The sequence below is a fragment of the Xanthobacter sediminis genome (assembly GCF_043195015.1).
GTDB lineage: Bacteria > Pseudomonadota > Alphaproteobacteria > Rhizobiales > Xanthobacteraceae > Xanthobacter.
The window spans coordinates 1-53,005 of the sequence record NZ_JBAFWH010000022.1; the positions used below are offsets into that span (position 1 = coordinate 1).

The following is a 53,005-nucleotide window of genomic DNA, read 5'->3' on the forward strand; positions in this document are numbered from 1 at the left end:
GCGGCTCGGCGGGGCGTCGTTGGAGTCGCGGAACTCGAAGATCTTGCGCAGGAAGCCCGGCGCCACCGCGGAAATGGGGTTCACCCGCAGGGTGGGGCCGCTCATGGGGCCCACCACCTCGAAGGTCACGCCCAGCAGGCCCTCGTTCGGCCCCCCGCCCAGGAACATGCCGAGCACCGGCAGCTTCGAGAACATGTTGTTGAGCGCATAGGCCGGCACGAAGGTGCCGCGCATGGACACCCGGTTGGCCGCGAAATCCAGCGTGCCGTCGAAGGTGACGCCCGCCGAGGTGCCCCAGATGGCGCCATCCTTCAGGGTGATCTTGCCCGGCGTGCGCACGAAGCGGGTCTCGGCCTTCTCGAAGGCGGCCGAGCCGTCCACGATATTGCCGGAGGAATCGCGCACCGCGCTCGAAAGCTGGGTCAGCCCCGGCTCGCCCTTCACGAAGAAATTGCGCAGGTGCATCACCCCCTCCTGGGGGGTGTCGTCGCTGCGTGGGGGGTCCACCACCATCCAGGCCTCGCCGCCCTGCATCTTCGGGTAGATGTCGAGGAAACGCAGCAACGCGCCAGCGTCGGTGGTGGCCATCTGCAGCGCCGGGCCCTTGCCGCGCCAGTCGCGGATCTCGTTCTGCCAGTCGCGGATCTTGCCGGCCAGGGAGCCGTCGCGGCCCACCTTGGCGGACAGGTCGAGGTCGCGGATCTCCACCCCGCGGCGGGAAAGGCGCAGGTCGAACTGGCGCATCACCTCGCCGTTGTTGCCAGTGAGGGCCCCCACCTTGGCGTCGAGGTCCACGTCCGGCAGCTTGGCCTGCTGCGGGCGCCGGGCGCCGGGCGCCGGGGCGCTGGGCGTGCTCATGAGGCTCTTCATGATGCCGCGCGCGTCCATCATGGCGCCGGTAAGGTGGATCTTGAGCACGTCGCCCGCCTTCTCCGCGCTCAGGGACGCCTTGTCGCCGTCGGAGAGCTGGAACACGGGGAACTGGGCGGAGAGCAGGTCTCCGGAATCGGAAAGTTCCAGGCCGCCTTCGAGCCGGGTGCCCGATCCTTCCATGACGAGATCGTTGAGCCGCACCGAGCGGCCCTTGTCGTCCATGGTGAAGCGCGCCTTCAGCGGCTTGCCCGCCGGCTTGCTGAGGCCGGGGATGAGATCGGAGATGCGGGCGGAGGTCAGGTCCACCTCGATGGTGGCGCGGGTGTCCACGTTGTTGGTGGTGCCCACGAACTGGACCGCCAGCGTGCCGGAGATGCCGGGCATGTCGAGCCCGAGCTTGGCGCGGGCGGCATCGTCCAGGTTGGCGCTGATGCGGATAGCCGCGTCCGCCACATCCTTCTTCTTCTCATACTCGAAGGCGATGGGCGCGCCGCCGAGCTTGCCGTTGCCCCGCAGCACGATGCCCGCCGGCGAGGCGAACGCCTGCACTGTGGCGTCCTCCAGCCGCAGCGCCTTGAACACCTTGTCCACGCCGAAATCGGTGAGGGTGGCATCCAGCGAATAGTCGAGGTCCTCCGGCAGCGGCACCTTGCGGAAGGTGATCTTGAGCTGGAGCAGCGCCGAGAACTTGCCGCGGGTGGTTGAGGGGTCGAAGGCGGCGCCCGCCGGCCCCTTCAGGGGCTCCATGCCCAGCACCTCCACCGCGGCGTCGGCGGGGCCGGCGAAGCGCACGGAGATCTGGGTGGAGGGCTCGCGCGGGAAATAGTCGGGCATGAACATCACGCCGTCGCTCACCGCGATCCTGCGGTCCTGCGGCGTCACCATGGTGGCGGTGGGCATGTCGATGCGCACGGTACGGCCGGTGACCACGATGGCGAGGCTGGCGTCCACCACCGGCGGCAGGCCCTTCACCGCACGCAGGGTGACGCCCTTGCCGTTGATGGTGAAGTGCACCGCGTCGTCCGGCAGCGGCACCTGCTTCTGCCCGATGAGGTCGAGGGGCATGTTCACCAGCAGGCTGATGTCGCTGGCGGTGCCGCCCGAAACGTTCTCGATGGCGAACTGGCGCGCCGGCGGGGCGATGCTGACCGGCCAGAAGCGCTTGACGGTGGAGACCGGCATGGGCGAGCCGGCGCCCTGCATCCTCAGGATCGGCACCTCGGCGCCGAAATCGAAGGTGGCGGTGAAGCTGAAGCCACCGACCTTGCTGCCGAGCAGGCCACGCTCCACCTTGAGCTGGCGGCTCGCGGCATCATAGGCCCCCTCCACCTGCACCCGGTCGATGACCAGCGGCGGCTCGTTCATTTCCGCGCCGGCGAGCACCACTTCCTTCTGGACAATGGTGAAGGGCCAGGGATCGCGGGCACGCTGGGGCACGTGGATCTCGCCCGTCAGCGCCACCGTGTTCTCGTTCTTGGAGGCGGAGATCGGATCGAGCACGATCATCCGCCGCGCCGGATCGAGCCGGGCGCCGACGCGCGCGCGGTCAATGACGAATCGCTCGGTGGGTTCCTCGCCGTTGCCGACGGCGCCGGCCCCCAGCTCCACCATCGCCTCCGCCGCCTTCAGCGCGCCGTCGAGGCCGAGCCGGGCCGTAAGCTTCGCGTTGAGGGGCGTGTCCATGTAGAATCGGCGGTGGTCCTGGCTGAAGGCCTGCACCAGGTCATGGGTGGAGAGGTCGTTCACCACCACCTCGATGGCCCGCTCGTCGTCCCGCGCGGGGGCGATGCGCGCGACGGCGGTGGAAACCCCGTCCGGCCCCTGGGAGGTAAAGGTCAGTTCCATGCCGCCCGCCGGCATCCGCGCGAGCCGCACCGAGATGTGCTGGAACACGATGCGGCGGCCGGAACTCTCGTTCTCCACGATGAGCGTGCCGTCCTTCAGCCCGACGTCCGCCAGAGCGTTGCCGTCGAAGCCGGCGGCGTCCATGTCCTTCAGCCATTGGGCGAGGAAGGCGAGGTGCAGGGGGTCGATATCCCCCGCCGCCTGCGGGGCGGGGCCGGCGGCGCCCTGGGCCGGAGCCCCCACGGCCGCTGGAGCCTGGACGCCCGCCGGGCCGGCGGCAGGAACGGGCGCGGACGGAGGCGTGGCCGGCGCCTGCTGCAACAGGGTGGGCTTGGCGGGCTTGGCCCCGCCGGCCGAGGCCACAGCCACCGCGAGCTGGCCGCTGGCGCCGATGTGGACGGTCATCTCCGCCCCGATGAGGTCGATGCGCCTGGCCTTGGGCATGAGCGAGAGCAACGAGCCCTCCAGCTCCACCTCGGCGCTGGGCGCGCTCGCCAGGAGCGCGCCGTCGGGCGCGAACACACGGATGTCGTGCACCACCACGGCGGTGTTGCCATCGCCCACGCGCTCCATGGTGGTGGAGCCGATGGAGACCTTGCGGCCCTCCCCGATTCGGTCCTCCAGAGCCTGCTCGATATAGGGGGTGGCGACATCGGCGGTGACGACGCCGGTGGCGATCAGGGCATAGAGGGCCAGCGCCGCAAGGCCGGCGACGGCGATGACGCCGAGCAGAACGCTCGCGAGCGCGCGTGCAATGCGCCCCTGCGGCACCAGGGCGCCCATGAGGCTGCGAAGGGGCGCATGCCGCGGTCTGCGCCGCTGCGAAGCAGGCGTCGGCCCGAAATCCTCCATGCCCGCGTGGTCCTCCCGCAACCGTCCACGACATCCGAAGGCGGCGGGGCAAGCCCGCCGCGCGACCAATTACATGCCCCGAGATTTCAGCCTAATGTCCATCTTCGGCGTAAAGATGAGGTGGATCGCCCCACGCACACCATACTGCCGATCCGCCGGGCGGCGTTATCCTTGCCGAAGGCGGCGCCCCCTGCGGTATGGCGCCGAACACGTCGAAAGGAAGGCGGATGGCCAATTTTCCCGAAGCCGGCTCGAAAGCCCCCCCGTTTCACCTCAAGCGGGACGGTGGCGGCGAGGTGAGCCTCGACGATTTCAAGGGACGCAAGCTCGTCCTCTATTTCTACCCGAAGGCCAGCACCCCAGGCTGCACCAAGGAGGCGATCGCCTTCAACGGGCTGAAGGCCGCCTTCGCCGCCGCCGACACCGACATCCTCGGCGTCTCCGCCGATCCGGTGAAGGCGCAGGACAGCTTCAAGGCCAAGCACGAGCTCGCTTTCCCCCTCGGCTCGGACGAAAGCCACGGAATGCTCGAGGCCTACGGCGTGTGGGGCGAGAAGAGCATGTACGGGCGCACCTTCATGGGCATCACCCGCGCCACCGTGCTCATCGGCCGCGATGGCACCATCGCCCGCGTCTGGCCCAAGGTGAAGGTGGACGGCCACGCCGAGGACGTCCTCAAGGCGGCCCAGGCGCTCGGCTGAGCCGGCGCCCGCCCGCGGCCCGGGCGCGCGGGGCGGGCGCGCCCGGAGCAGCATGCCCCGCCCCCCCCCGGGGCGGGGCTCGCGGCGGGCCGCGCTCCGCGCGGGCTCACCCCGCCGCGACGTTCTGCGGCAGCACGAAGGGGCCGGGCGGGGCCACGCCCACCCGCACCCGCACCCCGAACGCCCGGTGGAGCACCTCCTCCGTCACCACCTCGGCCACGCGCCCCTCCGCCACCACGCCGCCATGGGCCAGCACCACCAGCCGGTCCGCCACCATGGCCGCGAGGTTGAGGTCGTGCAGCACCGCCAGCACGCCGCCGCCGGCATCGGCATGGGCGCGGGCGAGGCGCAGCACCGTGAGCTGGTGGGCGAGGTCGAGGCTCGCCGTGGGCTCGTCGAGGAACAGATAGGAGGGCCGGCCCTCCTCCCCGCATTCGAGCTGGGCCAGCACGCGGGCGAGCTGCACCCGCTGGCGCTCGCCGCCGGAGAGGCTGTCGTAGCGGCGGCTGGCGAAGCCGGGCAGGTCCACCTGCCGCAGGAGGCGGGCGATTCGCGCCTCGGCCTCGGAGCCGCCGGCCGGTAGGCCCATCAGCCCCACCGAGATCACCTCCGCCACGGAAAAGGCGAACGCCACCTCCACCGCCTGAGGCAGCACCGCCCGGCGCCGCGCCAGGGCCGCCGGCGGCAGCGTGGAAAGGTCCGCGCCGTCCAGCAGCACCCGCCCGCCCGAGAGCCGCTGCTCGCCCGAAAGCGCCTTCATCAGGGTGGACTTGCCAGCCCCGTTGGGGCCCACCAGCACCGTCACCGCCCCCGGCCGCAGGGCAAGGCTTACGCCGTCCAGCAGCACGCGGCCGCCGGCCACCACCCGCGCGTCCCGTGCTTCATACAGGGCCTCATTCATGGCCTCACCCCACGAAGGCGCGGCGGCGCAGCAGCAGCCACAGGAAGAAGGGGGCGCCCACCAGCGCCGTCACCACGCCCAGCGGCAGCTCCGCCGGGGCCGCCAGCATGCGGGCGAGGATATCCGCCGCCAGCAGCACCGCCGCGCCCAGAAGCGCCGAGGCCGGCAGCAGCACCCGGTGGCCGGGCCCCAGCGCCAACCGCGCCAGGTGCGGCACCACGAGGCCGATGAAGCCCACCACGCCGGCAGCCGCCACCGAGGCCCCGACCCCCGCCGCCACCCCGATGATGGCGAGCCGCTTCAGCCGCTCCACCGCGATGCCTACATGGAACGCCTCCGCCTCGCCGAGCGCCAGGGCATCGAGCCCGCGGGCCAGCAGCGGGGCCGCCAGCACCAGCGCGACGATGAAGGGCGCGGCGAGCCCCACCTTGATCCAGGTGGCGCCGCCGAGGCTGCCCATGGTCCAGAACAGGAACTCTCGGGTCTGCTGCTCGGAGGCCATGAACACCATGACACCGGTGCCCGCGCTCGCCAGCGCGCCCAAAGCGAGGCCGGCGAACAGCAGCGTCGCCACCGAGGTGCGCCCGTCGCTGGTGGCGAGCCGGCCGATGACGAGGGTGGTGACCAGCCCGCCCGCGAAGGCCGCCAGCGGCAGGCCGAGCAATTGCCCGGAGGACGGCAGCAGCGTGCCGAGCGCGCCGCCGAACACCACCCACGCCACCGCCGCCAGCGCCGCGCCGGGCGCCACCCCCACGAGGCCGGGGTCCGCCAGCGCATTGCGGAACACGCCCTGCATCATGGCCCCGGCCACCGCCGTACCGGCCCCCACCAGGGCGCCGAGCACCGCGCGCGGCAGGCGCACATCCATCACCACGATGCGCTCGCGCAGCAGGCCGGCGCCCGCCGGCGTGCCGGTGGCCGCCTCCCACAGCACCCCCAGCACGCGGCCGGGCGGAATGGAGAAGGGGCCGATGGCCAGCGCCCCGAGGAAGGCCGCGAGCGCGAGCCCCGCGAGCAAAGCGAGGCCGGCCACGGCCGGGCGGCGCGCCGGCCGGGCGGCGGCGGAAAGGGGCACGGGCGCGGCGCTCATTCGTCGGGCTCCGCCGCCCAGGGCCGCGCCGGCAGCTCGGGCATGGCCGCGCCGTGGAGCGCCGCCGCGAGATCCCGCGCCGCCTGCGGGGCGCGCGGACCGAAGCCGAGCAGATAGGAGCCGGGCAGGCTCACGAAGCGCTTGTCCCGCGCCGCCGGCGTGCCGGCGAAGGCCGGCAGCGAAAGCACATTCTCGGCGTCGAGCACCTGCCCGCCGCCGCGCATCACCACCACCGCGTCGGGATCGGCGGCCATGGCCGCCTCGTCCACCGCCGGCTTGTAGCCCTTGATGGCGGACATGGCATTGGCGACGCCGGCGAGGCGGAACATGGCGTCGGCGCTGGTGTCGCTTCCGCCCACCACGGCCGTGCCGTTGCCGGTGGAGAGCACGAACACCGCGCGCGGATGCGCCTTGAGCGCCGCCACAGCGGTGCCCAGGGTCGCGAAATCGGCCCGCACCGCCGCCGCGAGGGCCGCGCCCTTCGCCGGTTCGCCCACCGCAGCGGCCACCGCCTCGATCTTGCGCGCGACGCCCTCGGCATCATGGGCATCGGGGATGATGACGACGGGAACCGAGGCGTTCTCCAGCACGTCGAGGGTGGAGCGCGGCCCCGCCCCCTCGATGGCGAGGATGACGCTCGGCCCCACCGAGAGCACGCCTTCCGGCGCCAGGGTGCGCGCATAGCCCACGTTGGGCAGAGCCCGGGCGGCGGCGGGATAGCGGCTGGTCTGGTCCACGGCGATCACCCGGTCGCCGAGACCGAGCGCGAACAGGATCTCCGTCACCGAGCCGCCGATGGAGACGATGCGCGAGGTATCCTTCACCGCCACTGCGCGGCCGCGCGCATCCACCACGTCGCCAGCGGCCGCGGGGCTCCGGACGAGGGGAAAGAGGAGGAGGGCCAGAGCAAGCATCGCCCCAAGCACACCGGACACGCGCGAACGAGAGCGTGTTTTTGAATGATTCAAATCTATCACTTTCGAGTCGATTTTTGAAAATCGACTCTCAAATTTCGATTTATTCAAAATTCAAAACCTCAGCACCGAGTGACGAACGTGCACTAATAAATGTTATTATTTCACTCCTTTGGCAAGATACGATGGACTCAGCTTGACGACATTTAGGTATCACGATAACCGATGCCCTGCAGGCGAGACGGTCCTGCAGCGCGCGAAGTTCTGCCCCCGCGAACGGTAGCCAGCCACGACATGACGCGGAGACGATCATGGTGCGTGGGCCATTGGACCCCCAGCTTTCCCACGGGCTTCGGCCCTTCCTTCTGTGCGGCGCGGCGGCGTGCGCGCTGCTGCTCGGCGGCGGAGCCGCTCTGGCCCAGAGCGCAGGAGCGGCGCAGGGCGCGGCTTCCGCCGGCGGTGACGAGATCGCCCTCGACACCCTCACCATCGCGGCCACGCGCAGCATCGAGACCACGGCGGTGGATGCGCTGGCCGGCGTCAGCGTCATCACCTCCGATGAGCTGCAGCAGCTCATGCCCTCGACGACACAGCAGGTGTTCTTCGGCACGCCCGGCACCACGGTGCTCCAGAACGGCAACTCCACGCAGGCGTCCATCAACATTCGCGGCATGCAGGACTTCGGCCGCGTCGCGGTCATCGTCGATGGCGCGCGGCAGAACTTCGCTCAGCTCGGCCATAACGATGGTGCCGGCTCCTTCTTCCTGGAGCCCGCCCTTCTGAGCACGGTGGAGGTGGTGCGCGGCCCGGTGGCCAACATCTACGGCTCCGGCGCCATCGGCGGCGTGGTGAGCTTCCGCACCAAGGACGTGAGCGACCTCCTGAAGGCCGGCCAGCAGTGGGGGGTGGAAACCTCCGGCGAGTTTGGTTCCAATGGCCCCATGGGCTTCGGCTCGGCGTTCGCCGCCACCCGCCTCGGCCCGAACGCCGACCTGTTCTTCGGCGGCACCCTGCGCGCCCAGTCCGAATATACGGACGGCGCCGGCAACGTGGTGCAGGGCACCGGCTTCGACACCTGGACCGGCATCGCCAAGCTCACGGTGCGCCCGGCCGAGTTCCACGAGGTGAAGCTCACCGCCCTCAACCTCGACACCACCTACACCACCGGCAACAGCTATCCGCCCACGGGCACCACCCAGTACGGCACCGACACCTCCAACCGCACGGTGGCCGCCACCTACAATTACTCGAACCCCGACAACGCCTGGTTCGACTGGCGCTCCAGCGCCTACTGGAACCAGGTGAACCAGGACCAGACCAAGGTGGATGGTGCCTGCTCCACCTCCACCGGCTGCATCGGCGACCCCCGCAGCTTCACCATCGACACCCTCGGCTTCGACGTAAACAACACGTCGCGCTTCAACCTCTCCTCGGTGAAGAACGCCGTCACCATCGGCGGCGATTACTTCCACGATAACGTGAACAACGAAGACAATTATGGCTTCGGCGCTGGCTACAACCCCTCGGGCGAGCGCTCCGTGGGCGGCGCCTTCGTGCAGTGGCAGGCCGACTGGACCAAGTGGCTCCAGACCATCGCCGCCGTGCGCTACGATTCCTACGCGCTTTCCAGCGACACGACGCCCGGCACCAGCGGCGACCGCTTCTCGCCCAAGATCACGGTGGGCATCTCCCCGTTCGAGTGGATCACCTTCTACGGCACGTATGCCGAAGGCTACCGCGCCCCGGCCGTGACCGAGGCCCTGGTGAACGGCGAGCACCCCACGGTGAGCCCCTATTTCAACTTCGGCTTCCTGCCCAACCCGGACCTGAAGGCCGAGGTGGGCAAGAACAAGGAAATCGGCGTCAACCTGAAGTTCAACGACATCTTCGCCAAGGGCGACAAGTTCCGCGCCAAGGCGAACCTCTACCGAAACGACGTCTCGGATTATATCGAGATCGACTACATGACCCGCTCCGTGCCCGCGTGCGCGCAGGCCGGCTGGATGCTCTGCTACCAGTATCAGAACGTAGCCGAGGCCCAGCTCCAGGGCTTCGAGTTCGAGAGCATGTATGATGCCGGCGTGTGGTTCCTGGGCTTCAACGCCACCGTCTCCTCCGGCGACAACCAGACCACCAACGAGCCGCTGGTCTCGGTGATGCCGAACAACGTGGCCACCACGCTGGGCACCCGCCTGTTCGACAACAAGCTCCTGGCCTCGGTGCGCTGGCAGTGGGTGGCGGCGAAGACCGAAGAGGACCTGCCCCCCGGCAGCGCCGTGGAGCCCACCCCCAGCTTCAACCTCGTGAACGCCTATCTCGCCTACCAGGCGACCGAGTGGGTGACCGCCCAGTTCGCCCTGGAGAACCTGCTCAATGAGCAATACACTATTTACCAGCAGTTCGTGCCCAGCGCCGGCATCACCTTCAAGGCCGGGCTGAAGGTCACCCTCGGCGGTGATGTGATCGCTGCCGCCACCCCCGCGCGGATCGTCAAGTAGCCGGGCGGCCGCGCCCCTTTTCATATGGAGTGATACGCATGTTCATTGCCACCAACCGCTTCAAGGTGAAGCACGGTTCGGAAGCCGCCTTCGAGACCGTCTGGCGCGAGCGCGACACCTATATCGCCGCAGTGCCCGGCTTCGTCGCCTTCGACCTCTGCCGGGGTCCGGAGAAGGAGGAATACACCCTCTACATCTCCCACACCGTGTGGGCCGCCAAGGCCGATTTCGAGGCCTGGACCAAGTCCGAGGCCTTCCGCCTCGCCCACCGCAAGGCCGGCGAGAGCGCCAACACGGTGAACTACATCGGCGGGCCGGAGTTCGAGGGCTTCGAATCCGTGCTCTCCCTCACCCCCGGCGAGAAAGCCGCCTGATTTTTCATTCTTCGATTCCCGTCATTGCCTCCACCCGGCCCGGACCTCCGGCGCCGGGTTTTTTTCGTCCCGCGCGCGCTTCCGCGGGGCGGGGCGGCGCACTACCTTGACGGTGACGCCCTCCCCGGCCCGTTCCCCCTCGCGGCCGGCCGCCCCTTCGGAAACGTGAGACATGAGCGCCTATACCGAGCTTTCCGCCCATTTCGGCCGCGCCTCCGCCTTGTCCAACGCCATCGGCATCCTGCAATGGGACAGCGACGTGATGATGCCGGCGGGCGCCGTCGGCACCCGTGCCGAGAGCCTCGCGCTGCTGCGCGTGCTCCAGCACGGCCTCGTCACCGATCCGCGGGTGGGCGAGTGGCTGGCCGGCGCGGAGGCCGACAACGGCCTCGACCCATGGGAGCGCGCCAATCTGCGCGAGATCCAGCGCCTGTGGACGGTGGAAACCGCCTTGCCCGCCGATCTCGTGGAGGCCTCATCCAAGGCGGTCTCCGCCTGCGAGATGGCGTGGCGCAAGGCGCGGGCGGAGGCGGACTTCGCACGCCTCCTGCCCTTGCTGGAGGAGGTGCTGCGGCTGCAGCGGGAGATCGGCGTCGCCAAGGGCGAAAAGCTCGGCCTCTCGCCCTACGACGCCCTGCTGAACGATTACGAGCCCGGCGGACGCTCCGCGCGCATCGACGCCCTGTTCGACGACCTCGCCGCCTTCCTGCCCGGCTTCACCGAGCGCGTTCTGGAGATCCAGGCGCGCCGCCCCAAGACACCCCTGCCGCAGGGGCCCTTCCCCGTGGAAGCCCAGCGCGCCCTGGGGCTGGAAATGATGAAGGTGGTGGGCTTCGATTTCGAGCGCGGGCGGCTCGATGTCTCCACCCACCCCTTCTGTGGCGGCGCCGACAACGACGTGCGCATCACCACCCGCTATGACGGCGCCGATTTCTCCAGCGCCCTCATGGGCGTGCTGCACGAGACCGGACATGCGCTCTACGAGCAGGGGCGCCCCGCCGCCTTCATGACCCAGCCGGTGGGGCAGGCCCGCTCCATGAGCGTGCACGAGAGCCAGTCTCTGCTGATGGAGATGCAGGCCTGCCGCAGCCGCGAATTCCTCGCCTTCGCCGCGCCCCGCATGCGCGCCGCCTTCGGCGGCTCCGGCCCCTCCTGGGAGGCGGACGCCCTGTGGCGGCACTACACCACGGTGAAGCGGGGCTTCATCCGCGTGGATGCCGACGAGGTCACCTACCCCGCCCACGTGATCCTGCGCTACCGCCTGGAAAAGGCGCTCATCGCCGGCGACATGGCCCTGAAGGACCTGCCCGGCGCCTGGGCCGAGGGCATGAAGGCATTGCTCGGCGTGGTGCCGCCGGACGACCGGCTCGGCTGCCTGCAGGACATCCACTGGCCGAGCGGAGGCTGGGGCTATTTCCCCACCTACACCCTCGGCGCCATGACCGCCGCCCAGCTCTTCGACGCCGCCTGCCGGGCGGACGCGGACATCCTGCCCGGCATCGCGCGCGGGGATTTCGGGCCGCTGCTCTCCTGGCTGCGGGCCAACGTGCACACCCAGGGCTCGCTGCTGGAGACCGACGCGCTCCTCACCCACGCCACCGGCCGCCCCCTCGACGCCGCCGTCTTCAAGGCCCACCTGGAGCGCCGCTACGGCGGCGGGCAGGAATGATGCCGAAGCCCCGGGATCTTGTTTCGCGGGACATTGGTGAAGCCCGGGCGGCGCTTGAGCGCAAACCGCGGGCATCGGTAGAGGACCGGGGCCGAGGGTGTGAAGTGCACGGCCCTGCGACACGGAGGGGGCTTAGCCCGCGCGGCGCGCGGGCGGTCTTGTCGCGGGGGCCCTTCGGCACGCAGCCGAAGGCAACCGGCCGTTGCCGATCGCAGACGACGAAACCGTCCGTCCAGCACAGTGCCCGGATGCCTCCGAACGCGCGCAGATTGGCACGCAGCCGACGCAAAGCGAGGCAGCGCTCCTGCTGAGCGCGGACCACGAAATCGCCGGGCACGGCGCTCGAACCGGCTTTGATCACGCTCGCGCCGATCGACACGCGGCGGAAGACGGCGGGCACGCGCGAGGCGGTGGGCTGCCGCTGGCCGCGGACCAAGAAATCGCCCGGTAAGGCGCTCAGGCGCGTGTCGATCGCACGCGAGCCCATCGGAAGGCCGCGAGCGCGTGCAAGGCGGTGGGCCACGGCCGACCGCGGACCACGCAATCGTCCGGCACAGCGCTCGGGCCGGCCCGGTCGCGCGGGCTCACCGGCGGAAGGCAGCGGGCGCGAGCATGGCAAAAGAGCCTGCCGACCCTGAGCCAGGAGGAGGTACCCCACGCGGCGCTTGGGGTTCGCCTGACCGGACGGCCCATCGGCACATGGCGGGCGCGAGCGCAGCGGAAGACTTGCGGACCTCCAGCCATCAGGCCGCTCGCGCGGCGCCGAGGCTCATCGCAGGCGGCGGGAGGCGGGGCAGTCCCCTCCCTTCACACGGCAAGCTTGGCGGCGAGAGGGGGACGGCGGGCTCGGCCCACGGCAGCGGCGGGCCGTGGGGCCCGAGCGGCACGGCGCTGAAAAAGTCCTGCGGCGAGGCCGCGCCTGGCGGCTCAGCCGGCAGCGGGCGGCGGCTCGTCGGAAAGCAGGCGCTTCAGCCGCGCCTCTTCCTCCGGGGTCAGGTGGACATCGCGGGGCGTCGCGGCGGCACGCCGACGGCGCAGGGCCGCCACGGAGGCCAGCACGCCCAGGCCCAGCACCACCGCCGGGGTCGCCCACAGCAGCGCGTTGCGCCAGGAGAAGCGCGGGCGCAGCAGCACGAACTCGCCGTAGCGCGCCACCATGAAGTCGAGCACCTGCCCGTCGCTGTCGCCGGCCTTCAGGCGCTCGCGCACGATGAGGCGCAGGTCTTTCGCCAGCGGCGCGTCGGAATCGTCGATGGACTGATTCTGGCAGACCATGCAGCGCAGCTCGGCGGAGAGCGCGCGGGCGCGGCTCTCCATGTTGGGATCGCTCAGCACCTCGTCCGGCTGCACGGCGCGCACCGGCGCCGCCAGCAGCAGCAGCGCGAGAAAAGCGAGGGCGAGGCGCTTCATGGCAGTCATCCCCATCCTCATTCCGCCGGCACCGCCGCCGCGCGGCGGCGCGAGAGCTTGGGCACGCCGATGCGCAGCCGCCGATCCATCAGCGAGAGCACGCCGCCGAGCGCCATCACCACGGCGCCGAGCCAGATCAGCGTCACGTTCGGCTTGAAGGTGGCGCGTACGGAAATGTGCCCGTCCTGCGCCTCCTCGCCCATGCTCACATAGAGCTGGCTGAAGCCGAAGGTGCGGATGCCGGCCTCGGTGGTGCCCATCTGGCGCGAGGCGAAGGTGCGCCGCGACGCCTCGATGGCGCCCTCCGAAGTGCCGTCGTGGCGAATGGAGAATACAGCCGTGCGCGCGCGGTAGTTTGGCCCGGTGCGGTTTTCCATCCGCTCCAGGGTGAGCGCGCGGGCGCCGATGACCATCTGGTCGCCCACCTTCATGGCGGAGATCTTCTCCTGGCTCCAGGAGGCCTCGCACACGATGCCGAGCAGGCAGACGCCGACGCCGAAATGGGCGACGGCGGTGCCGTAGGCGGAGCGCGGCACTCCGGCGAGGCGCGCCAGCGCCACCTTCGCCCGCACCCGGCCGAGGCCGGCGCGCTCGGCGATATCGGTGAGCGCGCCGAGCATGATGAACACCGCGAGCCCCACCGCGAGCGGGGCCAGCACCGGGCCGCCGGTGACCGCCGCCGCCGTCACCACCACCGCCACCACGGCGAGGCCGGCGGCCAGCATCAGCCGCTGGGCGACGCCCAGCAGGTCGCCGCGCTTCCACGCGAGCAGCGGGCCGAACGGGACGGCGAAGACGAGCGGCAGCATGAGGCCGCCGAAGGCGAGATTGAAATAGGGCGGGCCCACCGTGATCTTGGCGCCGGTGAGGGCCTCGAGCGCGAGCGGGTAGAGCGTGCCCACCAGCACCGCCGCCGTGGCCGCGGTGAGGAACAGATTGTTGAGCACCAGCGCCCCCTCGCGCGAGACGGGGGCGAACAGCCCGCCCTGCTTCAGCTCCGAGGCGCGGAACGCGAACAGCGCGAAACCGCCGGCGATGAAGAAGGTGAGGATGCCCAGGATGAACACGCCGCGCGCTGGGTCCGTCGCGAAGGCGTGCACCGAGGTGAGCACGCCCGAGCGCACCAGGAAGGTGCCCACCAGCGACAACGAGAAGGCGAGGATGGCGAGCAGGATGGTCCACACCTTCAGCGCGTCGCGCTTCTCCATCACCACCGCCGAGTGCAGCAGCGCGGTGGCGGCGAGCCATGGCATGAGGGAGGCGTTCTCCACCGGGTCCCAGAACCACCAGCCGCCCCAGCCCAGCTCGTAATAGGCCCAGTAGGAGCCCATGGCGATGCCGAGGGTGAGGAACACCCAGGCCGCCAGCGTCCACGGCCGCACCCAGCGCGCCCAGGCGGCGTCGATGCGCCCCTCGATCAGCGCCGCGATGGCGAAGGCGAACGACACCGAGAGCCCGACATAGCCGAGGTAGAGCAGCGGCGGATGGATGGCGAGGCCGGGGTCCTGGAGGATGGGGTTGAGGTCACGCCCCTCGGCCGGCGCCGGCACGAGCCGCAGGAAGGGATTGGAGGTGAAGAGGATGAAGGAGAGGAAGGCGAGCGCGATCAGCCCCTGCACCGCGAGCACATGGGCCTTCAGCCGGTCCGGCAGGTTGCCGCCGAAGGCGGCCACCAGCGCGCCGAACAGGGCCAGCACGAACACCCACAGGAGCATGGAGCCCTCGTGGTTCCCCCAGGTGGAGGTGATCTTGTAGATCAGCGGCATCTGGGAGTGGGAGTTCTCCACCACGTTCACCACCGTGAAGTCGGAGGTGAGGTAGAGCTGGACCAGCGCCGCGAAGGCGAAGGTTACAAAGCCCATGAGCCCGAAGGCGATGGGCGCGGCGGTGCCCATGAGCACCGCATCCCCCTTGGCCGCGCCCCAGGCCGGCAGCACCACCTGGAGGATGGCGAGGGCGAAGGCCAGCGCCAGCGCATATTGGCCGAGTTCGGCGATCACGGTGCGTCAGCTCCCGGTATTGGCGGCGGCGGGGCGGGCGGGCACGGCCGCGCCGTTCTCGCCCTCCTTCCACACGCCCTGCTTCTTCAAGGCGTCGGCCACCTCGCGCGGCATGTATTTCTCGTCATGCTTGGCGAGCACGCTGTCGGCGCGGAAGGTGCCGTCGGGCTGCAGCGCGCCCTCGGCCACCACGCCCTGCCCCTCGCGGAAGAGGTCCGGCAGGATGCCGGAATAGGCCACCTTTACGGTGGCGTTGCCATCGGTGACGGCGAAGGTGGTGACGGTGCCGGCCTTGGCGACGGAGCCGGTCTCCACCAGTCCGCCCAGCCGCAGGCGCGCGCCCGGCGCCACCTGCTGCTGCGCCACCTCGGTGGGGGTGCGGAAGAACACGATGGTGTCGTTCAGCGCCGACAGGATCAGCCCGGCGGCGAGCGCCAGCACGCCCAGTCCGGCGGCGATGAGCACGAGGCGACGGCCCTTGCGGGTCATTGTTGGTCCTCCCGAAATGTCTTGCGCGCCGGCGCCATGGTCAGCTCCCGAGCCCCAGGTCCTTCTCGGCCGCGTCGATGCGCGCCAGCGCCTCGGCGTTGCCGGCGAAGGCGGCCCGCGCCGAGGCGAGCGCCCCCTTGGCCTTGTCGCCCTCGCCCAGCACCTTGAAGGCGCGGGCAAGGCGCAGCCAGCCGTCGAGATCCTCGGGCGCGGCGGAAAGGCGATCCTGCAGCCGCTGCACCATACCGCGAATCATGGTGCTTCTGTCACCGGCGGACATGGCGGCGGCATTGGCGACATCCGCCGCCGAGGGGCCGGGCGCCGCCGCAGCCGGCGCCTTCTCCGCGCCGTTGCCATTGCCCTCAGCCCCCTGCACGCGGGCCAGCGCCTTGCGCAGCAGCGGCAGATAAGGCGCGTCGGCGGGCGTGCGGGCGAGCATGGCGCCCCAGATAGCCGCAGCATCGGCGGCGCGACCGTCCTGCTCGGCGGCGAGGCCGAGGAAATAGGTGGCCCGCGGCTCCTCCGGATCGAGCTTCACGGCATCCTGGAAGGCCCGGAGCGCATCGGCGGTGACGATGCCGTTCGCGGACATCACCAGCACCTCGCCGAGGGCGGAATAGCGCAGGGCCGTGGGCCCCAGCAGGCGGATGGCCTGGGCGTGGGCGCGGGCCGCGTCGTCGAGACGGCCGAGGCGCAGGTAGATGGGGGCGAGCACCTCGTAGCCGGTGCCATCATCCGGATTGCGGGCGAGGTGCTCTTCCACCTTGCGCACGAGGATAGCAACGTCGCCGCGGTCGGCGGGCGCGGCCAACCGCTCGGCCAAAGGCGCGCCGGGCAGGCCGGGCGAGCCGAGGTAGAGGTAGAGGCCGGCGCCGAGCAGGGGCACCAGCAGCAGCGCCATCACCGCGGCGGCGCGGCGGCGGCGGGTGCCGCCCTCCTGCGCGCCGGCTTCGGCGGCGCCGGCGGCATCGGCCGCAAGCATGCGGCGCGCCACTTCGGTGCGGGCCGCCTCCGCCTGCTCGGGCGGCAGGCGGCCGCTCTCGCGGTCACGGTCGATCTCGGCGAGCTGGTCACGGTAGACGGCAAGATCTCCCTCCCGCTCCCCCTTCAGGGTGCGGGCGCGGCTCAGCGGCCACAGCACCGCCAGCGCGGCAATGGCGGTCATGAACGCGAACAGGGCAAACAGGGGCGCAGACATCATCTCTTAGCCGTTAGCCGTAGAGCCGCCGAAAGCACAAGGCCACATCCCGCCTCAGCGGCGCGGAGCCGCAGGGGCGCCGCGACTTGTGATCGACTCCGCGCGCGCCTTCCGGTAGAGGGGAAGCAGCCGCGGGGAGACACTTGCGCCCCGGATCAACCAGCCGACACGGAGATAGGGCCATGGGACTGTTCGATCAGATGGTGGGCGGCGTTCTCAACAACATGCTCTCGAAGGCCGGCGGCTCCGAGGGCATCGGCAGCCTGCTGAACGCTGCCATGAGCGGGCCCATGGCCCAGGCGCTGCCGGGCATGCTGGACGGCGCCCTGGCCAAGACCTCCTTCGGCAGCATCGACGGCCTGCTGGCGCAGCTCCAGGAATCCGGTCTCGGCGATCAGGTGTCGAGCTGGCTCTCCAGCGGCACCAACCTGCCCGTGAGCTCCGAGCAGCTCCTTTCCGCTTTGGGCGAGACCCAGCTCGGCCAGCTCGCCGCCGGCATCGGCCTCACGCCTGACAAGCTCTCCGAGCTGCTCGCCCAGTATCTTCCGGGCCTGGTGGACAAGCTGAGCCCCAACGGCGTGCTGGAGCTGCCCAAGGCCTGAGCCTTGGCGGGGGCCAAGACGTCATGGCCATTGCGCCGCGGCCGTGAAATCGCCACCTTCGAGGCGTGGCAGATGATGCGGTCGCGACCCGCTGCCGCGTCCACCGCAGAAGGTGAGCCCTGACCCGTGCCCGCGCCTGAGCGTCCCTCCCTGAAGACCCGGCTGCGCAATGCGCTGCTGGCGTTCGACGCCTTTCTCGATTCCTCGCTGTTCGGCCTCGGCAGCCGCACCCGGCGGGCGCTGTCCTCCTATGCGGCCTTCACCGAGAATTTCAACATCGGCGGCGTCACCGGCTTCTTTATCGGGCTGGCGTCGGAGGCCTTCACCCTCGGCACCATCGGGGCCGTGGCGGTGCTGGCGCTCGCCATCCCCGCCTTCCACGAGACCTCCGACGACTGGCTGAAGCGCACCGAGCTCGCCGTCACCTTCCTCGACCGCTATGGCAACATCATCGGCGAGCGCGGCGTGCGGCAGAACGATACCGTGCCGCTGGAGGACTTCCCCGACCATCTCATCAAGGCCACCCTCGCCACCGAGGACCGGCGCTTCTACGAGCATTGGGGCATCGACATCTCCGGCACCTTCCGCGCCGTGGTCACCAATGCGCGGGCCGGCGGCGTGCGGCAGGGCGGCTCCTCGCTCTCCCAGCAGCTCGCCAAAAACCTCTTCCTGAACAATGAGCGCACCCTCGAGCGCAAGATCAAGGAAGCGTTCCTCGCCATCTGGCTGGAAGCCCGGCTCACCAAGAGCCAGATCCTGAAGCTCTATCTCGACCGCGCTTATCTCGGCGGCGGCGCCTACGGCGTGGACGCGGCGGCACGCTATTATTTCGGCAAGTCGGTGCGCGAGGTGAACCTTGCGGAAGCGGCCATGATGGCGGGCCTGTTCAAGGCCCCGTCCAAATACGCGCCGCACGTGAACCTGCCCGCCGCGCGCGCGCGCGCCTCCACCGTGCTCGACAATCTGGTGGACGCCGGCTTCATGACCGAGGGCCAGGTGTTCGGCGCACGCCGCAACCCCGCCACCCCCGTGGACCGCCGCGACGAGGCGGTGCCCGACTACTATCTCGACTATGCCTTCGCCGAGGTGAAGAAGCTGGTGGACCAGCTTCCCGCCTCCGTCACCGAGCGCATCTTCGTGGTGCGCACGGGCCTCGACCCCAACATCCAGAAGGTCTCGGAAGCCGCCATTGACCAGTCGCTGCGCGAGTTCGGGCGCGATTACAAGGTCACCCAGGGCGGCACCGTGGTGATGGAGCCCAACGGCACCCTGCGCGCCATGGTGGGCGGGCGCGACTATGGCGAGAGCCAGTTCAACCGCGCCACCGACGCCCTGCGCCAGCCCGGCTCCTCCTTCAAGCCGTTCGTCTACACCGTGGCGCTCATGAACGGCTTCAAGCCGTCGACCATCGTGCAGGACGCGCCCATCTGCCTCGGCAACTGGTGCCCGCAGAACTACGGGCGCTCCTACATGGGCTCCATCACGCTGCAGACCGCGCTCCAGCACTCGCTGAACACGGTGGCGGTGCGCCTTGCGGAGAAGTTCGGGCGCAAGAAGATCGTGGACCTCGCCCACCAGATGGGCATCCACACGCCGCTGCCCATCTCCGCGCCACTGCCGCTCGGCGCCGCCGAGGTGACGCTGGTGGACATGACCACCGCCTATTCCGTGTTCGCCAATGGCGGACGCAGCGTCTATCCCCATGCGGTGGTGGAGATGCGGATCGGCAATGGCGAGGTGGTGTGGCGCTTCGACCGCGACGCCCCCGCCCCGGTGCAGATCATTCCCACCCAGCAGCTCTACGACATCAACACCATGCTCAACAACGTGGTGGAAAACGGCACCGGCCGCCGGGCCCGCCTCGTGAACTCCAAGGTGGCGGGCAAGACCGGCACCACCAACGCCTATCGCGACGCCTGGTTCATGGGCTTCACCGGGAATTACGTGGCGGGCGTCTGGTTCGGCAATGACGACTACGCCTCCATGAACAAGATGACGGGCGGCGCGCTGCCGGCCATGACCTGGCAGAAGGTGATGGCCTATGCCCACCAGGGCATCGACATCAAGCCGATCCCCGGCGTTACCTCCCCCATCCCGAAGCTGGACGAGGCGCCGGCTCCCATCGACGTCCCCGGCCTTGCCGATTCCCAGCGGCCGGTGACGCTCTCGCCCAAGTCGGCCGGCCAGCTCGCGGCCCTGGAGCGGCTGCTGAAAGATGCGGAGAACGCGGCCGGGGTGCCCGCTGCCGCCCCGCCCTCCGGCAGGCTGCCCCCGCCGGTGGCGCCGCTGCCGCCCACGAAACCGCTGCGCACCGGCGAAGCCGGAGCCCCGCCGCGCGGCTAAGGGCATTTCAGGCGAAGCGGATGCCCGTTCGCCTGAAGGAATGTGGTGTCCCGATAATCTGGAGCGATTGCCGCGGGTCAATCCGAGCGATGCATGCTCGGCAAACATCCTCGCGTCGAACACGCTGTCATGCCAAAGCACCGTGGGCTTGGCTCACGGGCCTTGTTCAAGCCCACACCGCGCGTGAGCGAAACCTGCCCGGCACCGGCCGAAGACCGGCGACGGTGGCATAGGTCCTTGTTGTATCGCGTCTCCCCGTGCAAGACCACCGCGCGCGCCCGCAGGATTTGCTCCCGTCCAGTCGCGGGAAACGTCCGGCCTCAGCCCCGGCCCTTCTCCCGCCACGCCTTGGGCGAGACGCCGAAGGCGCGCTTGAAGGCGGTGGAGAAATTGGCCGCCGAGCCATAGCCCGCCACGAACGCCGCCTGCGCCACGGTAAGCCCCTCGGCGGCCAGCCCGTCCCGCGCCAGCTCCAGCTTGCGGCGACGCACATAGTCGAACACCGTGGTGCCGAAGGCGCCGCGGAAGGCGCGCTGGAGCGAATTGACGCCCATGCCCGCCTCGCGGGCGATCTCCTCCAGGCTCAGCTCCCGCTTCAGGTGCACCTCGATGAAATCGTGCACGCTCCACATCCGCTCGCGCTCACGCGGGCGCAGGGCCGCGATGGCCTCGCCCTCGGCGCCAGTGTCGAGCAGGCCGAGCGCGCCCACTACCAGCTCCAGCGCCCGGCTCTCCGCATAGAGCCCCGCCAGCAGCGGCCCATAGCCGGGCGGCGCGAGGATCTGCCCCGCCAGCGCCGCCATATGGGCGGAGGGACGCCAGCGCGCGTTGGCGCCGTGGTCGCGGCAGAAGGCGAGCACCGCCTGGTGCCGCGCATCGTCATGCCGCTCGCGCTCCAACCAGCCCTCGGGCAGGAAGATGTTCACCTTGCGCACCCGCGTGCCGCGCCGGCCGTGGCGCTCGAAGAGGTCGGGCTCGGCCCGCGCCATCAGCGCGCCCTGCGCCCCGTCGGCAGCGCCGAGGTGCAGCGGGCGGCCGCCCAGGGAAATATCCGCCTCCCCCTCCAGGAACAGGGAGATGGTGAGCCCCGCCCCGTGCACCACGCGGGTGGTGGTGTCGTGCAGGTCGGCGGCGTCGGTGGCGTGCAGCACCATGCCGCTGCGCAGGGGGCTGAGCAGGTAGCGCCCGCGCAGCAGCGCGCCGTCGGCCCCGAGCCGGGGTGTGACGAGGCGGAAATCGTGCCCCGCCACATGCGAGAGGGCGGCGATGTCGCGGGAGCGCACCAGAGCGCCGCGCGCGGGCGGTCGCGGCGGCGTCTCCGCCGCCTCCGGCTGGGGCATGGGCGCATCGGAACAGGTCATGCCCTGCATCAACGCGGCGTGGGGGGCGCGCTGTCAAGCATCGGCGACATGAATTTAATTTAGTATTGTTCCAGACTGCTGAGAGAACTCCCGCCCTCGAGCCTCCTGAGGCTCTCGAAACACAACAACTTCAAACAGACGGGGCTTTTGCAAACGAATTATACGTTTGCGCAAAGCCATTCCTGCTGGAGATAGGCAGAAGGCGTCCGCTACAACAGGTCCACCAGCCGGGGCCAGCCATGCAAGTCAGCGCCACGCCCGGCGCAACTTGGGCGATATTCGCCACCAGCGGGGATCTTCATGACCGGACCGAAGCGCGCGCCCGCAGAGCGCCGTCGCATGCGCCTGCTCCTTTCGGGCACCCTCCTCTCCGGCGTCGCCGCCCTTCTCTCCGCGGCGCCCGCGGCCCGCGCCCAGCAGGCCACCCCGCAGCCCGCCCAGGGGGACATCGCGCTCGACACCGTGCAGGTGCAGGCGGAAAAGAAGCTGCAGCAGGAGGTGTTCACCGAAGGGCTCGACACCTATAGCGCCAGCATCACCACCATCGGCGTCGGCACGCCCACCAACGTGCGGGAGATCCCCCAGTCCATCTCCACGGTGACCAGCCAGCGCATCGACGATCAGAACTTCACCCAGCTCGAGGATGCCATGCGCCGCACCACCGGCATGGTGATCCTCGCCAACGACCAGGGCCGCTCCTCCATCTTCTCGCGCGGGTTCGAGATCGACACCCTCCTGGTCAACAACCTGCCGGCGCCGCTCTCCTCCATCCTCGGCACCCAGCCCGACCTCTTCATTTTCGACCGGCTCGACGTGCTGAAGGGCCCCGCCGGCCTGTTCTACGGCGGCTCGGCGGGCAACAATGCAGGTCCCGCCGGCATCATCAACGGCACGCTCAAGCCCGCCCTCGCCAAACCCTTCCTCAATTCCGAGCTCAGCTACGGCTCGTGGGACTTCCTGCGCGCCGAGGTGGACGCCGGCGGCAAGCTGAACGAGGCCGGCACCGTGCGCGCCCGCATCGGCGGCGCCTTCCAGAACCGCGACTCGTTCGTGGACGTGAACGAGAACCAGGTGTGGGTGGGCTACGGCACCCTCGCCTTCGACATCACCGAGAACACCAGCCTCTCGCTCTATGCCTGGCACCAGGAACGCGACATCACGCCCTTCAACGGGCTGCCGGCCATCAACCTGGGCAACGGCAACGGCGAGCTGCTCGATGTCGCCCGCTCCACCTTCGTGGGCGCCGGGTGGAACCGCTTCGACAACGAGAGCACCGATTATCTGGTGGAGCTGAAGCACGACCTCGACAACGGCGGCGAGGCCAAGGCGTCGCTGCGCTACACCGACCGCGACATCGACTACAAATACGCCTACGCCAGCACCGCCGTCAGCACGAGGGCCGCGACCTTCGGCAACGTGGGCATGCAGTACACCGCCGCCCAGGTGACCCAGAGCGCCCTTTCCGGCGACGTCCACGTGGCCACGCCCTTCACCCTGTTCGGGCAGGAGCATCAGCTCACCGCGGGCGCGGACTTCCAGCTCATGGACCAGACCCAGTGGTCGCCCACCGCCACCACCCTGCCCGGCACCTACAACGTCTACCGGCCGAACCCCTGGGCGGTGGCGGAGCCGGCCACCAATTACAACCGCGAGAGCGCAACCGATCCCGACCAGTGGGGCCTCTACGGCCAGGCGCGCATCAACCCCATCGACCAGGTCCATGTGCTGCTCGGCGGCCGCTTCGCCTGGTATGACGCCACCTCCACCGTCAACACCCTCACCGGCACCCGGCTCACCACCACCAGCTCCGACGTGGACGTGGCCGGCGAGTTCCTGCCCTATGCGGGCCTCGTCATCGACCTGACAAAGGAAATTTCCATCTACGGCAGCTACGCCACCACCTTCGTACCGCAGACCGAGCTCGACGCCGCCGGCGACGTGCTCCAGCCCCGCCAGGGCTACCAGTACGAAGGGGGCGTGAAGGGCACCTTCCTCGACGGGGCGCTCAATGCCTCGCTGGCCATGTTCCTCATCCGCGACGACAACCGCGCCCTCGCCACCAATGTGGCCAACGTTTACGTCGCTTCCGGCGAGGTGCAGGTCTCCGGCTGGGAAGCCGAGGTCAGCGGGCGCCTCGCCCCCGGATGGGACATCTACGCCGGCTACACCTACACCGAGACCGAATACCTCACCGCCACCACGGCACAGCTCCAGTCTGGCTTCAGCACCTATACGCCGCGCAACAATTACAATCTGTGGACCAAGTACGAGTTCCAGGAAGGCGCCCTGCGCGGCTTCCATGTGGCCGGTGGCGTCAAGATCCTCTCCAGCTTCTACACCATCTCCAACAACGTGAAGCTCACCGAGGACGGATATACGGTGGTGGACGTGCAGGCCGGCTACAAATTCAACGACAATTGGAAGGCCACCTTCACCGTCACCAACCTGCTCGACGAGGTCTATTATACGCGTGTCGGCTCGCTCGCCCTGTTCAACTTCTACGGCGAGCCGCGCGGCTACTGGCTGAAGGTGAGCGCGACCTACTGATGATGCGCCTCCTCCCCCTGCGCCGCGCCGGCGCCCTCCTCCTCGCGCTCGCGGCGGTGCTCGGCGGGACGCATGCCGCGGCCGCCGGCCCCCTCACCCTGCCGGGCACCGAGGAGCGCACGGTGGTCTCGAAGGCGGGCCTGCCCTACCGCATCTTCATCGCCCTGCCCCAGGAGCCGCCGCCGCCCTCGGGCTATCCGGTGCTCTACGTGCTCGACGGCAATGCCGTGGCCGGCACCCTCTCCGATTACGCGCGCACCCAGGCCCGCAGCCAGGGCGGGCTGATCCAGCCGGCGGTGCTGGTGGCGGTGGGCTATCCGGGTGATGCGCCCCACAACATGCGCCGCCGCGCGCGGGACCTCACCCCCGCGCCGGCCACGGCCGATGGCGCCGGCACCTACCTGAAGGCGGAGGACACGGGCGCGGCAGACGCCTTCCTCTCCTTCCTGGTGGACGAGCTGAGGCCCATCATCGCCGCCGATTTTCCCACCGATCCCGCGCGCCAGGGGCTGATGGGCCATTCGTTCGGCGGCCTGTTCACGCTGCATGTGCTGTTCACGCGGCCCGCGGCCTTCTCCACCTACATCGCCGCCAGCCCCTCCCTCTGGTGGGCCGACAGGGCCATCCTGAAGGAAGAGGCCACCTTCGCCGCCCGTCCGCCGCAGGGCCGGCGGCGCCTGCTCGTCACCGTGGGCGGACAGGAGCAGCAGCTTCACCCCGGCCTCGCCGGCCAGCCCCAGGCCGAGGCGGTGGCCCGGCGCCTGGCCGAACGGCGGATGGTGGACGCCGCGCGTGAGCTCTCCCAGCGCCTCGCCGCCTTGCCGGGCGCGCCGGTGGAGGTGCGCTTCGAGGTCTTCCCCGGCCAGACCCACGCCTCCGCCGCGCCCCATGCGCTGCTGGCGGGGCTTGAATTCTTCCTCGGGCCGCAAGCGGCGCCGGAGCGCACGGGCGGCGCCGACGGCAAGGCAGGACAGCCATGACCTCCCAGTCCACTCCCCTGCCCGCCCTCGCACGCCCGGCCGAGGCCACCCGCCCACGGCTCTATCGCGGCATGCGGGTGCTGGAGGTGCTGCGCGTGGAGCAGGTGAGCGCGCGCATGCGGCGGATCGTGCTCGGCGGACCGGAGATGAACGGCATCGGCACCGGGCCGAACATCAAGCTGCTGATCCCGCCGGAGGGCGTTTCACAACCTCAATGGCCGCTGGAGGGGCCGGACGGGCGCGCCCTGTGGCCACCGCCGGAGCTGAGGCCGGTGCCGCGCACCTATTCGGTCCGCCGGCTCGACCCGGCGCGGGGAGAATTGAGCGTGGATTTCGCGCTGCACGGCCACGAGGGGCCGGCCGCGCGCTTCGTGCGCCGCGCGCGGCCGGGCGACCTGATCGGCCTCGCCGGCCCCGGCGGGCGGGCGCTGCCGGAAGCGGAAACGGTGCTGCTGGCGGGTGACCTCAGCGGCCTTCCCTCCATCGCCGCCATCCTGGAGCGCCTGCCGCGCATCACCCGTGGCCATGCCTTCCTGGAGGTGGCGGACGCGGGCGACGAGCAGGACCTCACCGCCCCGCCGGGCGTGCGCATCACCTATCTCCATCGCGGCAGCGCGGAGGCCGGCACCACCCGGCTGCTTGAAGATGCGGTGTGCGCCGCGGGCCTCCCGGCGCAAGGGCTCGCGGCCTGGGTGGCGGCGGAATCCTCGGCGGCCCGCGCCCTGCGCGCCCACCTGCGCGACGAGCGGGGCCTCGGCGCCCGCGCCCTGGTGGCGGTGGGCTATTGGAAGCGGGGCATGAGCGAGGGCGCCTACCACGACGCCCACGACCACGACCGGGACGCCGACTACCACCGCGCGGCCCGGCAGGAACAGGAAGAACAGGGCGCCCCCTCCTGAAGGCGGAAGCCGCCCGGCCCGGCCTTCGCCCTTCCGCCCCCGCGCGCCGAAGGCGGAACGGCCGCTGCGGCAAAGGCGAGGCGCTCGCCCCGCCGAAGGCCCGTGAGCATCCCGCATGGGCCTTCTTTCACGCCCGCACGGCGCTCGAGCGAAACGGAACCGAACGGACGGCGCCCAAAGACCGGAACCGGCGGGATCAGGTCCGCTGCGCCACCATGAAATAGTTCACGTCGAGATCGGTGGAGAGCTTGAACTCCCGCGTCAGCGGATTGTAGGCGAGCCCCGCCTTCTCGGTGGGCGCATAGCCGGCGGCGGCCAGCGTCGCCTCCAGCTCGTCGGGGGTGATGAACTTGTCCCAGCGGTGGGTGCCCGGCGGCAGCCAGCGCAGCACGTATTCCGCCCCCACGATGGCGAGCGCGAAGCTCTTGGCCGTGCGGTTCAGGGTGGAGAGCACGAGCACGCCCCCCTCCTCCACCAATTGCCCGGCGGTGCGCACGAACAGGCCCACGTCGGCCACGTGCTCCACCACCTCCAGCGCCACCACCGCATTGAAGCGCGAGCCGCGCGCGGCCAGCTCCTCGGCCGTGGAGGGCAGATATTCGATGTCGAGCCCCGCCGCACGGCCGTGGGCGCGGGCCACCTCGATGTTGCCGGGGGCGGGGTCGATGCCCGTCACGTGCGCGCCCATTCGGGAGAGGGGCTCGCTCAGCAGCCCGCCACCGCAGCCGATATCGAGCACGCGCAGGCCATGGAGCGGGCGCAGGGCCTTCTCGTCCCGCGAGAAATGGCGCACCAGGGCAGAGCGCAGGAAGGAGAGCCGCGCCGGGTTCATGGCGTGGAGCGGGGCCATCTTGCCCTTCTCGTTCCACCACTCGGCGCCGAGCGCCTCGAAACGGGCGACCTCTTCCGGATCGACCGTGGCGTGGGTGAGCGGCATGTTCGGCCTCCTTCTCGCCATCGGGCGGCGGAACGCTCCCGCCCGCAGCCTGCGGTGAGATTTACGCAGCCCGCCGGCCGGCCACAAGGCCGGGCGAACGAAACGCGACGCGGCGGCGTGCCGCGATTCGCGCACCCTTTGTCGCCGTTTCGTTCCTCGACAGGCCATCCACACCTTTCGTCCTCGCCCCGGCGACCCGATATGGTACACAAGCCCCCACACGAGAGCCGACGATACCGATGGACGACATCACCCAATGGGCCGTACTGCCGCGCATGGTGAGGGCGCGGGGGGTGAGCGCGGTTCTCGGCCCCACCAATACCGGCAAGACCCATCTCGCCATCGAGCGCATGCTCGGCCACGAGAGCGGCATCATCGGCCTGCCGCTGCGCCTGCTGGCGCGCGAGGTGTACCAGCGCGTCGTCGAGAAGGTGGGGCCAAGTCAGGTGGCCCTCATCACCGGCGAGGAGAAGATCAAGCCCAAGGGATCGCGCCGCTCGCCGCCGCGCTACTGGGTCTCCACCGTGGAGGCCATGCCGCGCGACCTCGACGTCTCCTTCGTGGCCATCGACGAGATCCAGGTCGCCACCGACCTCGACCGCGGCCACGTCTTCACCGACCGCCTGCTGAACCGGCGCGGCCGCCACGAGACGCTGCTGCTCGGCTCGGCCACCATGCGCCCGCTGATCGAGAAGCTGCTGCCGGGCGTCAACGTGATGATGCGCCCGCGCCTGTCCACCCTTACCTTCGCGGGCGAGCGGAAGATCTCGCGCCTGCCGCGCCGCTCGGCCATCGTCGCGTTCTCGGCCGAAGAGGTCTACGCCATCGCCGAGTTCATCCGCCGCCATCGCGGCGGGGCCGCCGTGGTGATGGGCGCGCTCTCGCCGCGCACCCGCAATGCCCAGGTCGAGCTCTACCAGTCCGGCGACGTGGACTATCTGGTGGCCACCGACGCCATCGGCATGGGCCTCAACCTCGACGTGGACCACGTGGCCTTCGCCGCCGACCGGAAGTTCGACGGCTGGCAGTTCCGCCGCCTCAACCCCTCGGAGATGGCGCAGATCGCCGGCCGCGCCGGCCGCGCCCTGCGCGACGGCTCGTTCGGCACCACCGGGCGTTGTCCCCCGTTCGAGGAGGAATTGGTCGAGCAACTGGAGGAGCACGCATTCGACACCGCGAAGGTGTTGCAATGGCGCAACTCCCTGCCGGACTTCTCCTCCATCCGCGCGCTCCTGGCCTCTTTGTCGCAGCCCCCGCGCGAGGAGGGATTGACCCGCGCGCCCACCGCCGACGATGTCGCCGTGCTCGAAATCATGAGCCGGGACATGGAGGTGGCGGCGCGTGTGACCTCCCCGCAGCAGGTGGAACGGCTGTGGGAGGTGTGCCAGGTTCCCGACTATCGCAAGGTGTCTCCGGGCGCCCATGCGGACCTGGTCGCCACCCTCTTCGGGCATGTGGAAGGGGGTGGTTTCATCCCCGATGACTGGTTTCGGCGTCAAATCGCCTTGACCGATCGCCAAGAAGGCGACATCGACACGTTGTCGAGCCGGATCGCGCAGGTGAGGACTCTCACCTTCGTTGCCAACCGGCCCGACTGGCTCAAGGATCCGGAGCACTGGCAAGGCGTCACGAGAGGGGTCGAAGACAAGCTTTCCGACGCGCTGCACGAAAGGCTGGCTCAGCGTTTCGTGGATCGGCGGACCAGCGTGCTCATGCGGCGCCTGCGAGAGAAAAAGATGCTCGAAACTGAAATCAGCAAGACCGGCGACGTTACCGTCGAAGGACACGTGATCGGCCACCTCCACGGCTTCCAGTTCCAGGCGGAGCCCACCGCCGGCGGGGAAGAGGCCAAGGCGCTGCGCTCCGCCGCCCAGCAGGCGCTGGCCGGCGAGATCGAGGCGCGTGCGGCGCGGCTCGCCCAGGCCGTGGACGAGGCCTTCGTTCTCACCAACGACGGCACTATCCGCTGGACCGGCGAGGCGGTGGCCAAGCTCATTCCCGGCGAGGAGGTGCTGAAGCCCCGCTTCAAGATCATCGCCGATGAACACCTCACCGGCCCCGCCCGCGACCAGGTGGACGCCCGCGTCACGCTCTGGGTCGCGGCCCATGTGGACAAGCTGCTCGGCGCGCTCCTGAAGCTCCAGGCGGCGGAGGATGTCACCGGCATCGCCCGCGGCATCGCCTTCCAGATCGTCGAATCACTCGGCGTGCTGGAGCGTGCCCGCGTGGCCGAGGACATGAAGAGCCTCGACCAGACCGCCCGCGCCACCCTGCGCGGCTACGGCGTGCGATTCGGCGCCCACCACATCTACCTGCCGGCGCTGCTGAAGCCCGCCCCCCGCGCGCTGGCGCTGGAGCTGTTCGCGCTCAAGCACGGCGGCCTCGCCCAGAAGGGCCTCGACGAATTGCCGCACCTGGCGGCCTCGGGGCGCACCTCCATCCCCGTGGATCACGAGATCCAGAAGGGGCTCTACCGCGCCGTGGGCTTCCGCGTGTGCGGCGAGCGCGCGGTGCGCGTGGACATCCTGGAGCGCCTCGCCGACCTCATCCGCCCGGCGCTGGACTGGCGCCCCGCCTCGCCCGGGCCCAAGCCCGCCGGCGCCGTGGACGGGCGCGGCTTCACCGTCACCGTGGGCATGACCTCGCTCGCCGGCTGCTCGGGGGAGGATTTCTCCTCCATCCTGAAGTCGCTCGGCTACCGCATGGAGCGCCGCGCGGCCCCGCCGCAGGAAGAGGCCGCCCCGGTGGAGGCCACCCCCGTCGAGCTTCCGCCCGCGCCCGAGGGCGCCATCGAGGCGGACCTGCTGTTCGATGCGCCGGCTGTCCCGACGGCTGACGACGAGATCGTCGCGGCCGAGGTCGCGGCCCTCGATGACGGCGCGCCGGAGGCTGCAGAAGCCGTCGCCGCGCAGAGCGCCCCCGTGGACACCCCCGTGCCGGCCGATGATGCCCTTGAGGCCGCGCCGACCGACGAGGCGGTGGAGGCCGAGGTCGCCGTGGAGGCTCTGGAGGCCAGCGGCGATCCCACCGCCGCCGAGACCGCGGCCGAGGTGGAGGCGCCCGCCGCCCCCGGCGGCGCCGAGGCCGTGGAGGGTGCCCCAGCCGAGCCCGAGATGATCGAGGTGTGGCGTCCCGGCCGTCCGCCGGGCGCGCCGCGCCGCGAGCGCCACCAGCGTGAAGGCCAGCGCGACGGCCAGCGTTTCGGCGGCAAGGACGGCGAGCGCAAGGATGGCCACCGCCGCGGCGAACGCCGCGAAGGCGGCCCCGGCCAGCGCCGGTTCGACCGCCCCTCCGAATCGCCGGCGGCTGAAGCCACGGGCGGCGATGCCGAGCGCGCGCCGCGCCCGCCCCGCGCGGATCGCCCGCAGCGCGGCCCGCGTGACGAAAATCGCGCGCCCCGCACCGAGCATCGCCCCGCGCACCAGGAGCGCCGCCGCGACAAGCCGGTGGACCCGGACAGCCCGTTCGCCGCCCTCGCCGCCCTCAAGGCGCGCCTGGAGGCGGACAAGAAGGGCGGCTGACGCCGCGATCCAGAAGGAGCTTCGGCGCGCGTGAGGAAGACGCGGTCACGGCAGGTTTCCGAAGAGGCGCGCGGCGATGCCGCCCGCGCCCCTGACGGCGACATGGACATGACCGCGGACGATGCGCCGGGGCGCCAGCGGCTCGACCGCTGGATCTGGCACGCGCGGGTGGTGCGCACCCGCGCGGACGCCGCGGAGCTGATCCGCTCGGGCCATGTGCGGCTCGATGGCACGCGGGTGACCGCCCCCGCCCAGGCGGTGCGGGCCGGTCAGGTCCTGACCATCGCTCTCGATGCCCGCATCAGGGTTCTGCGAGTCCTGAGCTTTTCCGAACGGCGCGGAGATGCTACATCAGCTTCCGCGCTTTTCGATGAAATCACAGAGAATTAAAGCGCAATACATCGACGCGGCGCGCACGCGCTTGCGCCCCCTCACCGGGTGCGCTACGCGAGGCCGCGAAAGGGACCTGCCATGGCTTACGTCGTCACCGAGAACTGCATCCGCTGCAAGTATACGGATTGTGTCGCCGTGTGCCCCGTGGATTGCTTCTACGAGGGCGCGAACATGCTCGTCATTCACCCGGACGAGTGCATCGACTGCGGCGTGTGCGAGCCGGAATGCCCGGCCGAGGCCATCAAGCCGGATTCGGAGCCGGGCCTGGAGAAGTGGGCCGCGCTGAACGCCGAATACGCCCAGGCGTGGCCGAACATCACCATCCGGCGCGACGCTTTGCCCGACGCGAAGGAATGGGACGGCAAGCCCGGCAAGGAGCCCATGTTCTCCCCCGAGCCCGGCACCGGCGACTGACGCTTCCGCCACCGCCCTCCCCCTGCGCCTTATCGCCGGCCGAGCACTCTGCCTCGGCCGCGCGGGTGCGCGCATTGACGAGAACGGCGAACGCGATATCGGCAGACTGCGAAGCCAGGGCACGGCTGTGCCCACCGTCCGCACGTTTCCACGCGCCTTGTCGACGCCCCTTCCGCACGCCCCGCTCCGAAGCCGCGCGCTTCGCCTCCGTCCCATAGCCCCGCCACATCCATAGCCTCTGCGCGATCCACGCCCCCGCACGGGGGGCGACGTCTTGCCCACGCCCGCGGCGCCCACGACCACGCCGTTTCGATCCACGCCCCCGCACGGGGGGCGACTGTGAACCCGAACGTGTGCGCAAAGCCCCGAAAGTTTCGATCCACGCCCCCGCACGGGGGGCGACATCAGGCGGACGAGGCGCCGCCTGAGATCAAGCGGTTTCGATCCACGCCCCCGCACGGGGGGCGACCTCAATTGTCTTCACGGTACTTCACCCTCGCTCGTGTTTCGATCCAAGCCCCCGCACGGGGGGCGACAATTTTCAGCGGCTGGACGCCGCACATATTCGGCTTGTTTCGATCCACGCCCCCGCACGGGGGGCGACGCGTTGGTCGCGCGTGTCCCCGGCGAACTCCGGATGTTTCGATCCACGCCCCCGCACGGGGGGCGACGAGCGCGTTTTTGTCATGGGTCGCACCGGGGCTGGGTTTCGATCCACGCCCCCGCACGGGGGGCGACCCGAGGATGTGGATACCATTCCGGCCACTGACCGCGTTTCGATCCACGCCCCCGCACGGGGGGCGACCGCCTCCTATCCTACACTGACTGACCGCCTCGAAGTTTCGATCCACGCCCCCGCACGGGGGGCGACTAGCCCGCGCACGCTCATGCACGAGCCAGCTTGGATGTTTCGATCCACGCCCCCGCACGGGGGGCGACCCGCGGCCGACGCGATAGCGCTCCATCACGTCGTCGTTTCGATCCACGCCCCCGCACGGGGGGCGACTGGAGAGGTCCGCCGGTACGCGGCGGGCGTAGATGTTTCGATCCACGCCCCCGCACGGGGGGCGACTTGACACCTTCTCGCGCGCCATGGCTGGAGGTGACGAGTTTCGATCCACGCCCCCGCACGGGGGGCGACCCCGTCCCCGCCGGTTTCGGCCACCCGCCGCGCGCTGTTTCGATCCACGCCCCCGCACGGGGGGCGACGGTCGACGCCCTTCGCTTCGGCGCCGAGGTCGGCGATGTTTCGATCCACGCCCCCGCACGGGGGGCGACCCTTGCTCAAAATTTCCGGCGCCGGAACCGTATTTAAGTTTCGATCCACGCCCCCGCACGGGGGGCGACCGCGTCTCCACGTCGAAGGCCGCCGCATAGGCCTGGTTTCGATCCACGCCCCCGCACGGGGGGCGACCGGGGCGATAGTGTCGGCGTGGTGGCGTTGTGGGTTTCGATCCACGCCCCCGCACGGGGGGCGACAGTCTGGGCCACCAGCGAATTCAGGCACCGGATGCGGTTTCGATCCACGCCCCCGCACGGGGGGCGACGGCCCCGTCGCCGATGCTGGCAGAGGCCGGAGACTGTTTCGATCCACGCCCCCGCACGGGGGGCGACGACTCCGGCGCGCCATCGATGATAAGAACGAAACATGTTTCGATCCACGCCCCCGCACGGGGGGCGACCCGAGAGCGCAAGGCCAGCGCCAGGCCGGCCCGGTTTCGATCCACGCCCCCGCACGGGGGGCGACGGATCGCCGACCCGCGCGGCGCCATCAGGCACAGGTTTCGATCCACGCCCCCGCACGGGGGGCGACGGTCGCTGTATGCGCCTGAGGCCGCCACGGCCGCGTTTCGATCCACGCCCCCGCACGGGGGGCGACCCTGCTTGCCCACCTTGTGGGGGTAGGTGCTCCAGTTTCGATCCACGCCCCCGCACGGGGGGCGACGGGAGCCCAGCGGTACTTCGCCCGGCTGCACGTCGTTTCGATCCACGCCCCCGCACGGGGGGCGACATGCGAGAGAGGGTGAGGCGCCGCACGTCTACCGGGGTTTCGATCCACGCCCCCGCACGGGGGGCGACGAGAGGCGGCACCGCGAACAGGATTGCCGCCAGAGCGTTTCGATCCACGCCCCCGCACGGGGGGCGACGAGACGGCAGTTCGCACCTCCCCCCCAGCCATCTCGTTTCGATCCACGCCCCCGCACGGGGGGCGACCCATGGCCGTTGCTGTGCAGGGCCGGGGCAAGCCGTTTCGATCCACGCCCCCGCACGGGGGGCGACCGGCCCTCCACAAAGACGTGCGAGCCCTTCTTGAGGTTTCGATCCACGCCCCCGCACGGGGGGCGACGCGTCTAAGATGTTGGCAAAGCCTGCAATTCAGGCGGTTTCGATCCACGCCCCCGCACGGGGGGCGACGGCGCCGCCGCAGCCGCACGACCATGCCAGCGGCGGTTTCGATCCACGCCCCCGCACGGGGGGCGACTTCGACATATGGCCCTACCGCACCGCCACGGTCGTTTCGATCCACGCCCCCGCACGGGGGGCGACCCCCGTGAAGTCCACCGTTGCCGCACGACCAAAGTTTCGATCCACGCCCCCGCACGGGGGGCGACCGACATGTACGACATGCTCGATTTCGCGCTGGAGTTTCGATCCACGCCCCCGCACGGGGGGCGACATGCTCGCGTGCGCGGCATCCGCAAGGCCGACCGTTTCGATCCACGCCCCCGCACGGGGGGCGACTGCTTCGCCATAACGCATTCATGGGGAAAGGGGAATCGCGTGCTCAGCGCGAACCGGGGCGGCGACGGGGGAGAGCCGGTGGTGGCGGCGGGTGATGCACTGCCGGCATTGCGTGAAATCAAGCGCTTAGCGCGGGTGCGAACCTCCCGGCGAAAGCGCGTGTGCTTGCGGTTCGCACGGGGCCGGGCGATGGGGGCCGGCCCCGGCGCCTTTGCCGGCCCGTCGCCTCTCGGCCCGGCCCCGGCCGATCGTCGCCCCCGCCTCAGGGGAGCTGCTGGAGCCGCTCGTATTGCGAGAGCACCACATGCCCGCCGGCATCGAGCCACGCGCGGCCGTAGGGCGCGCGCACCAGGGCCGCCACCGGCTGGTACATGGTTCCGCCGAGCGGCGGCTGGGCGCCTGGCTTCGCGCAGGGCACATCGAACATGAGGGCCTGGCCCGGCCGCAGGGTGCCGCGTTCCACCTTCCGCACCACGCCGCTCACCCGGCAGGCGCCATAGCCGCCGGCGGGCGTGGTCACCGTCCGCACCCGAAGCACGACCACGGAGGCGGCATCGCGCCGGGCATTCTCATAAACATAGGGCGGCATGAGCGCCGCCGCCGGCCCGCCACCGAGCGCGAGCCATGCCGCAACCACAAGCGCCGCCCCCTGTGCAATTCCCCGTGCCATACCCTTGCCCCCCTGCGTTGGCCGTTTATCGGCGCGCGGTTTCGCACTATATAGCCGCCATGCTCGAGACCCCAGACCACGGCGCGGCGCACGCGGGCGCGAAGCCAGGCGCCCTGCCCGATTATGCCCGCAGGCGCACCTTCGCCATCATCTCCCATCCGGACGCGGGCAAGACCACGCTGACGGAAAAGCTCCTGCTCGCCTCGGGCGCCATCCGCATGGCCGGCCACGTGAAGGCGCGCGGCGAGCGCCGGCGCACACGCTCGGACTGGATGGAGATCGAGCAGCAGCGCGGCATCTCCGTGACCTCGTCGGTGATGACGTTCGAGAAGGACGGCATCGTCTTCAACCTGCTCGACACGCCCGGCCACTCGGACTTCTCGGAAGACACCTACCGCACCCTCTCTGCCGTGGACGCGGCGGTCATGGTGATTGACGTCGCCAAGGGCATCGAGAGCCAGACCCGCAAGCTGTTCGAGGTCTGCCGCCTGCGCGACATCCCCATCTTCACCTTCGTGAACAAGGTGGACCGCGAGGGGCTCGACCCCATCGCGCTGATGGACGAGGTCTCCTCCACCCTGGCGCTGGACCTGACCCCTCTCACCTGGCCCATCGGCCTCGGCGTGGATTTCCGCGGGCTCATCGACATCCACGGCAAGAAGGCGCTGCTCGCCACCGAGCGCGGCGGCCCCCTGGTGCGCGAGGTGCCGTTCAACGCGCCGGAGGACCTCATCGGCCTCGACGGCGTGGAGGAGCGCATCCTCATCGAATCCATCGAGAGCCTGACCCTGGCGCTGGGCGTGCTGCCGCCGTTCGATCTCGCCGCTTTCCGCGAGGGGCATCTGTCTCCCGTGTTCTTCGGCAGCGCGCTGAAGGAGGCGGGGGTGGCCGAGCTGCTGGAGGGCCTGGGCGCCGTGGGGCCGAGCCCCCTGCCCCGCGCCGCCGCCGGCGACCGCACCGTGGCGCCGCAGGAGGATGTGGTCTCCGGCTTCGTCTTCAAGGTGCAGGCCAACATGGACCCGAACCACCGCGACCGGGTGGCCTTCGTGCGCCTGTGCTCCGGCCGCTTCAAGCGCGGCATGAAGCTCTACAATGCTCGCGAGAAGCGGCAGATGGCCATCGCCAACCCCATCTTCTTCTTCGCCCAGGAGCGCGAGACGGTGGACGAGGCGGTGGCCGGCGACATCATCGGCATTCCCAACCACGGCATGCTGCGGGTGGGCGACACCCTCTCCGAAGGCGAGACCATCCGCTTCGAAGGCCTGCCGGATTTCGCGCCGGAAATCCTGCGCCGGGTGCTGCTGGCCGACCCCATGAAGGCCAAGCAGCTCCTGAAGGCGCTGCAGGACATGGCCGAGGAAGGCGTGGTGCAGGTGCTCAAGCCCGTCACCGATCCCGCGCCCATCGTCGGCGTGGTGGGCCCGCTCCAGCTCGACGTGCTGGCCGCGCGGCTGGAGAAGGAATACGGCGTGCCCATCCGCTACGAGGCGGTGTCCTTCGTCACCGCCCGCTGGATCATCGGCGAGCGGGCCGAAGTGGACCGCTTCATGGAGGCCAACCGCTCCTCCACCGCCCGCGACCGCGACGACGCGCCGGTCTACCTCGCCCGCAGCCAGTGGGTGCTGGACCGCGCCATCGAGGAATGGCCGAAGCTGAAATTCGTCGCGGTGAAGGAGCGCGGCTGAGCCCGCCCCTGTGTCACGCGCCTTCAAACCGGGCCGCCCGGCTCGTCCGCCTTTCCGGAGGAAACCCCATGTCCGAACTGACCCAGCTTGAATCCGTCATCGACGCCGCCTTCGAGAAGCGCACCGAGGTCTCCTTCTCCACCATGGGCGAGGTGCGCCAGGCGGTGGACGCCGCCCTCGACCTGCTCGATTCGGGCAAGGCGCGCGTGGCCGAGCGCAGGGCCGACGGCTCCTGGCAGGTGAACCAGTGGCTGAAGAAGGCGGTGCTGCTCTCCTTCCGCCTCAACGACATGGTGGAGATCGGCGGCGGCCCCGGCGGCGCCCATTGGTGGGACAAGGTGCCCTCCAAGTTCCTGTCCTGGAGCGAAAGGGACTTCCGCGCCGCCGGCTTCCGCGCGGTGCCCGGCGCCATCGTGCGCCGCTCGGCCTTCATCGCGCCCAACGTGGTGCTGATGCCCTCCTTCGTGAACCTCGGCGCCCACGTGGGCGAAGGCACCATGGTGGACACCTGGGCCACGGTCGGCTCCTGCGCGCAGATCGGCAGGAACGTGCATCTCTCCGGCGGCGTGGGCATCGGCGGCGTGCTGGAGCCGCTGCAGGCCGGCCCCGTCATCATCGAGGACGACTGCTTCATCGGCGCCCGCTCCGAGGTGGTGGAAGGCGTGGTGGTGCGCACCGGCTCGGTGCTCTCCATGGGCGTGTTCATCTCCGCCTCCACCAAGATTGTGGACCGGGAGACGGGTGAGATCTTCGTGGGCGAGGTGCCCGCCTATTCCGTGGTGGTGCCGGGCTCCATGCCGGGCAAGCCGCTGCCAAACGGGCAGCCGGGCCCGTCGCTCTATTGCGCCGTGATCGTGAAGCGCGTGGACGCCCAGACCCGCTCCAAGACCTCCATCAACGACCTCCTGCGCGACTGAACGCGAAGGTGCGGGGGCCCAGGCTCCCGCGCCGTCCCGCTCTCCGGGGTCCCCGCCGCATCCCGCGCAATCCTGACAGGGGGCAAGGCCGGCATGGCGGCCGAGCACCGGAGCGGGGCCGGAGACGCGTCCCAAAGCGCACCATGGCGCGGGCTCGCGCTTTCCTCACCAGCGCGCTGCCCCCGCAGAAGACCGTGCGCCCCCCAGTAGCATGGCGATGCCAGCACGCCAGGGGGCGAGCCATGAAGCCGGACGTGTGAAGGTCCAGAGCCGCGCAACGGCCAAGGCTCCCGTGCACCCGCTGGGGGCGAGCCCTGTGCGATCCCGCTCCCACCTGATGCGGCTGCAGGGTAGTTCGCGCAGCGCTTGGGCGCCTGCCCCCTGGAAAAATGTGCAAGCCTGTGCATGGCGCGCCGAGCTTTGCGCTGGAGGCCCTTGCGCGATGCGAGCGAGCCTGTATATTCCGCGACCTCGCCAGGGCGCAGCGCCTCAACCAACGCTGCACGCTTCCTTTGTTTTCAAGGGGATCGACCGGGCAGCGCCACGGGCCTTGCGCCCATGGCGGAGCAGGCAAAAACGGCTACGCCGCACGTAAGCTTGCTCAAATATTCTACGTGCGCGAACGCGCGCGTGGCTGGAGAGGTGGCCGAGTGGTTGAAGGCGCACGCCTGGAACGCGTGTATACGGGAAACCGTATCGAGGGTTCGAATCCCTCTCTCTCCGCCACCTTCATGTTCTAGCCCTTTCGTTTCAATGGGTTGGGGTTGGTTTTGTCTAACCCGCGTCTCTGGTTAGACAGTTTTTGTTCTCCGTCCATTCCGTAAGCCGCAGCCATCGCCTGCTCTGCGAGCAGAACTTGATTCGCTGCGGCGGTGTAGCGTGACACCTCCTGATCCGTTTTGTGGCCCGTGATGGCCTTGATCTGCTGATTGCTGCATCCTGCTTCCGCGAGGCGCCGCGCCGCGGCCTTTCGCAGCCCGTGGGCCGAGCACTGCGGGAGGCCCGCCGCGTCGCATTGCTCTCGAAACCAGTTACCAAAGCCCGCCGAGGTGAACGGTTTGCCGAACGCCGTGACGAGGAAGGTCATGTTTGCCCGAGGCGTGCCGGTCATCACCGCTTCCAACGTGGGGTGCATGGGGATATCGAGACGCGCTGCGGTTTTTTGCTGGCAAACCTTGATCTTGTTGCCAGAGACATGCTGCCAGCCCATGGTCACCGCGTCGGAGCGGCGCTGGCCGGTGTAAAGCATGAGGGCGAGTGCGAGGCGGGCCCGGGAGCCGATCGGGTGCCGCCTCTCGAACGCTGCGATTTCGTCTTCCGTCCAGGTGTGGAACCCGTCCGTCCTTGAGCTGTAGCCGCGCATGCGCAGGGTCGGGTCGTCGTGGCGCATGCCGAGATCGACGGCCAGCGTGAACAGGCTTTTGAGTCGGTCGAGCAGATTGTTCGCCGCGGCCGGCGTCTCGTGCATGGCGCCGATGATTGATTTGATATGCTGGCGCTCTACCGTCGCGACGCGCTTGTCGCCGTGTTTCACCCGAAAACGCTCGATGATCCCGCGATAGGTGGCCTGAGTGCTCGCTGCGAGCCCTTTGAACTCGGGGGAGCCATAGTAGGCGGCGATGAGAGCATTCACGGAGCCATCTTTGGAGCGGTCGATGCCGGGTCGAACCGGTGGTGCAGTCTCGCCGGCCAGGCACGCCTGATATTCGCGCATGAACTCGTCCGTCCACGGCGCGGATTGAAAATAATGATCCTGCCGACCCTTCTGCCGGAATCGCACGCGCATCTTGCCGTGCCGATCGGCAAACTCTGACACGTATTTGGGAAGCCGGCGGGTCACTTCAGCACCTCGTCCCACTCGTTTTCGTTGCCAGCGGCTTCAGTAACGAGAGAGTCAGGCTCTTGATGCTGGCCGAAAATCAGGATGGCCCCGTCGCGGGTCAATTTGACGGCGGCGATCTGATGAAGCTCGACGCCGGCGGCGAGCACAGCTTTCAGCAGCTTGGTAATTTGTGCCTGCGTGCAACTCGTCGAACGCGCCATCAGCAGCCCCCAGCACAGAGCGAATCGAAGCTCAGCGCTGCGCAAACTGCCCAATCCTCTTATGAAACCGCAGGCGCAACGTGAAAATGCTGCATTAGGAAGATGCGAAATGTCAAGCCATTTTCCGAGACAAGACGGCCCCGCCACCTCATTTTTTTGACGGGCGCGCTCGCGCCGGGCCACAGAACACGACTTTAGTTTTTATGCTTTCGAAAGTGTCGAAAGTGGTGGAGCCGCTGCCAGTGCCAGCGACTCCAGGAGCGGATATCAGCCGACGATTTTCAGAAATCCATAGATAATAATCACGCAGCGCGATAGAGCAAATCCATAATCAAGCCGTATGCATCCGTCGTCGCTTCCAAGAACTTTTTTGACGTCTTTCCAGAGAAAGACATAAGATTTTCTATTTATGTATTTATGAATATGAAGTTTGCCATTTTTCCTCCACCTATACACCGTCGTTCGGTGAACACAGAGATGATCGCAGAGCTCCTTCAGTGTCAATTGCTTGTCGTTCGGAAAACGAGGCCAGCGTTGTGTCATTTGTTGTCTCGAAGTCAAGGTCGCCGTTTGTTGCAAATGGTTGCAGTTGTCGCGGCATGCGTCAACTGCTGAAGCGCATGATTTTTCAGATGAATTTAAATAGTATCGAAAGTAGAAAAATTAAGTGCCTCACCTGTCAGGGGAAATCGCTGCTGCGCGCTCAATAAGAGAGGCCGACGTCTCGTTCGCGAGCGCGGGTGAGCGCCAAGCGTTGCCGCCGGTCGACATCGCTGGCGAGCTTGATGAGCGCGGCCGCCTCCACAGGAAGGTCCGCTGCATGCTCGGTGCCTCCGGGCCAGCGACGACGGGCTGCGACCGCCAGTTCCGCCGCCGCCGCGGCGGCGGCCGGTGAGACGTTGCCACGTTGCCACTCGGCAACGTGCTCGGGGGCGGGCGCCGGGATCTCGATCGAGCGGCGGGAGCGGGCTCGGTCCTCATGTGTGACTTCGGCGGTGACCTGGCGCTCGACCTGATCCAGGTCAGCGAGAGCGGGCGCGTTGCGGGCCGCTGCCTTGCGGGCGTCGTCATCGCCGCGCATCAGGCGGCGAGCCCCCGCCATCTCTCCGAACCTCTCCGGCGTCCGTCGGATCGCGTCCGCGAGGCTACGGCGGCCGTCGACGTCCGCGAGGGCGATGGCATCAGCGAGTTTCTCCACGACGTCGGGGCGCCGCCAGACGCCGGCGGCCGCCGCCTTCTCGCGCCAAGTCGCGAGCTTTGCGGCGAACAACTCGCGTTGGCGCCGAGCCCGGTAGGCCGCCAGGGGTTCAGCCGGCGGCTCGGCGGCTGGCACCAGGGGCCGTCGGTGCGACTGCGCCGGCGGCGGCGCCTCGGTTCGCGGGAGAGAGATTTCGCTATGGACGCCGAGTGCGTCGCTGATACTGAGTCCGCGGCGCTCGCCGAAGTCGCGCGCATAGTCGACGGCATTCTCCTTCACGCCCGATCGGGATAGGCGCCGGGTGAGGGCCTGCAGAGCCGGTAATTCGTCAGATCCTGCATAGAGATTCACCTCAGCGCGGTGACGCGTCATGGACACATAGGTGAGGTGGCGGTCGAAGCTTTTCGAGGCGAGCACGAAGGCGCGGTCGGCAGTCGCGCCTTGCTTTTTATGGATAGTCGCGGCATAGCCGTGGTCTAATGCCTGATATTTTGCGGTGTCGACCGCAATCGTCTCACCGCGGTCCAGGCGCACAACAATGCGGCCAGCGTTGACCTCCAGGATAGAACCGAGAGTTCCGTTCTTCACCTTCATCCCGGCATTGTTTTGCAGGAAGATCAGCCGGTCGCCGGGGGCGAAGTTGCGAGATCCGTCCCTGGTCGCGAAGGGCAGCTCGCCGGCGAGTCCGCCCCGCGCGCGGAGGGCGGCGCGGAGGTCCGAGTTGATCGCATGCACGTCCCTGCGCGCGTGCGCCATCGCCACTCGTGAGGCGTCCGGCCGAGCGTCGAGGTCGGCCAGATAGTCACGCACCAAAGCGGCGCGGGCGTCCTCGTGGACCGGGGCGAAGTGCACGTGGCCCCGGTCGTGATAGGCAGCGAGTGCTTGAGCGGTTCGGTGGGTCGCCAGATCGACGGTAGCTTGCCGCTGCCAGTCGACACGTTGGCGGCGCACGTCAGCGAGGGTCACATGGCCCACTTGCTCGATCAGGGCGCGAAACGCTGCACCTGCGCCGATCGATTGCAACTGCTCGTGGTCGCCGGCCAAGACCGCTTTGGCTCCGGCTTTGTCCAGCACGGAGAGGACGCGCGCCAACTGGCGGGTGGAGACCATTCCCGCCTCATCGATGACAAAGATATCAGCCCGCCCGGGCAGGTCGCGGCCCGCGGCCCATGACCTCTCCCAGCTGGCCAGCGTCCGCGCAGGGATGCCGGCGGTTTCCTGCAGGTTATCGGCCGCCTGGCCCGCGAGGGCTGCGCCGCAAACCCCATAGCCAGCCGCCTCCCAGGCGGCGCGCCCGGCATTGAGCATGGTTGATTTTCCCGCGCCGGCGAAGCCGACAACGGCTGCGATGGCCGCCGGCCCCGTGATGTGCTCGACGGCCCGGACCTGCTCCTGCGAGAGGCCTGCGGTCGGATCGCGCGCCTCTCGCTGGATCGCTGCATTCTGAAGCGCGACCGCGCGCGCGACGTGATGTTCGGCGACGCCATGGCGACGCGCTTCATGCATAGAGGCGGCAGCGGCCGCCATGTTTTTCTCGATGCAGATCATCTCCGAGGTGGTGTAGCGAGCGGGTGTCACCTGTCCCGTCCGCGGATCGGACCGCTCGGCCTGAAGCTCGACCAGGGCCGGCGACGACATCGCCGCCGCCAGCGCGTTCTGGAAGTCCTGGGGGTCCTCGACATAGCGGTTGAGAGCGCGAGCGATATCCCGCCGGTCGAACACCGCCTTCTCGGCGGTAATCACTCCGAGCACCTGCTCTGGCTTTTGGCGGATGAGCTCGGCGTTACGCGCAGCAGCCTCATGATCGATCCGCCGGCGGTCCGGCGTCTTGCCTTGCCGCTCCATCTGCGTCGCATGGACACCCATGTGCTCGGTCGGCTCGAGTTCGATGCCCCGCGCGGCATGGGAGCGGGCTTCCAACGTGACCTCGTGGCCGGCGCGGGCGAGAGCGTGGTTGGCAAGCAGCTCCCATTCTTCACGAAGGGCCAGGACCTGGTCCGCCGCTACGAGTTTTCCGGCAGCCCGCAGGGCTCGGTCGCTCAGTTCGAAATCCGACTTTGAGCCCAGGCCTTCGGGGCGGAGCACCCGGGTAGTCGCCAGGAGGTGCGCGTGGAAATTGCGCTGGTCTCCGTCTGCACCAGGCGCGTGGATGGCAAAATCCACCACGACGCCATAGCGCGCCACGAGGTGGGCAGCCAGTTCACGGGTCAACGCGAGCCGCTCGTCGGCCCTCAGCTCGGCGGGAAGCGCCACCACCACTTCGCGCGCTACCCGGGCGTCCTTCCGGCGCTCGGCTTCCTCGGCCGCATCCCACAAAAGCTGCCGGTCCTGTGCCCACCGAGCATCGACACCGGCAGGTAGCACGATCTCCGCGTGCGTGACGCCAGACCGGCGGGTGTAGTCGTGGGTAACGCCGTCGCGCCCGTTCACCAGGCGGACGCCCGCGCGATAAGCCGCCGCGGCGACCGCCGAGCGGCCCGCGGATCGCGACAAAGAGGTCGTGGATAGATGATAAATCGCCATCCGCAGCTCTTCGCACTGCCTTGCAACGCAAGTCGAAAGTGCGCCCTTCGGTGAACATGATAACAGCGGATCTGAATTGAATATAGATCGCGTTCGTTGCGATTGGTTGCAGCCGGTTATTCGTCGATTGACTGCAAAAAATGCAGTGCGAAAATCAAGAGGAACATTCACGACAGGGGTTTGACCCATGGAAACTGAGGCTGACGCGTTGCGGTTGCGGGCGGCACAGCTGCGGGCTCAGGCGGACGCATGTCTCGCCCGCGCCGCCAAGGAAGAGCGGGCGAGGCAAACGCGGAGAAAAATCCTCGTCGGGTCAGTGATTCTGCATGACCTCGCTACGTCGAGCGGCGACGAAGGATGGCTGCGCTCCTACCTGCAACGTCGGCTCGACTTTTTTGGCCGGTCGGCGGACCGGGAGCTCGTCTCGCGTCTCCCGCACCCGGACGATGCACCGCCAGCGCAGCGCGGGCGCGGCCGCCCGCGCAAGGTGGTTGAAAACCCTCCACCGGAGGAAAGCGATGAAGGTGCCGCTGGTGCTGCTGGCAGCACCAGCGGCACCTTCGGCGAAGCATGATGTCGCCTCCGCTGCTCCTCAGCGTCGGAGGGCTGCCGCCGGCCCTTCTGATCGCCACCGGCATCGCCTTGGCGATGGCGGGTATGCTCGCGCTCGGCGCGGTCGTATTCGCCTTGCTCTACCGGCCGACCCCTCGGTCCCACGGTTCAGCGGGGTGGGCGAGGCGCAGCGATGTCACCTCTTTGTACGCTGCCAGTGGCCCAGTGGTCGGTTGCGACGAAAAAGGGCGCGTCTTGCGGTACGGAGGAGACGCGCCGTTGCTCTGCGCAGCGCCCTCCCGGAGCGGCAAGGGCGTGGGACTGATCATCCCGACGCTCCTGGACATGCGCCGCTCGTGCATCGTCATCGATCCGAAGGGCGAGGCCGCCCGCGCGGCGGCGTCGCGGCGGGCTGAGTTCGGCCCCGTCTGGGTGGTCGATCCATTTTTAGCTGCGGGTGGCTCCTCGTCGTCGAGCTTTAATCCGCTCGCCGTGCTCGCCGCGGACAGCTCGACATTCGTCGAAGACGCGATGACACTCGCGGACGCGATCTGTGCGCCCGACGCACCGGGCGGCGGCGACGGCGCCAGCGAGCACTTCAACAGCACGGCGCGAACGCTTCTGCGGGCGCTCATCATGCATTGCAGCGCCGTCGAGTCCCCGGCGGACCAGCACCTCGGGACCGTTCGCTCGTACGTAGGCCTCAGCGAGAACGCATTCCGCACGCTGCTGGAGGAAATGGCCGCGAGTTCGGTCGGCGGCGGCAGCGTTGCACGCGTTGCCAGTCAGCAGCTCGCCCGCGATCAGCGGGAGGCCGCGTCCGTTTTGAGCACGGTTGCGCGCCAGACGGAGTGGCTCGATTCGGCAGCGGTCACGCGCTCAATGGCGACGAATGATTTTCGTTTCGAGGAGCTCAAGGAACGGGTCGGGACCGTCTTCATCGTCATCCCGCCGGACCGGCTCAGCGCGTTCGCACGTTGGCTTCGCCTGATGGTGGCGAGCGTGGTGGTCGCATTCGCGCGCTCACCTCTGCCCGGCCCGTTGGGTCCCACGCTGCTGATCGTGGACGAGTGCGCCGCGCTTGGCCGCCTGCCCGCGATTGAGACGGCGATGGCGGTCATGAGCGGGTACGGCCTGCAGGCCTGGCTGTTCTTCCAGGACTTGGCGCAGGCCCGCGCGATATATCGCGAGCGTTCAGAAAGTCTGATCAGCAACGCTGCAGTTTTTCAGGTCTTCGACGTCGGTGACCACACGACCGCCGACGCGGTCTCGAAGATGCTCGGAAACCAGACGATCACAGTGCGCACCGCCGGCGGCGAAGCGCGCGCTGCGCGGCCTCTCAATCATCTTCACGCGCGGTGCAAGGCCGGTGAGAGCGCGGAAAATACGATGGTTTTCGGACAAACGGTTCCGAGGCCTCGGCCACAATGAGCAACGGAGCACATCATGAACGAGCTGTTTCGCCCTGCGGACGCAGACCTCGGCCTTGCGCTCGCTCGCCGCGTGATCGGCTGCACCGTCGAGGTGGTCAGGCAGACGGGAGAGTGTGCAGACGCAGGCTTGGTCGCCTCCGTGGTGGGGACGATGAACATAGCCCTGGCTGTCGTGGCCAGCGGAATTGCCACTTATTCACTGTACAAGATGATCGTCGACACGGCGCGCACCGGCCACGCCGGCCGCGATGAGGCATGGTCCTATTCGGCGGCGCGGATTGGCGTGGGCGCGATCCTCCTGCTCCCGGTGTCGGCCGGCTTCTCTCTGGCGCAGATCCTCGTCATTCAACTCGCGATTTGGGGGGCGGGGCTCGGCGACACTGTGTGGAATCGCGCCGCTACATTGATCCAGCGCGGCGGCTACACGCAGACTGCGATTCCGACGGTGGAGATAGATGCGGAGCAGCGCGGTCAGTTCGCCACGGCCGTTTATGCGCGGACCGCGGGGTGGCTATGTGCGTTAAACCTCAATGAGCTGGGTGCAATGCTTGGTGGGCCGGCAGAGGCAATCTCCTCGACGGCGATTTCGACCAGCGGGCAAGGCTGGTTCACGTCCGCGCCGATGCGCGGCCTAGGCTTCACCGGAAGCGACTTTTTCCGCGCTAGCAATAGCTTATGCGGATCAGTGACCTACACCCTGAGCGCAGCAGCGGCGGACTCGGCGGCGGTTGAAGGGGGAACGTACAGCAAGTTTGAGGCCCTCGCGGAGAAGTCGGTCGGTGCAGGGATGGCTGCGGCGTTCCGCACCATCGACCAGATCACTCTGAACCTCGCGCGAGACATGCGGTCCAGCGGGCTGGGCGACGCTGCGATCAAGAGCAGGATCGACGCGGCGGTGAAGGACGCGGCGGCCGCTTACCGGTCCGGAGTCGCCGCCGGGTTCGCCAGCGGCGACATGAGCGGACTTGCGAAAGAGGCACTCAACAACTCCTTGGAATTGGGCTGGGCGATGGCGCCAGCGTGGCAACGCGCAATGATGAATATCCATACGCAATCCCAGATGCTGAGCCGCGGCGTGACCATTGCATACCAGTTTCCGGAGAGCATCAATCGATACGTCTTCCAGATTCCGCAGGGCCCGGCCACCATTTCGACATTCACAACTCTGACAGATAAATACCGGCGCGACGAAATGCACCTTAAAAACGTTGCTGGATTTGTATACGACTACCAGCGCGCTAATCCGGTCGGGTCCACGGCCGGGTCCGGCTCGACACTTGCGGTGAACGAAAGCGCGGGCATGGTCGCGACGGGCCTCCGCAAGCTGCTGACAGCGGTTCAGATCTCCGGGGCCGAGGGCAGCTTTCTCGACCCGTTCGCCGCGCTGGCCAAGACCGGAGCCGCCCTCGCATACGCCGGCGGCGGGGCAGCGGTCGCAGGCACCGCGCTGGATTGGCTCCCTATCACCCGTGTCGCCGCAGCCGGCGCCGGCGGCTGGCTGACAGATCTCGGATGGGCGCTGGCGCTCGCGGGATTCGTGCTCGGCGGGCTGCTGCCCCTCCTGCCCATTGTTTATTTTTTCGCCGCGGTTCTGGGCTGGCTGCTCACCTTGGTGGAGAGCCTGTTCGCCGCCGCGCTGCTGGCCGTGCGCCTCATCGCACCGAGCCGAGGCGCGGCGCTTTTCGCCGGCGGCGAGGCCGGACTTTCGGTGGCCCTGGACCTTCTCCTGCGCCCGGCGCTCATCGTCTCCGGCCTGGTCATCAGCTTGCTCGCCGCGAGTGCCGGGATCCTCTTGCTCAACACAACTGCATCCTCGGTGTTCGCCGCGATGATGCCGCTGGATGGAGGGCCAGCTGGGAGCGCCCTTCTCGGGCTCGCCGCGGTGTTGTTCTACGTCGTGGCCGCGGTCGTGGTGGTGGTGCGCAGTAGCGCACTCATCATCGAACTGCCAGGTGCGGTGCTGACGTTCGTCGGCACCCGGGCCGATGCGCGCGGGAGTGAAATGGCGGCCGCGCTTGCTGGCGCGTTCGCCGGCCGGGCCATACTCGGCGAGGCCAGCCGGAAAGCGCTCGCTGCCGGCGGGCACATTGGTGCGGGCCTGCGCCGCGTGGGTCACGGCACATGATCGGCCGCCATAGATGGCTCGTGATCGTGGGAGCGGCCTACGTCGTTCTCGTGCTCCTTCCCATTATGTATTACGGGGTACATGACGACTCCATAGCCGCTACATTTACAATTTTAATCATGATTCCGACGTTAACATTTTTCGTATACGCGACTATTACGACGATCTGGTGCGCTCTATCTCCGCCTGCAATCATAATTTTGACTGCATTTATGCTTGCATTTTCCGAAATATTGCGGATATATTCATTATTGAAGCGCGCCACGAGGGGGCTTTAATGCCGCTGGTCGGGTTTCTGTTCTCGGTTTTTATTGGCTGCATCTATTTTGCGGTTATGGCGGGGGTCGCGGTCATCCGGATGCTCGCGATGATGTGCGCTGGGGCGTGGCGGCAGGACGGCGCGGGGCGGCACCCGTCTCCGCGGAGCAGATGCCAGCGCGCGCAGCGTAGGTAAAGGCCGGGCCTGCGGCCCGCCGCCTTCGGCGGTGCGCGGCAGCCTTGACCTACGCTCCGCACGCCGGCCTCGAGGAGGGGTCGGGACGCAGGGCGTCCTCGTTGATTTTTTGTTCGTCCCCGCTGGGGGTCGAACACAGGGCTAATCGCAAAAAAAACAAGGGCTACAGGAGGTTGGGATGGACCAGAGTGAGTGGACGGTAAGCGTGCCTGACATACATAGTTTTAGATGGGTCTATGACCGAGAGCAGGTGGTTTTGATGCAGGTGTTTCCGGCCGAGAGTGGGTGGAGTTTTTTGCTTTCGACTTGTGATAATCCTGCATTTGCTCGCGGCTGCGTCGTGGAGACGCAAGTTGCGGCACAGGGTGCAGCTGAAGAGGCGCTGGACCGACGCCTCGGCCGCCTGGAAGTCGCGTGACGAAGCGTGAAAAAACTGAAACCTTATAGTTACAGAAGGAATGGAAGATGAGCGATCTGGATCTGGATGAGCGAAAGGCTGCGGCCTACGCGGCGGCTGAAAAGATCCGCGCGAGCGGCATCCGAGATTTCGTCGGAAAAGAAAATTTGGCCGCGATCATAGGTATGTCCGCAGTCGAAAACGGCGCGCTGGTCGGTGTACTTGCTGCGGTCGGGCTGAACCCGCGCCCGAAGGCTGGCGTATATCTTCATCTTCAGTACGCCGGCTGCTAGTTACATGAATAAAGAGGCCTGCTTTTGCGCAGGCCTCTTTATTCTTGCCGCTCAGCTGGAAATCGGATTTGAACGTGATCACCAGGAAGATCGCATCCAATCAGCGGGGGGGGGAATAATGGCAGGTATTTGGGGGTGGCTCATCGCCGGCTGCGTTGCTCTTGTAGCAGCGGCGTGTGCTTTTATCTACAAAAAACAAATCATGAAACGATATTGCGCTGCAATTACTACATCAGAGTGCGTTGATTATAAAAACAACGTTGATGCATGTAATGCTGACAAAAATATTTCACATAAAAATGATTATAGGCCTACCGCAATTGACGGCCAGTTATCGGCATTGCGTAGGTCTAATATAACAAAAAAGACGCCGATCAATAAAAGTGCTTACCGCGTGTTAGTTCAAATCGAGCGGGCGATCAAAAAAGAGGCGCCGCGCTGCCGAGTTCTGGCCGAGGTGGGGATGAGTGCGTTCATCTGCACTAGCCATCAAGACAAGGAAGCGTTTAGGAGTTTTTTCGCTAAAAGGGTCGATTTCTTGGTGATCGATGCGATAGGGAACCCGGCCTTCGTCGTGGAGTTCCAGGGAAGCGGGCACCATCTTCATGGGACCGCCGCAGGTAGGGATGCGGTCAAAAAAGAAGCACTGCGGCTTGCGGAAATTGAGCTGCTAGAAATCCACCATTACACTAGCGACGAAGAGAGATCGATAATGATCGTTGGGGCATTGCGTCGCAACTGCGGTAGTCATTCGCAAAATGGCTACACTGGAAGACCAGCAATTCCAGCGGTTGACCACCAATGACCTCAGGCGCATGCGTCAGACTGACCGGGCTTGCCGTTTCTATATCCAATCAATGCCAATTTTCGGCACGCAATTGTCGGGAGCTTCGAAGGTGGGGCAAGATGAAGATGGCTCCCAGTTTCCCCATTTTTGAAAAAGGGGATGCCACCGGCATCCCTCGAGGTTCCCGCCGGCGAGGGCGGGGAAGGGTGGGGGGCAAGGGCTTGCCCCTTGCGGGGGAGGGATGGGGCGGCGCCCCGTCCTCCCCGCGCGGCCGCGTCTGCGGCCGGTGATGTCTGCATCAGGGATGGAAGCCCGAAGGGCCGAGACCGCTTGCGGGCTCGGGCGGAGCCGACAGCCCGGCCGCCTTGGCGGAGATGCTAAGCCTGCGAAACTGTTACTTCGTGGCGACCGCGAGATGGACGCCCGTGGTCTTCTGGAGGTGCCGCAGAACAGCGAACAGGTTATCCGCTGTCGGATTGCCCTTGACGCTGAACATGCGCATGAGGCTCTTGGGCGGCTTGCCAACGCCTTCGGCCAGCTCATCGAAGCCGACGGTCGCGTTGATGTAGTCGCGGATGACCAGTTTCCCGACGTCAACCTCGCCATTAAGGAGAAGTTCAACGGCTTCCGAGAGCAGCGCGGCGCGAAATCCGGCCTCTGCGTCCGCGCGCGCCTTTATGGTTTCCTTGAAGTCGCGAGTAAGGGACATCACCGGCTCTCCTTTTTTCGCTGTTTATAGTCCTGCCACCGGTCCAGGGATTGCGCGATGTCTTGTTTCTGTCGGCGTTTCGTGCCGCCCGCCAGCAAGATCACCAGTTCGTCGCCCTGCCGCCCGAAATAGATCCGGTAACCTGGTCCCCAATCAATCCGGTATTCGAGGACACCGGCGCCAACGGGCTTGGCGTTGGACAGGTTGCCAATCTCGATGCGTGCAAGAGCGACGGCCACCTTGGCCGCCGCCTGAAAATCGAGTGAGCTAAACCAAGCTGCGAATGGGCTTTCCCCAGCGGTGTTTACGTACTCGACGATTTTCATCGATAGTACCATATCTGTTACCATCCATGTGATCAAGCATCCATAAACGCGTGCTTCGGATCACGAGCATGGTCAGTGGCCCGGAATCTGAAGTACCCGATAGACGCTCGCCCGGCCAATCCCGAGGCGTCGGGCGATGTCTGTGGAGCTCACGCCCTCGCCCTTCAGCCGTCGCACCTCGTCGGCCTTGGCCCTGGCGGTCGGCTTCCTGCCCCGGTACTTGCCCTCGGCCTTGGCCTTCTCGATCCCCGCCCGCTGCCGTTCAAGGAGAAGCTCCCGCTCGAAGGCGGCCACGGCGCCGAAGACGGAGAGCATGAGCCGCCCCGAGGCGGACGACGTGTTCAGCTTCTCCCCGCCCAGGTTCAGGATGACCAGCCCCACGCCCTTGGCGTCGAGGGCCTCCACGATGGACCACAGGTGCTGCACCGACCGGGCGAGGCGGTCCAGCTTGGTCACCACCAGGATGTCGCCCTCGCGGAGGAATCCCAGTGTTTTCTGGAGCTCCGGGCGGAGGGCGGCGACGGCGCTGACATGCTCCTGAAACAACTGAGTACAGCCGGCCTCCCTGAGGTCGTCAAGCTGGCTCTGGAAGCCCGCGTCCTGCCCGTCCGTGCTCACCCGCGCATATCCCACCAGCATCGTCATTCTCCCCTGTCCCACTGCCCGCCTGGCGGGTCCCACTGAACACCTCCCCTGCGAGACGGTGTGGAGGGCGTCCGATAGAGTCCATTCCGGCTTTTCGGACGTCTCGTCTCGCTGGATTTTAGGGGCCACTGGGACTCATCGCTCGACCTCGACCAGCAGCATGTGCGCAAGCGCACTGTCTGCGGCGCCACGCGCATCCAGATCCTGTTGAGCGGTTGTCGCGGCGAGGTCGGCAGCCACGAGCTTCGCGAAGTCAACCATGAGCCCGTGCCGGTCCTGACCCGCCGCAGTGGCAGCAGCGCCCTCGTTTCCGCCGGCATTGCTGGCGAGGCTGTCTACGGCCGCCGAGGCCGCCCCCGTTCCCGTGGTGCTCGCGAGCCGCGGATTCTCGGTCACCGTCTGATCGGGTGAGCATGTGCGCGGCAAGGTGGAAGAGCGCCATCCACCGAGCTGCGGGCCATAGACGGCGGCGGCACCGTCACTGCCGTCCATCGGAATCTGATGATCCAGATATGGCTCGGGGTTGACGAGGTACCATGTCGACGGCATCGCCGATTTGATGGCGTCCGCCGTCAGCGGGCTATTCCCGAGGCTCTTGCCGGACCCCTCGCGCCAAACCCGACCACCAGCTCCAGCCGCCTTGAGCGCATCGCCCCGCAGTAGTGCACCCAGGTGGAGGTGGGGGCGGCACTCGCCCATTCCGGTGCAGCCCATCTGCCCGATCTGCTCACCGGGCTGCACGTTCTTACCCGCCAGGTCCTGGCGGGCCTGCTGCATGTGCATGTAGATCCACTTCATGTCACCAGCATTGACCGTGATGTACTCGCCGGCGCCGTGCGCCTGATGTGCGTACGACACATGCCCCGCCGTCCCCGAGAGGATTGGATCGCCTCTCCCGGCGGAATTGACGATATCGAGCCCCTGGTGCCAGCCCGCCGAGGCTCGGCCTGTGCGGTCTACGCCATAGGGACTGATGACACGCTCGCCCGCGGTGGAGTGGGTTCGATGCACGAGGCAGGCCGCGGCCCTCACCGCCGGCGCGCCGCCGGCGAGGGCGAGCAAGCCGGCGGTGAGGACGAGCAGTTTCGCAACAAATTTTCGCACGTAAAAAGTCCTTTCTGAACAAGCCATTGAAAGCCGCGCGGAAATCAAGAATTTCGCGCGCCTGCGCCATCAATAAGAAGAACAGCGGCCAGTCGTCTTCGCGTCTCGCGGCAGTTCGAACCGCGAGTCTCGCACGCGCAGACGGTCTGCCGGCTCAGACCGGCCAAGTCCGCAAGCTGAGCCTGAGTAAGGCGCCGCGCGCGGCGTGCAGAACGGACCTTGTTCGCGAACAGAAAACGGTGATCTCGAGGACCAGTCGTCATTCAGATACCCCCTGGTTACGGAAGCTCCGGCGGAAATAGGGTAGGAAAATAGGCACCCTGGCGCCTCACGGTCGAGTTGTCCGGAAGCATCGTGAAAATGGCGCGGGGAGCCGCCAGGGCGGCGCCTGCGTGCCGAAACGCGCGCCGCCACGCGGACCATGCAGGCGACTCGGCCGGGACAAAGACCCACTGGTCGCGGCGTGCACCCTGCCGTCGGGCCTCGTCGACGGCCCGTCGGACCTCATCCGATACCGGCGGCGCCTGAACCGCTACGTGAGGCGCGGAGAGCGGATATTCTTCCCAGTCGCCACGAGCCAGCCAATTCGCCGCCCGGGCCACATACTGCTGGGGCCGCCCGGAGCAGGTATTTGCGTAGTGACGAGCCCCAGCTAGTAGGAGGGTGGGATCGGTTCCCGTTCGAACGGCCCGGCGATATTCTGACGCCGCGGAGGTGCGTCCTTCGTGCTTCGGGAAAGCCGTCCAGAACCTCTCAAACCCATCGTCCGCCCTTTGGATCTGAATTTCGGACTGCGCAAATCCAGAGAGATTTGATTGTTCAACACAATTGTTCGGGTGCAGCCGGCTGAACCCTTTTGAAACAGGAACTTGCAGGGTTTCTGGCTTGGCGTCGCCCAAACCCTCCGCCTCACTGCACCCTTTTCGCGGCCCCTCGGCGATCGTGGGCGTCACCATCCGATACAGGTTTGCGCGGCCGCGCCCCCCTCCAACCTCGATAACAAGATGGCCGGCTGCGGAGAGCGCGCGGAGCGCGGCTCGCACCGAGTTCTCGCTGAGGTTCAACAGGCCGGCCAGGGTGGAAACAGAGGGGTGTGCAGCCCGCGTTGCCCAATTTAAATACCTCCCAAGCGCAACTGCCACCTTGGTCGCTGTCGACGGTAGCCGGTGATCGAGCGCGATTGTCTCCAGCCAAGCGAACTTGTCGCCGGCGAAGTTGCTTCGAGCCCGAGCGTCTTCCGGCTGGGGGCCAGCCCCAGCCGGAGCCGTTCTGGACGCACGTGGCGTCTCGTGATATTCAAATTGCCGAGCGGCTTTCCTATCCCCGCTGCTATTCATGGAGCCGTCATGCGCTGGCACGCATGACGGCTTCTTCATTTGGTAGCGCTGACCTAACTTGATGTGGTTAGACAGACCTGGGAATTTGCTTTCTGGATCAATGGCAGCCGATTGCCGGGGCAGACACCTTAAGTCATTGAGAAACGGCGATTTCCGCAGTCCCTCTCTCTCCGCCAATTTATCTGCCTTATGTGGCTGATGATTAAGAGAAGTTGGCGCTCACAAAAAAGTCTGCCCTAGGCTCAGGACTCGTC

At 68.2% G+C, this 53,005-nt stretch carries 40 protein-coding genes, 1 tRNA gene and 1 CRISPR repeat array; of the genes, 21 read left to right on the top strand and 20 right to left on the bottom strand.

Annotated features, from left to right (window positions below):
• On the bottom strand, nucleotides 1-3,501 hold a 3,501-nt coding region (locus tag V5F61_RS19145), incomplete at its 3' end, for a YhdP family protein (protein WP_393990192.1).
• Nucleotides 3,502-3,767: 266 nt separating this feature from the next.
• On the opposite strand from V5F61_RS19145, the gene bcp reads away from it, so the two are divergent.
• Nucleotides 3,768-4,271, top strand: a complete 504-nt coding sequence (gene bcp / locus V5F61_RS19150; RefSeq protein WP_393990191.1) for a thioredoxin-dependent thiol peroxidase — start codon at nucleotides 3,768-3,770, stop codon at nucleotides 4,269-4,271.
• Between the two features lie 106 nt (nucleotides 4,272-4,377).
• Here the strand turns inward: bcp and V5F61_RS19155 are convergent, their stop codons facing one another.
• Genes V5F61_RS19155 through V5F61_RS19165 form a run of 3 tightly spaced genes read right to left on the bottom strand, consistent with a single transcriptional unit; the run spans nucleotide 4,378 to nucleotide 7,176 of the window.
• Nucleotides 4,378-5,160: a heme ABC transporter ATP-binding protein gene (locus tag V5F61_RS19155; RefSeq protein ID WP_393990196.1), complete on the bottom strand. Its 783-nt coding sequence runs from the start codon at nucleotides 5,158-5,160 to the stop codon at nucleotides 4,378-4,380.
• A gap of 16 nt (nucleotides 5,161-5,176) precedes the next feature.
• A complete protein-coding gene (locus V5F61_RS19160; RefSeq protein ID WP_393990190.1) occupies nucleotides 5,177-6,262 on the bottom strand; it encodes a FecCD family ABC transporter permease in 1,086 nt (361 codons plus the stop codon).
• Nucleotides 6,259-7,176 (bottom strand): heme/hemin ABC transporter substrate-binding protein, encoded by a 918-nt coding sequence (locus tag V5F61_RS19165; protein ID WP_393990189.1) that lies wholly within the window; start codon nucleotides 7,174-7,176, stop codon nucleotides 6,259-6,261. Before V5F61_RS19165 ends, V5F61_RS19160 begins: the two co-directional genes overlap by 4 nt.
• A gap of 311 nt (nucleotides 7,177-7,487) precedes the next feature.
• On the opposite strand from V5F61_RS19165, the gene V5F61_RS19170 reads away from it, so the two are divergent.
• The 3 genes from V5F61_RS19170 to V5F61_RS19180 all read left to right on the top strand — a co-directional run bounded on the left by V5F61_RS19170 (nucleotide 7,488) and on the right by V5F61_RS19180 (nucleotide 11,717).
• Nucleotides 7,488-9,674: a TonB-dependent hemoglobin/transferrin/lactoferrin family receptor gene (locus V5F61_RS19170; RefSeq protein ID WP_393990188.1), complete on the top strand. Its 2,187-nt coding sequence runs from the start codon at nucleotides 7,488-7,490 to the stop codon at nucleotides 9,672-9,674.
• Nucleotides 9,675-9,712: 38 nt separating this feature from the next.
• The gene (locus tag V5F61_RS19175; protein WP_393990187.1) at nucleotides 9,713-10,048 is read left to right on the top strand and encodes an antibiotic biosynthesis monooxygenase family protein; all 336 of its coding nucleotides are present in this window, start codon (nucleotides 9,713-9,715) and stop codon (nucleotides 10,046-10,048) included.
• A 172-nt stretch (nucleotides 10,049-10,220) separates the two neighbouring features.
• The gene (locus V5F61_RS19180) at nucleotides 10,221-11,717 is read left to right on the top strand and encodes a carboxypeptidase M32 (protein WP_393990186.1); all 1,497 of its coding nucleotides are present in this window, start codon (nucleotides 10,221-10,223) and stop codon (nucleotides 11,715-11,717) included.
• Between the two features lie 927 nt (nucleotides 11,718-12,644).
• Here V5F61_RS19180 and V5F61_RS19185 read toward each other — a convergent pair.
• The 4 genes from V5F61_RS19185 to ccmI are packed head-to-tail and all read right to left on the bottom strand — an operon-like array spanning nucleotide 12,645 to nucleotide 16,814.
• The gene (locus V5F61_RS19185) at nucleotides 12,645-13,127 is read right to left on the bottom strand and encodes a cytochrome c-type biogenesis protein (protein ID WP_393990195.1); all 483 of its coding nucleotides are present in this window, start codon (nucleotides 13,125-13,127) and stop codon (nucleotides 12,645-12,647) included.
• Between the two features lie 17 nt (nucleotides 13,128-13,144).
• Nucleotides 13,145-15,127: a heme lyase CcmF/NrfE family subunit gene (locus tag V5F61_RS19190; RefSeq protein WP_393990185.1), complete on the bottom strand. Its 1,983-nt coding sequence runs from the start codon at nucleotides 15,125-15,127 to the stop codon at nucleotides 13,145-13,147.
• 6 nt (nucleotides 15,128-15,133) lie between these two features.
• Nucleotides 15,134-15,616, bottom strand: coding sequence for a cytochrome c maturation protein CcmE (ccmE, locus tag V5F61_RS19195; RefSeq protein ID WP_393990184.1), 483 nt, complete (start codon nucleotides 15,614-15,616; stop codon nucleotides 15,134-15,136).
• Nucleotides 15,617-15,656: 40 nt separating this feature from the next.
• Nucleotides 15,657-16,814, bottom strand: coding sequence for a c-type cytochrome biogenesis protein CcmI (ccmI, locus tag V5F61_RS19200; RefSeq protein WP_394104068.1), 1,158 nt, complete (start codon nucleotides 16,812-16,814; stop codon nucleotides 15,657-15,659).
• 182 nt (nucleotides 16,815-16,996) lie between these two features.
• Between ccmI and V5F61_RS19205 the strand changes: the two genes are divergently transcribed.
• Entirely contained in the window at nucleotides 16,997-17,416 is a 420-nt protein-coding gene (locus V5F61_RS19205) for a YidB family protein (RefSeq protein ID WP_393990182.1), read from the top strand.
• Nucleotides 17,417-17,542: 126 nt separating this feature from the next.
• Nucleotides 17,543-19,759, top strand: coding sequence for a transglycosylase domain-containing protein (locus tag V5F61_RS19210; protein ID WP_393990181.1), 2,217 nt, complete (start codon nucleotides 17,543-17,545; stop codon nucleotides 19,757-19,759).
• Nucleotides 19,760-20,079: 320 nt separating this feature from the next.
• Here the strand turns inward: V5F61_RS19210 and V5F61_RS19215 are convergent, their stop codons facing one another.
• Nucleotides 20,080-21,120 carry a helix-turn-helix transcriptional regulator gene (locus tag V5F61_RS19215; RefSeq protein ID WP_393990180.1) on the bottom strand — a complete coding sequence of 347 codons (1,041 nt, stop codon included), beginning with the start codon at nucleotides 21,118-21,120 and terminating at the stop codon, nucleotides 20,080-20,082.
• Between the two features lie 300 nt (nucleotides 21,121-21,420).
• Between V5F61_RS19215 and V5F61_RS19220 the strand changes: the two genes are divergently transcribed.
• The 3 genes from V5F61_RS19220 to V5F61_RS19230 are packed head-to-tail and all read left to right on the top strand — an operon-like array spanning nucleotide 21,421 to nucleotide 25,546.
• Nucleotides 21,421-23,667 (top strand): TonB-dependent siderophore receptor, encoded by a 2,247-nt coding sequence (locus V5F61_RS19220; RefSeq protein ID WP_393990179.1) that lies wholly within the window; start codon nucleotides 21,421-21,423, stop codon nucleotides 23,665-23,667.
• Complete coding sequence (locus tag V5F61_RS19225; RefSeq protein ID WP_393990178.1) at nucleotides 23,667-24,647, top strand: alpha/beta hydrolase; 981 nt, start codon at nucleotides 23,667-23,669, stop codon at nucleotides 24,645-24,647. The genes V5F61_RS19220 and V5F61_RS19225 overlap by 1 nt, the downstream gene beginning before the upstream one ends.
• Complete coding sequence (locus V5F61_RS19230) at nucleotides 24,644-25,546, top strand: siderophore-interacting protein (RefSeq protein ID WP_393990177.1); 903 nt, start codon at nucleotides 24,644-24,646, stop codon at nucleotides 25,544-25,546. The genes V5F61_RS19225 and V5F61_RS19230 overlap by 4 nt, the downstream gene beginning before the upstream one ends.
• A gap of 196 nt (nucleotides 25,547-25,742) precedes the next feature.
• Here the strand turns inward: V5F61_RS19230 and ubiG are convergent, their stop codons facing one another.
• Entirely contained in the window at nucleotides 25,743-26,483 is a 741-nt protein-coding gene (gene ubiG, locus V5F61_RS19235) for a bifunctional 2-polyprenyl-6-hydroxyphenol methylase/3-demethylubiquinol 3-O-methyltransferase UbiG (protein ID WP_393990176.1), read from the bottom strand.
• 239 nt (nucleotides 26,484-26,722) lie between these two features.
• Here ubiG and V5F61_RS19240 point away from each other — a divergent pair, with 239 nt between their 5' ends.
• The 3 genes from V5F61_RS19240 to fdxA all read left to right on the top strand — a co-directional run bounded on the left by V5F61_RS19240 (nucleotide 26,723) and on the right by fdxA (nucleotide 30,811).
• Complete coding sequence (locus V5F61_RS19240; protein ID WP_393990175.1) at nucleotides 26,723-30,004, top strand: helicase-related protein; 3,282 nt, start codon at nucleotides 26,723-26,725, stop codon at nucleotides 30,002-30,004.
• 108 nt (nucleotides 30,005-30,112) lie between these two features.
• Nucleotides 30,113-30,394, top strand: a complete 282-nt coding sequence (locus V5F61_RS19245) for an RNA-binding S4 domain-containing protein (RefSeq protein WP_393990194.1) — start codon at nucleotides 30,113-30,115, stop codon at nucleotides 30,392-30,394.
• Between the two features lie 81 nt (nucleotides 30,395-30,475).
• Entirely contained in the window at nucleotides 30,476-30,811 is a 336-nt protein-coding gene (gene fdxA / locus V5F61_RS19250) for a ferredoxin FdxA (protein ID WP_393990174.1), read from the top strand.
• Between the two features lie 239 nt (nucleotides 30,812-31,050).
• Nucleotides 31,051-33,553: direct repeats of the CRISPR family, unit length 32 nt; unit sequence GTTTCGATCCACGCCCCCGCACGGGGGGCGAC.
• A 262-nt stretch (nucleotides 33,554-33,815) separates the two neighbouring features.
• On the opposite strand, the gene V5F61_RS19255 is transcribed toward fdxA, so the two are convergent.
• Entirely contained in the window at nucleotides 33,816-34,142 is a 327-nt protein-coding gene (locus V5F61_RS19255) for a hypothetical protein (protein WP_393990173.1), read from the bottom strand.
• A 140-nt stretch (nucleotides 34,143-34,282) separates the two neighbouring features.
• Here V5F61_RS19255 and V5F61_RS19260 point away from each other — a divergent pair, with 140 nt between their 5' ends.
• The 3 genes from V5F61_RS19260 (at nucleotide 34,283) to V5F61_RS19270 (ending at nucleotide 37,551) form a co-directional block, all read left to right on the top strand.
• On the top strand, nucleotides 34,283-35,908 hold the full coding sequence (locus V5F61_RS19260) for a peptide chain release factor 3 (RefSeq protein WP_393990172.1): 1,626 nt from the start codon (nucleotides 34,283-34,285) through the stop codon (nucleotides 35,906-35,908).
• A gap of 68 nt (nucleotides 35,909-35,976) precedes the next feature.
• A complete protein-coding gene (gene dapD / locus V5F61_RS19265; RefSeq protein WP_393990171.1) occupies nucleotides 35,977-36,825 on the top strand; it encodes a 2,3,4,5-tetrahydropyridine-2,6-dicarboxylate N-succinyltransferase in 849 nt (282 codons plus the stop codon).
• A 636-nt stretch (nucleotides 36,826-37,461) separates the two neighbouring features.
• Nucleotides 37,462-37,551 (top strand) — tRNA-Ser (locus V5F61_RS19270).
• Nucleotides 37,552-37,561: 10 nt separating this feature from the next.
• Here V5F61_RS19270 and V5F61_RS19275 read toward each other — a convergent pair.
• The 4 genes from V5F61_RS19275 to traA all read right to left on the bottom strand — a co-directional run bounded on the left by V5F61_RS19275 (nucleotide 37,562) and on the right by traA (nucleotide 42,589).
• The gene (locus tag V5F61_RS19275; RefSeq protein WP_393990170.1) at nucleotides 37,562-38,665 is read right to left on the bottom strand and encodes a tyrosine-type recombinase/integrase; all 1,104 of its coding nucleotides are present in this window, start codon (nucleotides 38,663-38,665) and stop codon (nucleotides 37,562-37,564) included.
• Nucleotides 38,662-38,868: a hypothetical protein gene (locus tag V5F61_RS19280; RefSeq protein ID WP_393990169.1), complete on the bottom strand. Its 207-nt coding sequence runs from the start codon at nucleotides 38,866-38,868 to the stop codon at nucleotides 38,662-38,664. Before V5F61_RS19280 ends, V5F61_RS19275 begins: the two co-directional genes overlap by 4 nt.
• 267 nt (nucleotides 38,869-39,135) lie before the next feature.
• Nucleotides 39,136-39,411, bottom strand: coding sequence for a helix-turn-helix transcriptional regulator (locus V5F61_RS19285; protein WP_393990168.1), 276 nt, complete (start codon nucleotides 39,409-39,411; stop codon nucleotides 39,136-39,138).
• Nucleotides 39,412-39,571: 160 nt separating this feature from the next.
• Nucleotides 39,572-42,589, bottom strand: coding sequence for a Ti-type conjugative transfer relaxase TraA (gene traA / locus V5F61_RS19290; RefSeq protein ID WP_393990167.1), 3,018 nt, complete (start codon nucleotides 42,587-42,589; stop codon nucleotides 39,572-39,574).
• A gap of 187 nt (nucleotides 42,590-42,776) precedes the next feature.
• Here traA and V5F61_RS19295 point away from each other — a divergent pair, with 187 nt between their 5' ends.
• The 6 genes from V5F61_RS19295 to V5F61_RS19320 all read left to right on the top strand — a co-directional run bounded on the left by V5F61_RS19295 (nucleotide 42,777) and on the right by V5F61_RS19320 (nucleotide 48,648).
• Nucleotides 42,777-43,163: a hypothetical protein gene (locus tag V5F61_RS19295; RefSeq protein WP_393990166.1), complete on the top strand. Its 387-nt coding sequence runs from the start codon at nucleotides 42,777-42,779 to the stop codon at nucleotides 43,161-43,163.
• Nucleotides 43,164-43,456: 293 nt separating this feature from the next.
• Nucleotides 43,457-44,572 carry a type IV secretory system conjugative DNA transfer family protein gene (locus V5F61_RS19300; protein WP_394104069.1) on the top strand — a complete coding sequence of 372 codons (1,116 nt, stop codon included), beginning with the start codon at nucleotides 43,457-43,459 and terminating at the stop codon, nucleotides 44,570-44,572.
• A 15-nt stretch (nucleotides 44,573-44,587) separates the two neighbouring features.
• Nucleotides 44,588-46,699, top strand: coding sequence for a DotA/TraY family protein (locus tag V5F61_RS19305; protein WP_393990165.1), 2,112 nt, complete (start codon nucleotides 44,588-44,590; stop codon nucleotides 46,697-46,699).
• A gap of 632 nt (nucleotides 46,700-47,331) precedes the next feature.
• On the top strand, nucleotides 47,332-47,571 hold the full coding sequence (locus V5F61_RS19310; protein ID WP_393990164.1) for a hypothetical protein: 240 nt from the start codon (nucleotides 47,332-47,334) through the stop codon (nucleotides 47,569-47,571).
• 47 nt (nucleotides 47,572-47,618) lie between these two features.
• On the top strand, nucleotides 47,619-47,843 hold the full coding sequence (locus tag V5F61_RS19315; protein WP_393990163.1) for a hypothetical protein: 225 nt from the start codon (nucleotides 47,619-47,621) through the stop codon (nucleotides 47,841-47,843).
• A gap of 4 nt (nucleotides 47,844-47,847) precedes the next feature.
• Complete coding sequence (locus V5F61_RS19320) at nucleotides 47,848-48,648, top strand: DUF2726 domain-containing protein (RefSeq protein WP_393990162.1); 801 nt, start codon at nucleotides 47,848-47,850, stop codon at nucleotides 48,646-48,648.
• 376 nt (nucleotides 48,649-49,024) lie between these two features.
• Here the strand turns inward: V5F61_RS19320 and V5F61_RS19325 are convergent, their stop codons facing one another.
• From V5F61_RS19325 to V5F61_RS19345, 5 genes are all read right to left on the bottom strand, one after another.
• Nucleotides 49,025-49,339: a helix-turn-helix domain-containing transcriptional regulator gene (locus tag V5F61_RS19325; RefSeq protein WP_393990161.1), complete on the bottom strand. Its 315-nt coding sequence runs from the start codon at nucleotides 49,337-49,339 to the stop codon at nucleotides 49,025-49,027.
• Nucleotides 49,339-49,665 (bottom strand): type II toxin-antitoxin system RelE/ParE family toxin, encoded by a 327-nt coding sequence (locus tag V5F61_RS19330; RefSeq protein WP_393990160.1) that lies wholly within the window; start codon nucleotides 49,663-49,665, stop codon nucleotides 49,339-49,341. The genes V5F61_RS19325 and V5F61_RS19330 overlap by 1 nt, the downstream gene beginning before the upstream one ends.
• A 72-nt stretch (nucleotides 49,666-49,737) precedes the next feature.
• A complete protein-coding gene (locus V5F61_RS19335) occupies nucleotides 49,738-50,310 on the bottom strand; it encodes a recombinase family protein (RefSeq protein WP_393990159.1) in 573 nt (190 codons plus the stop codon).
• Nucleotides 50,311-50,445: 135 nt separating this feature from the next.
• Nucleotides 50,446-51,414: a M23 family metallopeptidase gene (locus V5F61_RS19340; protein ID WP_393990158.1), complete on the bottom strand. Its 969-nt coding sequence runs from the start codon at nucleotides 51,412-51,414 to the stop codon at nucleotides 50,446-50,448.
• A 278-nt stretch (nucleotides 51,415-51,692) separates the two neighbouring features.
• Entirely contained in the window at nucleotides 51,693-52,790 is a 1,098-nt protein-coding gene (locus V5F61_RS19345) for a helix-turn-helix domain-containing protein (RefSeq protein ID WP_394104070.1), read from the bottom strand.
• Between the last annotated feature and the right edge of the window lie 215 nt (nucleotides 52,791-53,005).

Excerpts from the sequence above, each read along its gene's own strand:
- V5F61_RS19180 (WP_393990186.1), top strand. The coding sequence starts at position 10,221 with ATGAGCGCCTATACCGAGCTTTCCGCCCATTTCGGCCGCGCCTCCGCC.
- V5F61_RS19170 (WP_393990188.1), top strand. The coding sequence starts at position 7,488 with ATGGTGCGTGGGCCATTGGACCCCCAGCTTTCCCACGGGCTTCGGCCC.
- V5F61_RS19175 (WP_393990187.1), top strand. The coding sequence starts at position 9,713 with ATGTTCATTGCCACCAACCGCTTCAAGGTGAAGCACGGTTCGGAAGCC.
- V5F61_RS19335 (WP_393990159.1), bottom strand. The coding sequence starts at position 50,310 with ATGACGATGCTGGTGGGATATGCGCGGGTGAGCACGGACGGGCAGGAC.
- V5F61_RS19295 (WP_393990166.1), top strand. The coding sequence starts at position 42,777 with ATGGAAACTGAGGCTGACGCGTTGCGGTTGCGGGCGGCACAGCTGCGG.
- ccmI (WP_394104068.1), bottom strand. The coding sequence starts at position 16,814 with ATGTCTGCGCCCCTGTTTGCCCTGTTCGCGTTCATGACCGCCATTGCC.
- V5F61_RS19315 (WP_393990163.1), top strand. The coding sequence starts at position 47,619 with ATGAGCGATCTGGATCTGGATGAGCGAAAGGCTGCGGCCTACGCGGCG.
- V5F61_RS19220 (WP_393990179.1), top strand. The coding sequence starts at position 21,421 with ATGACCGGACCGAAGCGCGCGCCCGCAGAGCGCCGTCGCATGCGCCTG.
- V5F61_RS19255 (WP_393990173.1), bottom strand. The coding sequence starts at position 34,142 with ATGCCGCCCTATGTTTATGAGAATGCCCGGCGCGATGCCGCCTCCGTG.
- V5F61_RS19260 (WP_393990172.1), top strand. The coding sequence starts at position 34,283 with ATGCTCGAGACCCCAGACCACGGCGCGGCGCACGCGGGCGCGAAGCCA.
- V5F61_RS19185 (WP_393990195.1), bottom strand. The coding sequence starts at position 13,127 with ATGAAGCGCCTCGCCCTCGCTTTTCTCGCGCTGCTGCTGCTGGCGGCG.
- V5F61_RS19240 (WP_393990175.1), top strand. The coding sequence starts at position 26,723 with ATGGACGACATCACCCAATGGGCCGTACTGCCGCGCATGGTGAGGGCG.
- ubiG (WP_393990176.1), bottom strand. The coding sequence starts at position 26,483 with ATGCCGCTCACCCACGCCACGGTCGATCCGGAAGAGGTCGCCCGTTTC.
- V5F61_RS19215 (WP_393990180.1), bottom strand. The coding sequence starts at position 21,120 with ATGACCTGTTCCGATGCGCCCATGCCCCAGCCGGAGGCGGCGGAGACG.
- V5F61_RS19330 (WP_393990160.1), bottom strand. The coding sequence starts at position 49,665 with ATGAAAATCGTCGAGTACGTAAACACCGCTGGGGAAAGCCCATTCGCA.
- fdxA (WP_393990174.1), top strand. The coding sequence starts at position 30,476 with ATGGCTTACGTCGTCACCGAGAACTGCATCCGCTGCAAGTATACGGAT.
- V5F61_RS19325 (WP_393990161.1), bottom strand. The coding sequence starts at position 49,339 with ATGTCCCTTACTCGCGACTTCAAGGAAACCATAAAGGCGCGCGCGGAC.
- V5F61_RS19245 (WP_393990194.1), top strand. The coding sequence starts at position 30,113 with ATGACCGCGGACGATGCGCCGGGGCGCCAGCGGCTCGACCGCTGGATC.
- V5F61_RS19345 (WP_394104070.1), bottom strand. The coding sequence starts at position 52,790 with ATGAAGAAGCCGTCATGCGTGCCAGCGCATGACGGCTCCATGAATAGC.
- V5F61_RS19225 (WP_393990178.1), top strand. The coding sequence starts at position 23,667 with ATGATGCGCCTCCTCCCCCTGCGCCGCGCCGGCGCCCTCCTCCTCGCG.
- ccmE (WP_393990184.1), bottom strand. The coding sequence starts at position 15,616 with ATGACCCGCAAGGGCCGTCGCCTCGTGCTCATCGCCGCCGGACTGGGC.
- dapD (WP_393990171.1), top strand. The coding sequence starts at position 35,977 with ATGTCCGAACTGACCCAGCTTGAATCCGTCATCGACGCCGCCTTCGAG.
- V5F61_RS19205 (WP_393990182.1), top strand. The coding sequence starts at position 16,997 with ATGGGACTGTTCGATCAGATGGTGGGCGGCGTTCTCAACAACATGCTC.
- traA (WP_393990167.1), bottom strand. The coding sequence starts at position 42,589 with ATGGCGATTTATCATCTATCCACGACCTCTTTGTCGCGATCCGCGGGC.
- V5F61_RS19165 (WP_393990189.1), bottom strand. The coding sequence starts at position 7,176 with ATGCTTGCTCTGGCCCTCCTCCTCTTTCCCCTCGTCCGGAGCCCCGCG.
- V5F61_RS19160 (WP_393990190.1), bottom strand. The coding sequence starts at position 6,262 with ATGAGCGCCGCGCCCGTGCCCCTTTCCGCCGCCGCCCGGCCGGCGCGC.
- V5F61_RS19230 (WP_393990177.1), top strand. The coding sequence starts at position 24,644 with ATGACCTCCCAGTCCACTCCCCTGCCCGCCCTCGCACGCCCGGCCGAG.
- V5F61_RS19320 (WP_393990162.1), top strand. The coding sequence starts at position 47,848 with ATGAATAAAGAGGCCTGCTTTTGCGCAGGCCTCTTTATTCTTGCCGCT.
- V5F61_RS19310 (WP_393990164.1), top strand. The coding sequence starts at position 47,332 with ATGGACCAGAGTGAGTGGACGGTAAGCGTGCCTGACATACATAGTTTT.
- V5F61_RS19305 (WP_393990165.1), top strand. The coding sequence starts at position 44,588 with ATGAACGAGCTGTTTCGCCCTGCGGACGCAGACCTCGGCCTTGCGCTC.
- bcp (WP_393990191.1), top strand. The coding sequence starts at position 3,768 with ATGGCGCCGAACACGTCGAAAGGAAGGCGGATGGCCAATTTTCCCGAA.
- V5F61_RS19280 (WP_393990169.1), bottom strand. The coding sequence starts at position 38,868 with ATGGCGCGTTCGACGAGTTGCACGCAGGCACAAATTACCAAGCTGCTG.
- V5F61_RS19285 (WP_393990168.1), bottom strand. The coding sequence starts at position 39,411 with ATGACACAACGCTGGCCTCGTTTTCCGAACGACAAGCAATTGACACTG.